A 57,671-nucleotide genomic window follows, 5' to 3' on the forward strand; every position below is an offset into this window, starting at 1 on the left:
CAGAAAGTGCCCATCGTTTTACCTTCCAGAACGATGGCAGGTGTTGTGGTCTGAGCAGGTTTCGGGGCCTCATCGCACCCGACAAAAAAGATCGTCACAGCCAGCAGTGCTGCGCGATAAAAATTCATTTCCATACGTAATTATCCTCATGCGAACGGGCGCAAGAGTACACCAAAAATCGTTGTTTGTACGGCGAAAAAACGGCATTAAAAAAGGCCCCGCAGGGCCTTTGATAGACATAATGTAGATTAGAACTGGTAAACCAGGCCCAGTGCTACGATGTCATCGGTGCTGATGCCAGCATCACGAGTGAACTGGTTGTCATCCAGCAGGTTGATTTTGTAATCAACATAGGTGGACATGTTTTTGTTGAAGTAGTAGGTCGCGCCAACATCAACATATTTCAGGATATCTTCGTCGCCATAGCCGCGGCCCAGGTCTTTACCTTTGGACTGCAGGTAAGCCACGGACGGACGCAGACCGAAGTCGAACTGGTACTGAGCAACGGCTTCGAAGTTCTGTGCTTTGTTAGCCCAGCCCAGGGAGCCTGCACGCGTTGCGTTGTAGGTCTGGGTGTACTGTGCTGCCAGGTACACGTTGTTCGCGTCGTATTTCAGACCACCAGTGTAGGTTTCAGCACGGTCGCCAGTACCGAAGTTCAAACGGTTCTGCTCGTCAGTACGTTTGGAGCTGGTGACAGCAGTACCCAGTGCGAAGCCTTCACCGATATCATAAGTGATAGATCCGCCAACGCCGTCGCCGTTTTGACGCAGCGCGTCACGACCGTTGTTGGTCACGCCAGTGAACGTTCTGCCGTTCTCGTCTTCGCCGCTTACGCTACCGTTTTTACCCTGATACTGAATGGCAAAGTTCAGGCCATCAACCAAACCGAAGAAGTCGGTGTTACGGTAGGTCGCGAAGCCGTTACCACGCTGCTGCATGAAGTTGTCAGCACCGTAAGTATCGCCGCCGAATTCCGGCAGAACGTCGGTCCAGGACGTTACGTCGTAAACTACGCCGTAGTTACGACCGTAGTCGAAAGAACCTACGTCAGCGAATTTCAGACCCGCAAACGCTACACGGGTCCAGGCGTTGTTTTCACTTTCAGCCGCATTACCCTGAATCTGGTATTCCCACTGGCCGTAACCGGTCAGTTGGTCGTTAACCTGAGTTTCGCCTTTGAAGCCGATACGCATGTAAGTCTTGTCACCATCATCACCTTTGTTGTCGGAGAAATAGTGCAGACCATCGACTTTACCGTACAGATCTAATTTGTTGCCGTCTTTGTTATAAATTTCAGCCGCATTCGCTGCGCCTGCTACCAGCAGTGCTGGTACCAGGAGGGACAGTACTTTAACTTTCATGTTATTAACCCTCTGTTATATGCCTTTATTGCTTTTTTATGCCACTGCATACTGATTAAGGTCATTAACCAGTCGGCAACTTCATTCTCCGCAAAAACACAGAATAATCCAACACGAATATGATACTAAAACTTTTAAGGTGTTTCATTTATCGGCATAGATGTTTCCAAATGTTAATGCGAGGGAACTTTTTTAAAATCAAAAAACAGTCGGAATAAGCACAAATAATCAAGAATCATTTCAATACTCTTTAAAATCAATGCATTACACAAAAAAATCTTATAGCACTGAATGACAAAACAAAATCTTCACTCGCAACTAAAATAGACCCGCTATCATCATTAACTTTATTTATTACCGTCATTCATTTATGAATGTCTGTTTACCCCTATTTCAGCCGAATGCTCAGCGTTCGGTTTTTTTTTACCCTTCTTTACACAAAACTTACCTTTCTGTGCTACCGATGCAAAACTATAACGACTATTAACTATCTCGTAGCGTTGTGATCAGATATAAATTTGATAAATAATTTCTTGTTATTTAATGCTAAATGTATACTTTCCGTACAAATATTTGTACCCGCCTTTATCCACTGTACACCTTTGCACCGTCATGGCTGCAACAAAATGAGGCGTAAAAAATGCAAGCTATGCCGCGCGGTGTAAGTGTGGTAATTCATACATTACCCTTTATACTGCCCCTTCATCTTTCGCGTCGTTTAACAGGTCATAAACACGAATGAGTCAGTCTGACACAACGGTTTCCACCCGATTCTCCCTGTTACCAGGAAGTATTACCCGTTTCTTCTTATTACTGATCGTTGTGCTGTTGGTGATGATGGGTGTTATGGTCCAGAGCGCCGTCAACACCTGGCTAAAGGATAAGAGTTATCAGATTGTCGATATTACCCATGCCATTCATAAAAGGGTCGATACCTGGCGATACGTGACCTGGCAAATCTATGACAATATTGCCGCTACAACCAGTTCACCAGGCGCAGATGGGCTACAGGAAACGCGTCTGAAACAAGATATCTATTATCTTGAGAAACCCCGCAGAAAGACTGAAGCGCTGATTTTCGGCTCGCATGACAGTTCTACACTGGAAATGACCCAGCGTATTTCAACGTATCTGGACACGTTGTGGGGCGCGGAGAATGTCCCATGGTCAATGTATTACCTGAATGGTCAGGACAACAGCCTGATCCTAATCTCGACGTTACCGCTGAAAGATCTGACCTCTGGTTTTAAAGAATCGACGATTGGAAATATTGTGGATTCCCGGCGCGCTGAGATGCTGCAACAGGCTAATGCGCTGGATGAACGTGAAAGCTTCTCTTCACTGCGCCGTCTGGCCTGGCAAAACGGGCATTACTTCACGCTACGCACGACCTTTAATCAGCCAGGACATCTGGCAACGGTTGTCGCCTTTGACCTGCCGATTAATGACTTGATCCCTCCCGGGATGCCGTTGGACAGTTTCCATCTGGAACCTGATGCCACCTCAACGACCGAGCACCTGAATGAAAAAGAGTCGCCTGACAGCGTCAGCATTAATTTCAACAACAGTAAAATTGAGATCTCTTCGGCGCTAAACTCAACGGATATGCGGCTGGTGTGGCAGGTTCCGTTTGGCTCATTGCTGCTCGACACATTGCAAAGCATTCTGCTACCGCTTTTGCTGAACATTGCGTTACTGGCTCTGGCGCTGTTTGGCTATACCACCTTTCGCCACCTCCCTGCCCGTTCGACTGAAGTGGCGCCAAACCTTGCGGCAAATAACGAACTGCGTGTTCTGCGCGCAATCAATGAAGAGATTGTTTCCCTTCTGCCGCTGGGATTACTGGTACACGATCAGGAAGCAAACCGCACGGTTATCAGCAATAAAATTGCCGACCACCTGCTGCCGCATTTAAATCTGCAAAACATTACCAATATGGCAGAGCAGCATCAGGGAGTGATTCAGGCCACCATCAATAATGAACTGTATGAGATCAGACTGTTTCGCAGCCAGATCTCCCCGAGAACGCAGATCTTTATCATTCGTGACCAGGACCGCGAGGTGCTGGTCAATAAGAAACTGAAACAAGCACAGCGGCTGTATGAGAAAAACCAGCAGGCCCGCGCGGCCTTTATGCAGAATATTGGCAGCGCGCTGAAAGACCCCGCGAAAACGCTGGCTGCTAATGCCGCCGCGCTCAATACACCAGACAGCCAGAAACTGGCCAATCAGGCCGACGTTCTGGTGCGCATGGTGGACGAAATCCAGCTAGCCAACCTGCTGGAGAACGATGCCTGGAAAGGTGAATCCACACTGTTTTCCGTGCAGGCATTAATTGACGACGTGGTTCCGGAGGTTCTGCCGGCCATTAAGCGCAAAGGGCTGCAGCTGCTGATTAAAAATCACTTAAGCGCCCATGACGAACGCCGTGGCGATCGCGATGCCTTGCGCCGTATTTTGCTGCTGTTGATCCAATATGCGGTAACCACCACGCAGATTGGTAAAATCACGCTGGAAGTCGACCAGGATGAGTCAGAGGCCGAACGCCTGACCTTCCGCATTCTGGATACCGGGGAAGGCGTCACATTAAATGAAGTTGATAATCTCCATTTCCCATTCATTAATGACACGCAGGGCGATCGGTATGGCAAAGCCAACCCGCTGACGTTCTGGCTGTGCGATCAGTTAGCCCGCAAACTTGGCGGACACCTGAATATTAAAGCACGGGAAGAACTTGGAACACGTTACATCGTCCATGTTAAAATGCCGCTGCACGATCAACATGCTGATAGTGAAGAGCGCCTGTTGGATGACGTCTGCGTAATGGTTGATGTCACCTCAAATGACGTACGTAGCATTGTATTACGTCAGCTGGAAAACTGGGGGGCAACCTGCATCACGCCCGATGAACGGTTGAATAGTCAAGAATATGATCTCTTTTTAACGGATAATCCGTCTAATCTTACTGCCTCAGGCCTACTTTTAAGCGATGATGAGTCTGGCGTACGGAAAATTGGCCCAGGCCAACTGCGCGTCAACTTTAATATGAGCAATGCTATGCAGGAAGCTGTCCTTGAGCTGATTGAAGAGCAGCTGGCACAAGAAGAGTTCCAGGAACTCCCCCTCGGCGGAGATGAAAACGCCGAACTTCATGCCAGTGGTTACTACGCACTCTTTGTAGACACAGTACCGGATGATGTTAAGAGGTTGTATACTGAGGCGGCTATCAGCGATTTCGCTGCATTAGCCCAAACGGCCCATCGCCTGAAAGGCGTGTTTGCCATGCTTAATCTGGTACCCGGCAAGCAGTTATGTGAAGCGCTGGAACATCTTATTCAAGAGAAAGATGCTCCAGGTATAGAAAAATACATCAGCGACATTGACGTTTACGTCAAGAGCTTGCTGTAGCAAGGTAGCCCAATACATGAACACTATGAACGTAATTATTGCCGATGACCACCCGATTGTACTGTTCGGTATTCGTAAATCACTTGAGCAAATCGAGTGGGTAAATGTTGTCGGCGAATTTGAAGACTCCACTGCACTGATCAACAATTTGCCTAAGTTGGATGCGCATGTGTTGATTACCGACCTCTCCATGCCGGGAGATAAATACGGTGATGGGATCACGTTAATTAAATATATCAAGCGTCATTTCCCAAGCCTGTCGATTATCGTTCTGACCATGAACAACAATCCGGCTATCCTGAGCGCGGTACTGGATCTCGATATCGAAGGGATCGTACTGAAGCAAGGCGCGCCAACCGACCTGCCAAAAGCGCTGGCCGCGCTGCAGAAAGGTAAGAAATTTACCCCGGAAAGCGTGTCTCGTCTGCTGGAGAAAATCAGCGCCAGCGGCTATGGCGACAAACGTCTGTCACCGAAAGAGAGTGAAGTTCTGCGCTTGTTTGCCGAAGGTTTCCTGGTTACTGAGATCGCCAAAAAGCTCAACCGCAGCATTAAAACCATCAGTAGCCAGAAAAAATCGGCAATGATGAAGCTTGGTGTGGAAAACGATATCGCACTGCTGAATTACCTCTCCTCTGTGACGCTGAGTCCGTCAGACAAAGAGTAATTCTTTATCACGTCAAAATGCCTGATGGCGCTGCGTTTATCAGGCCTACGAATAAACAGCATCGTGCACGTTTCGTAGGCCGGATAAGACTAACGCCGCCATCCGGCTCTTTTATCCCCTATCCCCGCGTTTTTCTCACTCTTTCCGCATAGACCGCCAGCGTTTGCTTCAATACGTCTAAGGTCACCGGCTTGGACAGACAGCTATCCATACCTGATTCCAGACAACGCTGCTTCTCTTCGGCCAGCGCGTTTGCCGTTACCCCCACAACAGGCAGCGTTAACCCTAGCTGGCGGATACGCTGCGTCAGGCGATAACCATCCATATTTGGCATGTTGACGTCACTCAGCACGATATCGATATGGTTTTTGCTGAGTACATTGAGCGCATCCACACCGTCATTCGCCGTTTTACACTGATATCCCAACGATCCCAGCTGATCGGCCAGTAAGCGCCGGTTGATAGGGTGATCGTCAACAACCAGGATCATCATGTCATCGTTCGTCGCACCGGCTTTATCCGGGGCTGGCAGCGCCGTGGAGAGATCTTCACTCCCCAGCTCTACACTGTAGATATGCGCCAACAGCGCAGGCAGTTCGTGCGGTGACGCCACGCTGTGTACCCATTCTCCAGGCTCTCTTTCCAGCGGAATGCCAATATGGCGGCGGCAGAAAATTACCGCTGCTCGTCCCTGCCAGGCCTGTTCCAGCACATCGTCGGCCACCAGCAGGTCATCCGCATCGGGCTGTTGTCCCTCATATCGCAGCACCGTCATCCCGTTACGCGTCAGGCTGGATTCGAGAAATTGGTACAGTGACGCATTACGTACTGCCAGCCAGCAACGCGTGCCTGCCAATCCTTCAACACCCTTTTTCAGCGGATACTGTGCGCCATAAAGCGGAATACGCAGCGTAAACTGACTCCCCATTCCCGGCTCGGAATCGACGGAAATATCCCCATCCATCATGCTGATCAGTTTTTCACAAATCGCCAAACCGAGTCCCGTTCCCTGGAAATTACGCTGTACGCCAGTCCCCACCTGGAAGAAAGGATCGAACAACCGAACCACCTCTTTGGCAGGGATCCCTACACCGGTATCACGCACTCGAATGCTCAGGTAGTCGCCGCTGCACTGCACGTGCAGCACAATACAACCGGTATCGGTAAACTTGATTGCGTTACTCAGCAGATTAGAAATCACCTGTTGTAAACGCATCGGATCGCCATTCAGCGCCACGGGCACATCCGGGTCGATAAAGCAGTACAACCCCAACTGCTTGCGGACCACCAGCGGCAAATAGTTAGCCGTAATATGGTTCATGACTTCACGCGGTGAAAACTCTCGCGGCTCAATCTTCAGCTGTTCAGATTCGATTTTTGAGAAGTCGAGAATATCGCTGATAATTTTCAGCAGCAGGCTGGAAGAGTTATTCATCGCCGTTACCAGACGATCCACCCCACTCGGTAACTCTTTGGTTTGCAACAAATCAAGATTACCGATAATGCCATATAGCGGTGTACGTAGCTCATGGCTCACCGTCGCAAGGAACATCGATTTGGACTGGCTGGCCTGTTCCGCCGCCTGCGCCATCTCCTGCAACGACTCTTCCATTTTAACGCGCGCACTGACATCAACCAGGACACAAATTGCCACGTTTTCATTGCGATAGCGCGAGTGCACAAAGCTGATTTGCAGATTGGTATTGTTGCTGGTCAGTACATCAACAAAATTGACCTGTTGGCCGCAAATAATTTGCGTTAGCCGCTGACGGTCTTCATGCGTCAACATGTTCAGATAGGTGTGCGCCAGTTCGTTACTCAGGATGTTAATCCCATCCATCGTGCGCAGAATACAAATACCCACCGGCGCAGAAGCTACGATTTTACGGTTAAACTGCTCATGTTCTTCCAGCCGCTGAGCATCACTTTCCGCCGGAATAAAAATGCGCCGTTCATACATGCGCGTGAGCATAAACAATGCCGCGCCAACCAGCACGTTCAACAAGATAGCGTTCAGGATCATCATGCGGATCCGTTCCAGCACCAGATCGACCGGAACGGAGTACACGATGCTCAGGGAGGACGGAGGCAGATTCTTCTTCAATACCAGCTCGCGGAAACCCGGCGTGTAGCCAAACCAGGAGCGCTCCTGCATCCAGTGGGGCTCAGCCTTAATATTCCCTTCAGGGCCAGTGAGAGAAATTAGCGCATGGCCATTTTCGTCGAGGATGGTCACACCCATCGGTAAACTGCCCGGAGTGAAGAAATTCTCCATGCGAATAGGCTGCTCTACGCCCAACAGCGCCTGGAGGCGATTGGCGAGGTAAACCGGCGTCAGCGCATAGAAATACCCTACTCCCGGACGTGGCCCCTGGCTGATCCAGAACAAGTTGTTACCGTTTTCGTCTTGCGTAGCATTGCGATACTTAATAATGCGCTCATGCAGCGCCTTCAGGGCCTCGTCACGTTCGACGGGCATATCACGCAAGCCGAAATTGGCCATACAGAGGTTGTCGCTGCCGATCAGGAACACTCGATTTAAATCATAGGCGGCGGAAAAGTTGTCGCGCCAGTAGCGCATAAACCATGCCAGTGATTCCAGAGAACCTCGCCAGGCGTTGCCCATGACAGAACAGTCTGAGTCGGCAAACAACGGCTCAAAATTAGGCACGACGGTTTTATCATCTCGCGCCCGCAGCGACATCACACCGTTTTCCGCCGTTAAGCGATTCTCGGCAATATATTTAAGCTCTTTAATGACATCAGATGTGCGCTGAATGTAGCGCTGGGCCTGATCGGAGCTGAGATTAAGTTCCTGATGGATCTCAGACTCTCGCTGGTGCAGCGCATTCACAATGTAGAACACGGAGGCGAACGCAATCAGACACCAGATGACGAGCGCCAACGCTCTGAACAGGTAGCGTGAAACTTTTAGGGTTGAATGAACGGAAGCAAGGTATTTCAAAGGGGCGAAGCTCCGCCTCAGGGCATTAATAGAGTGTGGTTAAGGTAGCGGTAAATGTCCGGCGTCGCAATGCCCTCTCTTTACGGGAATATGATACACCGCGCTGAAACCGTTGTCTTAACCCGTGATAATCGTCGTTTGCCTGAAAAACACTGCATGGATGTCAGAATGCGCGACCTGAGATGGCTGGCTCGTCGGTTATATCCACGACGATTACGCAACCAAATGATCATGATGGCCATTCTGATGGTCATCATTCCGACGATATCCATAGGTTATATCGTAGAAACTGAAGGCCGTTCAGCAGTCTTATCTGAAAAAGAGAAAAAACTGTCATCAGTCATAGCTCTGCTAAACGATGCGCTGGGCGACAGCTTTAACAACTACGACAACCTGCCGCGCGAAGAGCGCATTCGGGCGCTTAATCATGAGTTAGCCCCCGTTACCGAGCGAATTACCCGGGCGTTTCCCGGCGTTGGCGCAGGGTATTACCACAAAGCGCTGGATGCCATTATCACCTACGCGCCCTCTGCGCTGTATCAGAGCAATGTAGGTATCACTATCACCGACGATCATCCGGGACGCGAAGTGATGAGTAGCAATGCGCCAGTGGTCTATTCTGGGCGACAGGTGCGCGGCGACATACTCAACTCAATGATCCCAATAGAGCGCCATGGAGAGGTTATTGGGTATATCTGGGCCAATGAGCTAACCCAAGATATCCGCCAGCAGGCCTGGAGAATGGACGTCAGGATAATTGCCGTGCTGGTTACCGGGCTCATCTTTAGTCTGCTGCTGATCGTGCATTTTTCACGCCGACTCAGTGCGAATATCGACATTATCACTGATGGGCTCTCAACGCTGGCACAAAAAACGCCCGCCCGACTGCCTGAACTCCCCGGCGAGCTGGGACAAATCAGCCGTAGTGTTAATGCGCTGGCGCAAACGCTACGGGAAACCAAAACCCTCAACGATCTGATTATTGAAAATGCCGCAGATGGTGTGATCGCCATCGACAGACAAGGCGACGTCACCACCATGAACCCGGCGGCAGAGCAGATAACTGGCTACACGCTGCATGAACTGGTCGGACAGTCCTATGCAACGCTGTTTGCCAACACGCAGTTTCATAGCCCGGTACTGGATACTCTTGAGCACGGTACTGAGCACGTGGCTCAGGAGATTAGCTTTCCGGGACGTGAACGCACCATTGAGATAAGTGTTACCACCAGTCGGATCCATAACGCACACGGTGAGCTGATTGGCGCGCTGGTTATTTTCTCCGATTTAACCGCCCGGAAAGAGACCCAGCGTCGGTTGGCGCAAACCGAAAGGCTCGCCACTCTGGGTGAACTGATGGCCGGGGTCGCGCATGAAGTGAGAAACCCGCTGACCGCAATCCGTGGCTACGTCCAGATCATCCGCCAGCAAACCTCCCTGCCGGAACATCAGGAGTATTTATCTGTTGTGCTTAACGAAATTGATTCCATCAATAAAGTTATTCAACAACTGTTAGATTTTTCACGCCCGCGACAAAGCCAGTGGCAGCAGATTCAGCTCAATGCGTTGATTGAAGAAACGCTAATCCTGGTGCAAACCGCCGGCCTTCAGGCACGGATTGGTTTTACCACGGAATTAGATCCCAGCCTGCCGCCGATCGTCGCCGATCGCGAACTCCTCAAGCAGGTGATCCTCAACATTTTAATCAATGCGGTACAGGCGATCGCTGCGCGAGGCGAAATTCGCATTCGCACCTGGCAATACTCGGCCTCACAGCAGGCCGTGATGATTGAAGATAATGGCAACGGTATCGATCTCGCCATCCAGAAGAAAATATTCGATCCCTTTTTTACGACAAAAGCGTCAGGCACTGGTCTTGGACTGGCGCTGAGCCAGCGCATCATCAATGCGCATCAGGGGGATATCCACGTCACCAGCCAACCCGGCTGTGGGGCAATATTCACCCTGATTTTACCTCTTAACCCGCAGGGAAATCCGTCAGAATGAAAACGACATACCGTATTCTCATCGTTGATGATGAAGAAAATGTTCGCCGTATGCTTGCCACCGCATTTTCCCTGCAAGGGCATGAAACGCATTGCGCCAGCGACGGGAAAGCCGCGCTGAGCCTGTTTAGCGAAACGCAGCCAGACGTCGTGCTGATGGATATTCGCATGCCGGAGATGGACGGCATCGACGCGCTGAAAGTGATGCGCGCGCAACAACCACGGATCCCCGTCATTCTGATGACCGCTTACGCCGAAGTCGAAACCGCCGTAGAAGCGCTACGTAGCGGCGCATTTGATTACGTGATTAAACCTTTTGATCTCGACGAGCTAAGCATGGTGATTCAACGCGCATTGCAACTGCAGGAGATGAAACAGGAAATCCGCAATCTACACAAAGCCTTGAGCACCAGCTGGCAGTGGGGGCATATTCTGACCAACAGTCCGCGTATGATGGATATCTGTAAAGACACGGCGAAAATCGCCCTCTCACAGGCCAGTGTCCTGATAAGCGGTGAAAGCGGCACAGGAAAAGAGCTGATCGCCCGCGCCATTCACTACAACAGCAAACGCGCCAATGGCCCATTTATCAAAGTTAACTGCGCGGCTCTGCCGGAGTCGCTGCTGGAAAGCGAGCTATTTGGTCACGAAAAAGGCGCTTTTACCGGGGCGCAGACGTTGCGTCAGGGGTTATTCGAGCGCGCTCATCAGGGAACGCTGTTGCTTGATGAAATTGGTGAGATGCCGCTGGTGTTGCAGGCCAAACTGCTGCGTATTTTGCAGGAGAGAGAGTTTGAACGCATCGGCGGGCACCAGACCATTCGCGTTGATATTCGTATCGTTGCCGCCACCAACCGCTGCCTGCAAACCATGGTGAAGGAAGGAACGTTTCGCGAAGACCTGTTTTACCGGCTCAACGTTATCCATTTAACTTTGCCTCCCTTACGCGAGCGTCGTGAAGACATTGCCTTACTCGCCAACCACTTTTTACAAAAATTCAGCGCTGAAAATCAGCGCGATATCATCGAGATCGACCCGACGGCAATGTCGATGCTCACCGCCTGGCCCTGGCCGGGTAACATTCGTGAACTGTCAAACGTCATCGAACGTGCCGTCATTATGAATACTGGCGCGATAATTTTTGCCGACGATCTCCCCGACACTTTCCGCAACCCGGTGAGCGCCACGACAGAGACAAAACCGACTCACTCCGGGGAGCGCAATCTGAAAGAAGAGATTAAGCGTGAGGAAAAACGAATTATCCTCGAAGTCCTCGACAGTCAGGATGGCAACCGCACTCGCACGGCGTTGATGCTGGGGATTAGCCGACGCGCCCTGATGTATAAATTACAAGAGTACGGCATCGACCCTTCGGGTTCCTGATACGCAAATTTGCTATGCAGAATTTTGCACACTGCGCAAAATTCTGCATAGCCCCTCGCTTTACCGCCCCGTTAGAAATATTGGAATACATTAATAAATTCAAATAATTAAGGATTAATACGTCTTTTAAAGCATCCTGGCATTCTGCTTGCACTTCCCTGAGCGCACCCAAAATGGAGTATGCAAAAGGGAAACATAATGAAAACAAAACTGATTACCTTACAAGATGCTACAGGCTTCTTTCGTGACGGCATGACCATCATGGTCGGTGGTTTTATGGGGGTTGGCACACCGCCTCGCCTGGTTGAAGCCCTGCTGGAATCCGGCGTCAGAGATCTGACGCTGATTGCTAACGATACTGCATTTGTCGATACCGGTATCGGGCCCCTGATCGTCAATGGGCGGGTGAGCAAAGTCATTGCCTCGCACATTGGCACCAACCCGGAAACCGGTCGTCGCATGATTGCCGGCGAGATGGACGTACAGTTGGTTCCGCAAGGTACCCTGATCGAGCAAATTCGCTGCGGCGGCGCGGGTCTTGGTGGTTTTCTGACGCCTACCGGCGTTGGCACCATCGTGGAGGATGGTAAGCAGACCATCACGCTCGAGGGCAAAACCTGGCTGCTTGAACGACCATTGCGCGCCGATTTAGCGCTTATTCGCGCCCATCGCTCTGACATGCTTGGCAACCTCACCTACCAGCTCAGCGCCCGAAACTTTAACCCTCTGATTGCTCTCGCCGCTGACATCACGCTGGTTGAACCGGATGAAATGGTTGAAACAGGTGAGCTACAGCCTGACCAGATTGTTACCCCCGGCGCCGTTATCGACCATATCGTCATTCCACAGGAGAGCTAATGATGGATGCTAAACAACGTATTGCGCGCCGGGTGGCGCAAGAGCTTCGCGATGGCGATATCGTCAACTTAGGTATTGGCCTGCCAACCATGGTAGCCAACTACTTGCCTGCAGATATTCACATTACGCTGCAATCTGAGAACGGTTTTCTCGGACTGGGCCCGGTGACCACCGCGCATCCTGATCTGGTGAACGCGGGCGGCCAACCGTGCGGTATTTTGCCAGGCGCGGCGATGTTTGATAGCGCTATGTCGTTCGCGTTGATTCGCGGCGGTCACGTTGATGCTTGTGTGCTGGGTGGGTTACAGGTGGATGAGCAGGCTAACCTTGCCAACTGGGTGGTCCCGGGGAAAATGGTGCCTGGCATGGGTGGCGCAATGGATCTGGTGACCGGTGCACGGAAAGTCATTATCGCTATGGAGCATTGTGCGAAAGACGGCTCAGCGAAAATCCTGCGCCAATGCACCATGCCGCTCACCGCGCAGCATGCTGTGCACATGCTGGTCACTGAACTTGCCGTATTCCGCTTTATTGACGGCAAAATGTGGCTGACTGAAATTGTTGAAGGATGTGATGTCGCCACGCTGCGTGAAAAAACTGAAGCGCAGTTTGCTATTGCCGACGATCTGCTCATCCTGCGAGGTGACGCATGATTGGCCGCATCGCTCGCTTTATGACACGGGTGGTCAGCCGCTGGCTGCCCGACCCGCTGATTTTCGCCATGTTGTTAACATTGCTGACCTTCGGCATCGCGCTATGGTTAACGCCACAGACGCCCATCAGCATGGTGAAATTCTGGGGTGACGGTTTCTGGAACCTGCTGGCGTTTGGTATGCAGATGGCGCTAATCATCGTGACCGGCCATGCGTTAGCCAGTTCCGGGCCGGTGAAAAGCCTGCTGCGTACGGCGGCATCCGCTGCCAAAACCCCCGCTCAGGGCGTAATGCTGGTCACTTTTTTTGGTTCGGTTGCCTGCGTTATCAACTGGGGATTCGGTCTGGTAGTCGGGGCGATGTTCGCCCGCGAAGTCGCTCGTCGGGTACCGGGCTCCGATTATCCGTTACTGATTGCCTGCGCCTACATCGGCTTCCTGACCTGGGGCGGTGGTTTTTCCGGGTCAATGCCTTTGCTGGCGGCAACGCCTGGCAACCCGGTCGAGCACGTAGCGGGGTTAATTCCTGTCGCGGATACCCTGTTCACCGGCTTCAATATCTTCATCACCGTGGCACTGATTGTGGTAATGCCGTTCATCACGCGCATGATGACGCCAAAACCTGCAGATGTGGTGAGCATCGATCCGAAACTATTACTGGAAGAAGCTGATTTTCAGAAGAAGCTGCCGCCAGACGCGCCGCCATCGGAAAAACTGGAAGAAAGCCGCATTCTGGCACTGATCATCGGTGCATTAGGTATTGCCTATCTGGGCATCTACTTTGCCGAGAAAGGTTTCAACATCACCATCAATACCGTCAACCTGATGTTTATGATTGCCGGTCTGCTGCTGCATAAAACACCGATGGCCTATATGCGTGCCGTCAGCGCTGCCGCACGTAGCACCGCCGGGATTCTGGTGCAATTCCCCTTCTACGCCGGTATTCAGTTGATGATGGAGCACTCCGGTCTCGGCGGGCTTATTACCGAGTTTTTCATTAACGTCGCCAACAAAGATACCTTCCCGCTGATGACCTTCTTCAGTTCAGCGCTGATTAACTTTGCCGTGCCGTCCGGCGGCGGCCATTGGGTTATTCAGGGACCGTTCGTCATGCCTGCGGCGCAGGCGCTGGGTGCCGATCTTGGCAAATCAGTGATGGCCATCGCCTACGGGGAGCAGTGGATGAACATGGCACAACCATTCTGGGCGCTACCGGCGCTGGCCATCGCCGGGCTGGGCGTGCGCGACATTATGGGGTACTGCATCACCGCCCTGCTCTTCTCCGGCGTCATTTTTGTTATTGGATTGACCCTGTTCTGACGGCAACAACTTATTAAAAGGAACTGAAAAATGAAAAACTGTGTCATCGTCAGCGCGGCACGTACCGCAATCGGCAGTTTTAACGGCGCACTGGCAACAACGGGGGCCATCGAGCTTGGAGCCACCGTCATTAGAGCCGCCCTTGAGCGTGCTCACCTTGATCCACTGCACGTGGACGAGGTGATTATGGGCAACGTGTTGCAGTCAGGACTCGGACAAAATCCGGCGCGTCAGGCATTGTTAAAAAGCGGCCTGTCCGACACCGTTTGCGGCTTCACCGTCAACAAAGTGTGCGGCTCGGGCCTGAAAAGCGTGGCGCTTGCCGCCCTCGCAATTAAGGCAGGACAAGCTCAGGCGATCGTTGCGGGAGGGATGGAAAACATGAGCCAGGCCCCCTACCTGTTAGACGCAAAGGTCCGCTGGGGATATCGTCTTGGTGATGGGCAATTGTCCGACGTTATTCTGCGCGACGGTCTGATCTGCGCCGAGCATGGGTACCATATGGGGATCACCGCAGAAAATGTCGCTAAAGAGTACGGCATCAGCCGCGAAATGCAGGATGAACTGGCACTGCAGTCACAGCGTAAAGCCGTGGCCGCAATCGCGTCCGGCGCATTCCAGGCTGAAATCGTGCCCGTCAGCGTATCGTCCCGTAAAAAAACCATCATCTTTGAGCGCGATGAGTTTCCCAAAGCTGACTCGACGGCGGAAGGCCTCGCCGCCTTGCGCCCGGCTTTCGATAAAACAGGAACCGTCACTGCAGGCAACGCTTCGGGGATCAACGACGGTGCTGCGGCATTAGTGGTAATGGAAGAGTCAGCGGCACTGGCGGCAGGGCTAAAACCGCTGGCGCGGATCAAAGCCTGGGCCAGCGGCGGCGTGGCACCGGCGATGATGGGGATGGGGCCGGTTCCGGCCACGCAAAAAGCGCTACAGCTGAGCGGGCTGCAGCTGTCCGATATCGATCTTATCGAAGCCAACGAGGCATTTGCCGCGCAGTTTCTTGCCGTCGGCAAAACGCTGGGGTTCGATCCGCAAAAGGTTAACGTCAACGGCGGGGCCATTGCGCTGGGACATCCTATTGGCGCCAGCGGCGCACGAATTCTGGTTACGCTGCTGCATGCGCTACAGGCGCGCGATCAAACGCTTGGGCTTGCCACGCTGTGCATCGGCGGCGGTCAGGGAATCGCAATGATTGTGGAACGCATGAATTAAAAAAAGGGCCGGATTTCTCCGGCCCTTTTTATAGCGTCTTAATTACTCGTCAGCGTCATCCGCTGCTGCATCGTCATCGCTTTCCGCTTCAGGTGCGATATCCTCGTCACCTTCAGCTGCACTTCCGTCGATGGAGTCGAGCTCTTCATCATCAACCGGTTCAGCAACGCGTTGCAGACCCACGACGTTTTCGTCTTCCGCAGTACGGATAAGGATAACGCCCTGGGTATTACGCCCTACCACGCTGATTTCCGACACGCGAGTACGTACCAGCGTACCTGCGTCGGTGATCATCATGATCTGGTCGGTATCCTCAACCTGCACAGCGCCAACAACGGAACCGTTGCGCTCGGTAACCTTGATGGAGATAACGCCCTGGGTCGCACGAGACTTGGTCGGATACTCTTCCGCCGCCGTACGTTTACCGTAACCGTTCTGAGTAACGGTCAGGATAGCGCCTTCACCGCGCGGAACGATCAGCGATACCACGCTATCTTTTTCCGCCAGCTTGATACCGCGTACACCGGTCGCGGTACGACCCATTGCACGGACAGCATCTTCTTTAAAGCGCACCACTTTACCAGCCGCAGAGAACAACATGACTTCGTCACTGCCGGACGTCAGATCTACACCAATCAGTTCGTCGCCTTCGTTCAGGTTAACCGCAATAATACCGGCAGAACGCGGACGGCTGAACTCGGTCAGCGCCGTTTTCTTCACGGTACCGCTAGCGGTTGCCATGAAGACGTTCACGCCCTCTTCGTACTCACGTACTGGTAGAATTGCGGTAATACGTTCGTTAGCTTCCAGCGGCAGCAGGTTGACGATTGGACGTCCACGTGCGCCACGGCTTGCTTCCGGCAACTGATAGACCTTCATCCAGTACAAACGACCACGGCTGGAGAAGCAGAGGATCGTGTCATGGGTGTTGGCCACCAGCAGGCGGTCAATAAAGTCTTCTTCTTTAATGCGTGCTGCTGATTTACCTTTACCGCCACGACGCTGCGCTTCGTAATCGGTTAACGGCTGATATTTCACGTAGCCCTGATGAGACAAGGTTACGACAACATCTTCCTGGCTAATCAGATCTTCGATGTTGATGTCAGCGCTGTTCGCGGTGATTTCAGTACGACGAGCGTCACCGAACTGTTCACGAATCAGCTCCATCTCTTCACGGATAACTTCCATCAGACGATCGGCGCTGCCCAGAATGTGCAGCAGTTCAGCGATCTGTTCCAGCAGCTCTTTGTATTCGTCGAGCAGTTTTTCGTGCTCAAGGCCGGTCAGTTTCTGCAAACGCAGATCCAGAATAGCCTGGGCCTGCTGTTCAGTCAGATAGTACTGACCGTCACGCACGCCAAATTCCGGCTCCAGCCATTCAGGACGCGCGGCGTCATCACCGGCACGTTCCAGCATGGCGGAAACGTTGCCCAGTTCCCACGAACGCGCAACCAGCGCAGCTTTCGCTTCAGCCGGGGTCGGCGCGCGGCGGATCAGTTCGATGATCGGATCGATGTTCGCCAGCGCAATCGCCAGCGCTTCAAGGATGTGCGCACGGTCGCGGGCTTTACGCAGTTCAAAGATAGTACGACGGGTTACGACTTCACGGCGGTGACGTACGAACGCGGCAATAATATCTTTCAGGTTCATGATCTTCGGCTGGCCATGGTGCAATGCAACCATGTTGATACCGAAGGAAACCTGCAGTTGGGTCTGGGAATAGAGATTGTTCAGAACCACTTCCCCGACCGCATCGCGTTTCACTTCAATCACGATGCGCATACCGTCTTTGTCAGACTCGTCACGCAGCGCGCTGATGCCTTCAACGCGTTTGTCTTTTACCAGCTCGGCGATTTTCTCAATCAGGCGCGCTTTGTTTACCTGATACGGAATTTCGTGAACGATGATGGTTTCACGACCCGTTTTGGCATCCGCTTCGACTTCCGCGCGTGCGCGAATGTACACTTTGCCACGGCCGGTACGGTAGGCTTCTTCGATACCACGACGACCGTTGATGATCGCGGCAGTCGGGAAGTCCGGACCCGGAATATGTTCCATCAGCCCTTCAATGCTGATGTCTTCATCGTCAATATATGCCAGACAGCCGTTGATCACTTCGGTCAGGTTGTGCGGCGGAATGTTGGTCGCCATACCTACCGCGATACCGGACGAACCGTTCACCAGCAGGTTAGGAATTTTGGTCGGCATGACGTCAGGAATTTGTTCGGTGCCGTCATAGTTATCGACGAAATCAACCGTTTCTTTTTCCAGGTCAGCCATCAGCTCATGGGCGATTTTCGACATACGGATTTCCGTATAACGCATCGCCGCTGCGGAGTCGCCATCGACAGAACCAAAGTTACCCTGACCATCTACCAGCATGTAGCGCAAGGAGAATGGCTGCGCCATACGAACAATGGTGTCGTAAACGGCGGTATCACCATGAGGGTGGTATTTACCGATTACGTCACCAACGACACGGGCAGATTTTTTATAGGCTTTATTCCAGTCGTTGCCCAATACGTTCATGGCGTAAAGTACGCGACGGTGAACCGGTTTCAGGCCATCTCGGACGTCCGGCAGCGCACGGCCAACAATGACCGACATCGCATAATCCAGATAGGAGCTCTTCAGCTCTTCCTCAATGTTGACCGGTGTAATTTCTCTCGCAAGGTCGCTCATCTAACCGCTATCCCTCTACTGTATCCCGGATTCAAAGGTCGCAAATTATAACACATCCGTGCAGATTCAGGTAAATGGATTCCCCCTGACAGAGGCTTTATTCATCCCGTCAGGCTGATATACTCATTTGCATCGCAAATTTAGGAGTAGAAGCCCCAATGAATGCCGAAAAACCTCCGGTAGCTCACAACGTTGACCATGAAGAAATTGCCAAGTTTGAAGCAGTCGCGTCACGCTGGTGGGATCTTGAGGGTGAATTTAAGCCGCTGCACCGCATTAACCCACTGCGTCTGGGCTATATTACTGAGCGCTCAGGCGGCCTGTTTGGTAAAAAGGTACTCGACGTCGGATGCGGCGGCGGTATTCTGGCGGAGAGTATGGCGCGCGAAGGTGCCACCGTCACCGGACTGGACATGGGTTTTGAACCGCTGCAGGTAGCAAAACTGCATGCACTGGAAAGCGGTATCCAGGTAGAGTACGTACAAGAAACCGTCGAAGAGCATGCGGAAAAGCATGCACATCAGTATGACGTTGTCACCTGCATGGAAATGCTGGAGCACGTGCCAGACCCACAGTCAGTGGTCAGAGCTTGCGCCAGGCTGGTCAAACCGGGTGGCGAAGTATTTTTCTCCACGCTTAACCGCAACGGCAAATCCTGGCTGATGGCGGTGGTCGGAGCGGAATATATTCTGCGCATGGTGCCGAAAGGCACGCACGATGTGAAAAAATTTATTAAGCCTGCTGAATTATTAGAGTGGGTTGACCAGACCGTACTGAAAGAGCGCCATATGACCGGCCTGCATTACAACCCCATCACCAACACCTTCAAACTTGGCCCGGGCGTTGATGTGAACTATATGGTACATACCACCGCCAAGGTTGATTAACCGCTCCTGTAGGCCGGATAAAGCGTGCAACGCCGCCATCCGGCATGCTTACTGGAACCATACCTGATGACGTTTCGCTTATCAGGCCTACAAATCCTGTGCCAGATCATAAGAACTTTCCTTGCCTTAGATGAAGAAATCAGCACTCGATCAAATTTTCTATTTTTTTTCTCAATTATTGACATCCCCGCCAGGCCTTATAAGACGCGCACTTAGCGATTATCACCCTTTTGCAACCTCAATTTAACCTCAAAATCAACTCTTGTGCTGAAAAGAATCCCTACTAGAATACTCACCATATAGCGTCTATTTTATCAAACAACCCCTACATATAGTATTTATCCACAGACTTAGTCACAACATGACTCTGTGGATAATATGGGGGATATTTTTTCTTTCACGGACAGGTAAAAAACCACATGAATCAGAGTCTGCTGGTGACAAAGCGTGATGGTAGTACAGAGCGCATCAATCTCGACAAAATCCACCGAGTTCTGGATTGGGCGGCAGAAGGACTGAATAACGTATCGATTTCTCAGGTCGAGCTGCGCTCCCACATTCAGTTTTATGACGGAATCAAGACCTCCGACATCCATGAAACAATCATCAAAGCAGCCGCCGACCTGATCTCCCGCGAAGCGCCGGATTATCAGTATCTGGCTGCCCGTCTGGCGATTTTCCACCTGCGTAAAAAAGCGTACGGTGAGTTTGAACCGCCAAAGCTGTTCGACCATGTCGTGAAAATGGTTGAAATGGGCAAATACGACAATCATCTGCTGGAAGACTACACGGAAGAAGAGTTCAAGCAGATGGACTCGTTCATCGTACACGACCGTGATATGACCTTCTCCTACGCTGCGGTGAAGCAGTTGGAAGGTAAATATCTGGTGCAAAACCGTGTTACCGGTGAGATCTATGAAAGCGCACAGTTCCTCTACATTCTGGTAGCGGCTTGCCTGTTCTCTAACTATCCGCGTGAAACACGTCTGCAATATGTAAAACGTTTCTACGACGCCGTTTCTACGTTCAAAATCTCGCTGCCGACGCCAATTATGTCCGGCGTGCGTACCCCAACGCGTCAGTTCAGCTCCTGCGTACTAATCGAGTGCGGCGACAGCCTGGACTCCATCAACGCAACCTCCAGCGCAATTGTGAAATACGTTTCTCAGCGTGCCGGTATCGGCATTAACGCTGGTCGCATCCGTGCGCTGGGTAGCCCGATTCGCGGCGGTGAAGCGTTCCACACCGGCTGTATTCCGTTCTACAAGCATTTCCAGACTGCAGTGAAATCCTGCTCTCAGGGTGGCGTACGCGGTGGTGCAGCCACGCTGTTCTACCCAATGTGGCACCTGGAAGTTGAAAGCCTGCTGGTCCTGAAAAACAACCGTGGCGTAGAAGGCAACCGCGTACGTCACATGGACTACGGCGTGCAGATCAACAAACTGATGTACACCCGTCTGCTGAAAGGCGGCGACATCACCCTGTTCAGCCCGTCCGACGTCCCGGGTCTGTATGACGCGTTCTTCGCCGATCAGGATGAGTTCGAGCGTCTGTACACCCAATATGAAAACGACGACAGCATCCGCAAACAGCGCGTGAAAGCAGTTGAGCTGTTCTCACTGATGATGCAGGAACGTGCCTCGACCGGTCGTATCTACATTCAGAACGTTGACCACTGCAACACCCACAGCCCGTTTGATCCGGTTGTCGCGCCGGTACGCCAGTCCAACCTGTGCCTGGAAATAGCCCTGCCGACCAAACCGCTGACCGACGTTAACGATGAAAACGGCGAAATTGCGCTGTGTACGCTGTCCGCATTTAACCTGGGCGCTATCGAAAGTCTGGACGAACTGGAAGAGCTGGCCGTACTGGCGGTACGTGCGTTGGATGCGCTGCTCGATTACCAGGATTATCCGATTCCGGCCGCCAAACGCGGTGCGATGGGTCGTCGTACGCTGGGCATTGGCGTGATCAACTACGCTTACTGGCTGGCGAAAAACGGTAAACGCTACTCTGACGGCAGCGCCAATAACCTGACTCACAAAACCTTTGAAGCGATTCAGTATTACCTGCTGAAGGCTTCTAACGAGCTGGCAAAAGAGCAAGGCGCATGCCCGTGGTTTAACGAAACTACCTATGCGAAAGGCATTCTGCCGATTGATACCTATAAAAAAGACCTGGATGCTATCGTCAGCGAGTCCCTGCATTACGACTGGGAAAGCCTGCGCGAATCAATTAAAACTCACGGTCTGCGTAACTCCACGCTGTCAGCCCTGATGCCGTCCGAGACCTCTTCGCAGATCTCCAACGCCACCAACGGCATTGAACCGCCACGCGGTTACGTGAGCATCAAAGCATCGAAAGATGGAATTCTGCGTCAGGTCGTGCCGGACTACGAACACCTGCACGACGCATACGAACTTCTGTGGGAAATGCCAAACAACGACGGCTATCTGCAGCTGGTAGGCATCATGCAGAAATTTATCGATCAGTCGATTTCCGCCAACACCAACTACGATCCGTCGCGCTTCCCGTCCGGAAAAGTACCGATGCAGCAGTTGCTGAAAGACCTGCTCACCGCCTACAAATTTGGTGTCAAAACGCTGTATTATCAGAACACCCGTGACGGTGCGGAAGACTCTCAGGACGATCTGGTACCGTCCATTCAGGACGATGGCTGCGAAAGCGGCGCATGTAAGATTTAATCTTTTGCCGGGTGGCGTAGCGCTTACCCGGCCTATAAATTAATTCGCGGTATTGTAGGCCGGATAAGCAAAGCGCATCCGGCAGTACATTCCAGACAGGATTCACATCAATGGCATACACCACTTTTTCACAGACGAAAAATGATCAGCTTCTGGAACCGATGTTCTTCGGCCAGCCGGTGAACGTCGCCCGCTACGATCAGCAAAAATATGACATCTTTGAAAAACTGATCGAAAAGCAGCTCTCTTTCTTCTGGCGTCCGGAAGAAGTCGATGTTTCTCGCGATCGTATCGACTTCCAGGCATTGCCGGAACATGAAAAACATATCTTCATCAGCAACCTGAAGTATCAGACGCTGCTGGACTCCATTCAGGGACGTAGTCCTAACGTCGCGCTGCTGCCGTTAATCTCGATCCCTGAACTGGAAACCTGGGTGGAAACGTGGGCGTTTTCTGAAACGATCCACTCCCGCTCTTATACCCACATCATCCGTAATATCGTTAACGATCCGGCGGTGGTGTTTGACGATATCGTCACCAACGAGCAAATCCAGAAACGCGCAGAAGGCATCTCCAGCTACTACGACGAATTGATCGAGATGACCAGCTACTGGCATTTGCTCGGTGAAGGTACGCATACCGTTAATGGTAAAACGGTTGTCGTAAACCTGCGTGAGCTGAAGAAGAAGCTGTATCTGTGCCTGATGAGCGTGAACGCGCTGGAAGCGATCCGCTTTTATGTCAGCTTCGCCTGCTCTTTCGCCTTCGCCGAACGTGAACTGATGGAAGGCAACGCGAAAATTATTCGTCTGATCGCCCGCGACGAAGCCCTGCACCTGACCGGTACTCAGCATATGCTGAACCTGCTGCGCAGCGGCGTGGACGATCCGGAGATGGCGGAAATTGCCGAGGAGTGCAAACAAGAATGCTACGACCTGTTCGTACAGGCCGCGCTGCAGGAAAAAGAGTGGGCAGATTATCTGTTCCGTGATGGCTCAATGATTGGCCTGAACAAGGACATTCTGTGCCAGTACGTTGAGTACATCACCAACATCCGTATGCAGGCTGTTGGGCTCGATCTGCCATTCCAGACACGTTCTAACCCGATCCCGTGGATCAACACCTGGCTGGTGTCTGACAACGTCCAGGTTGCGCCGCAGGAAGTGGAAGTCAGCTCTTATCTGGTCGGCCAGATCGATGCCGAAGTCGATACTGACGATCTGAGTAACTTCCAGCTCTGATGGGCCGCGTGACTCTGCGCATCTCTGGCACGCAGTTGCTGTGCCAGGATGAACACCCTTCCCTGCTTGCCGCGCTCGAGTCGCACGATGTTGAAGTCGAATATCAGTGTCGTGAAGGATACTGCGGCTCCTGCCGTACCCGCCTGGTGGCGGGACAGGTTGACTGGATTGCAGAACCGCTGGCCTTCATTCAGCCCGGTGAAATATTGCCGTGCTGTTGCCGGGCAAAAGGCGATATTGAAATAGAGTTATAGTGTTTAGTGAACTTCATGCGCGGAGACCAGTACCACGTCTCCGCGTTTTTTCATCTGCATGATATACAGCGCCCCGGCCAGTACCGCCAGCAGCGCACCCACCAGATAAATCGCCCGATATCCCACACCCTCGACCATCATCCCCATGATAAACGCGCCGATTGCCATTCCTGCATCCATCGCATTGAAAAACAGCGAATTGGCGATACCAATTTTATGGGGTTCCACCGAACTAATAATTTGTGTCTGAAATACGGGTGTGACCGAACCATAACCGATGCCAATTAATCCACCGGAAATAATCATCATAATGCTGCCGTTAGTATAGCCAAGCGCCACCAGCCCGACGGTGAAGGCCAACAAACACGGATAGACCACGTATTTCGGCCCTTTTTTATCACAAATATTGCCGGTAAAGGTTCGACAGATCATCAGGCAAATGGCGTAGCACAGCAGGAAATTACTGGCGGCGGCCATTAGATCGAGCTCGCGCGCATACAGTGCGAGAAAAGCGGAAACGCCCGCGTACGAAAAGGTCATGAAAAACGTCACCATCGCGAAAGGCAGTGCGGCGCGATCAAACATTGCAGCAAATCCCAGCTTCGGTTTTGAGCCGTCAGCATGACGGATAACCGGCGGTACGGCGACAATCAATGACAGGATAATACCCAGTACGGCAACCGCGCTACACAGCCAGAATGCAGTGGTAAAAGCTTCCCAGCGTGCCATGTTCAACCCTACCCACGGCCCCACAACCATTGCCAGTCCCATGGCTAACGAGAAAAAACTGATGCCCTCCCCACGTCGGGAGGCCGGTATCAACCGCGCGGAAATCGTTCCTTTTACCGTGGTAATAACGCCAAACGTTACACCATGAAGCACCCGAATCAACAGCAGTGATTCAATTGAGTGGCAAAAAGGATACAGCGCAGTGACCACCAAAAAGGCCAGAGAAGAGAGCACCAGAATTGTTTTATTCGAATATTTTCCTACCCATTGTCCCGCAAACGGGCGCACAACAATTGCGGCCCCCAAAAAGAAGGTGACTAATAATCCGGCCTTATCTGGAGTGGCATGCAGTCGATCCGAAATATAGATCGGTAACAGCGTGAGCAGGACATAAAAAACAAAAAATATAATAAAGCTGATTATCGTTATTGCCCAAAAATCTTTCGTCCACAGTTTTTCTTTCATATTCGACAACCTGTCCAGACGGCGCACGCAGGCAACGCTCAGCTCAACTGAACTACGGACAGGTGCGTCGAAGTGTGATTTTACGGTAGACCGCAAGTATAAACAGGTCCATTATATTAGAGAAATTAATCGTTTTAATATTGTTGATTAGAGGGAACTAATGACATTAACCCAGATCCACGCCCTGCTTGCCGTACTTGAGTACGGTGGTTTTACCGAAGCCAGCAAGCGGCTGTACATGACCCAATCCGCCGTTAGCCAGGCAATTTCAGCGCTAGAGGAAGAGCTAGGGGTTGATATTCTTATCCGCGAACGCCGCAAAGACATTCAACTTAGTCCGGCCGGGAGTCGGATCGTTTCACACCTGCGGACGATCGTGTCTGAAACCAACGCGGTGAAAGAGATTGCCGAGCAAGAGCGACAAAACCCAGCCAGAACCCTGCGTATCGGCTGCTTTCCCAGCGCCTGTGCCTGTATTTTGCCCGGCATCATCCACCACTTCGAACAGCATCACCCGCACATCAAAATTATCCCTTATGAAGAAAACAGCACGGCAATCGTTGATTCCCTGCGCAGTGGGGACATCGATGCGGGATTTGTGCATTTCCCGGTAAATGGCATGTACTGCGTACCGGTGTATCGCGACAAATTTACCGTTGTAGTTCCTGAAAGCCATCCGCTGGCGGCCAAAAGCACAATTTCAGTGGAACAACTGGTTGGAGAACCGCTCATTATCAGCAAAGGTCGCTATGAATTAAGCATCATGGCGCTATTTAAAGAGAAGGGAATTGAACCGGTCATTAAATACGAGTTTAACCATCCGGATACCGCGATGAGCTTTATTCGTCAGGGGCTGGGTATAGCGTTATTACCGGAATTAACGCTGAAGGCGGTTGGTGGGAAAGTACGCTCAGTCGCGCTGGAACCGACGTTCTATCGACAGATATCCTTACTGGCAAAAGAGCCGCCGGTGGACGGCAGCCCTTTATTTCTCCTGCAGGCATGTATGGAAACGTTGACAGCAGACGGCCTTATCTAGCAGTTAAAACGTTTCATCCATTTAGGCCTGTGACCGGAGGTGCATCACAGGCCTTACGCCATCACTCTTTATTCAAGAATTTCACTGCTTTGTCGGGGAAGTCGGTGAACAGCCCGTCAACGCCCGCCTTGTTATAAAGAATGTCATACAGCTGGTTTACGTCAGTGGTGTAATCCGGCAGTTGATCGGCGCGAACGGTATAAGGATGCACCACCATCTTGTTCTGATGTGCGTCCTGCACCATGCCAGTTAACGAGATATTGCCCTTCTTCGACTTCTCATCAATCAGCATGTGGTAGTCCGGCCCAATGCCATCCGCATACTGCGCAACCTGCTTCATGGCACCCGGCTTAAACATCCAGTCGTAGTTGTAATTAACCCAACTACCGTCCGGCTTTTTCTCCTGAGTTTCATTCCAGTCGGTGTACGCAATCAACTGTACCAGATTGAGATCCATCCCCATCTTCGGTTCCAGTTCATTCTTAATGCGCTTTAACTCTGCAACATCAAAACATTGCAGATAGACCTTGTCGTTCTTGTCGGTATACCCGTACTTTTTCAGTACTTCCAGCGTCTTAGCCGCAATGTCCTTCCCTTCCTGGTGATGGAACCACGGCGCTTTCATTTCCGGGTAAATACCGATGTTTTTACCGGTGGAATGATTTAATCCCTGAACAAACTCAATCTCTTCTTCGAACGTGTGCACGCGGAAATCAGATTTACCCATCGGGAAGCGCCCTGGGTAGGTCTGGACCTTTTTGCCATTTTCGATATCGAAGCCTTCGGTAAATTTCAGCGATTTAATTTCATCCAGCGTAAAGTCGATAGCGTAGTAACGCCCGTCTTTACGCGCCCGATCCGGGAAACGCTCGGCAACATCGGTGACGCGGTCAAGATAATGGTCATGCAGGACGACCAGATGGTCATCCTTGGTCATCACCAAATCCTGCTCCAGATAATCCGCACCCTGGGCATAGGCCATCGCTTTCGCTGGCAGCGTATGCTCCGGTAGATAACCGCTCGCACCACGGTGCGCAATCACGATTTTATCTGCGGCAACCGCCGCGCTGCTGACCACCATACCTGTGAGCATCAGCGCCACGCTGAGACTTTTCAATGTAGTTTTCATCTATTAGCCCCCGTTACGTTTCAGTTGCATCTCTTCGTGATGGCGTTTTTCGCCAATCATGACGACCACCAGCAGGATAACCGCCAGCACGCTACCGCCAATCATCACCATAAAGCCGCCGTCCCAACCGAAGAAGTCAACGGTGTAGCCAACAATGGCGCTCGCAGCCACAGAACCGCCGAGATAACCGAACAGACCGGTAAAGCCAGCTGCCGTTCCCGCCGCTTTTTTCGGTGCCAGTTCCAGCGCGTGCAGACCAATCAACATTACCGGGCCGTAGATCAAGAAGCCGATGATGATCATACAAGCCATATCCACGTTCGGGTTGCCTGCCGGGTTCATCCAGTAAACGATGGTCGCAATAGTTACCAGCGTCATAAAGAACACGCCGGTCGCACCACGGTTACCACGGAAGACTTTATCCGACATCCAGCCGCACAGCAGCGTGCCCGGAATACCCGCATACTCATACAGGAAGTAGGCCCAGGATGATTTATCGAGTGCGAAATGCTTCACTTCTTTCAGGTAGGTCGGTGACCAGTCCAGGATGCCGTAGCGCAGCAGATAAACAAACACGTTGGCGATAGCGATGTACCACAACAGTTTGTTTGGCAGTACATACTGCATGAAGATCTGCTTCGCAGTCAGCTCTTCTTCCGCTTTCTCGTTGTAATCGTCCGGATAGTCGTTCTTATACTCTTCGATAGGCGGCAGGCCGCAGGACTGCGGCGTATCACGCATCATAGCAAAGGCGAACAGCGCAACCACAATCGCACCGAAAGCAGGCATATACAGCGCCGCTTTCCAGTCATTGAACCAGGCCATACCGAGCAGGAACAGCAGAGGAGGCAGACCGCCGCCCACGTTGTGCGCACAGTTCCAGACGGAAACAATACCGCCACGTTCTTTCTGCGACCACCAGTGCACCATGGTACGACCACACGGCGGCCACCCCATCCCCTGGAACCATCCGCAGAGGAACAGCAGCACAAACATTATCGCAATGCTCGATGTCGCCCACGGCACAAAGCCCATAAACAACATCACTGCGGCAGCCAGAATCAAACCTGCTGGCAGGAAAACGCGCGGATTCGAGCGATCCGAAACGGACCCCATGATGAATTTCGAAAATCCGTAAGCGATGGAGATACCGGACAACGCAAAACCCAGATCGCCGCGAGAGAAACCCTGCTCAACCAGATATGGCATCGCAAGGGCAAAGTTCTTACGTACCAGATAGTACGCGGCATAACCAAAGAAAATCCCCAGAAAAATCTGCCAACGTAATCGACGATATGTCGGGTCGATCTCCGCTGCAGGTAAACGCGCCGTGTGTGACGCTGGTTTAAAAATGCTCAACATAGTGTAGCCTCCGTGGCCGTCTTTCATTCGAAGTAAACACTGCAGTTCGTCATTACTACCCTACCGCTCCCAGTGTGGCCGCGATGTTAAGGAAAGATACATAACAAAAATGTGAAACGCAGCACATATTGTTACAGATTTATGACAAATGTTCATAAAGGCGCACGAAATCACGTTTCATTTTCGAATAATGAGCGATTATGCGCGAAATCAAACAATCCATGTTTTTTATGTGGCTAAATGATAAAAAACGAACTGTGAGGAAAAACAATGAAAACTCGCGACTCGCAAACAAGTGACGTGATTATCATTGGTGGAGGAGCAACAGGTGCAGGGATCGCACGTGACTGTGCGCTGCGCGGGTTGCGCGTCATCTTAGTGGAACGCCACGATATCGCCACAGGTGCGACCGGACGCAACCACGGCCTGCTGCACAGCGGTGCACGCTACGCCGTCACCGACGCTGAATCTGCCCGTGAGTGCATCAGCGAAAACCAAATTCTGAAACGTATCGCCCGTCATTGCGTTGAGCCAACGGACGGTCTGTTTATTACTCTGCCGGAGGATGAGCTGTCCTTCCAGGCCACCTTTATTCGCGCATGTGAAGAGGCAGGGATTCGCGCAGAAGCGATTGACCCTCAGCAGGCACGTATTATCGAACCTTCTGTGAATCCACAGCTGATTGGTGCAGTAAAAGTACCAGACGGCACGGTCGATCCTTTCCGCTTAACAGCAGCTAACATGCTGGATGCGCGTGAGCATGGCGCGGTTATCTTAACGGCGCATGAAGTGACGGGGCTGCTCCGCGAAGGCGCAACGGTTTGCGGCGTTAACGTGCGCAATCATCTGACAGGCGAAATGCAGTCCCTGCATGCACCGGTTGTCGTCAACGCCGCTGGGATCTGGGGTCAACGCATTGCGGAATATGCCGATCTGAGCATCCGTATGTTCCCGGCCAAAGGTTCGTTGCTGATTATGGATCATCGCATTAACCAGCATGTCATTAACCGCTGCCGTAAGCCTTCTGACGCCGATATTCTGGTGCCTGGCGATACCATTTCACTGATCGGTACCACCTCACAGCACATTGATTACGACGATATCGACAGCAACCGCGTCACCGCAGAAGAGGTCGATATTCTGCTGCGTGAAGGCGAGAAGCTGGCGCCGATTATGGCGAAAACGCGCATTTTACGCGCCTACTCCGGCGTACGCCCGCTGGTGGCCAGCGACGACGACCCAAGCGGTCGTAACGTCAGCCGTGGGATTGTACTGTTCGATCACGCTGAACGTGACGGACTGGAAGGGTTTATCACCATTACCGGCGGCAAACTGATGACCTACCGCCTGATGGCGGAATGGGCCACCGATGCCGTTTGCCGTAAGCTGGGCAATACCCAGCCTTGCACAACGGCAGACACCGCGCTGCCTGGCTCACAGGAATCTACCGAGCATACGCTTAAACGCGTGATCTCATTGCCCGCGCCACTACGCGGCTCGGCGGTCTACCGTCACGGCGATCGCACCCCTGCGTGGCTTAGCGAAGGCCGTCAGCACCGCAGCCTGGTCTGCGAATGCGAAGCAGTCACCGCAGGCGAAGTGCAATACGCCGTCGAGAATTTAACCGTCAACAGCCTGCTCGATTTGCGTCGCCGTACCCGTGTTGGAATGGGGACCTGCCAGGGCGAATTGTGTGCCTGCCGCGCCGCAGGTTTGCTGCAACGTTTTAATGTCACTACCGCAGCGCAGTCCATTACCCAGCTTTCCGATTTCCTCAACGAACGCTGGAAAGGCGTGCAGCCTATCGCCTGGGGAGATGCGCTGCGCGAAAGCGAATTCACGCGCTGGGTTTATCAAGGGTTGTGTGGTCTGGAAAAGGAGCACCAGGATGAAATTTGATACCGTCATTATCGGCGGCGGCCTCGCCGGACTGCTATGTGGCCTGCAACTGCAAAAAAGCGGACTGCGCTGCACGATTGTTACCCGCGGCCAAAGCGCCCTGCATTTTTCTTCCGGCTCACTGGATTTGCTCAGCAGCTTACCCGATGGTCAACCGGTGACGGATATAGAAGCGGGTTTGAATGCACTGCGCACTCAGGCACCCGCACATCCGTATAGCACCATCGGAACGCAGAACGTTCTGGAACTGGCCCAGCAGGCGCAAAATTTACTGGAAGAATGCGGAACACATTTGCAGGGCAAAGTGCATCAGGCGCATCAACGTGTTACCCCGCTGGGCACCCTGCGCTCAACCTGGTTAAGTTCCCCGGAAGTGCCGGTCTGGCCGCTGTCCGCACAGCGTATCTGCGTTGTAGGGATTAGCGGGTTACTGGATTTTCAGGCGCATCTCGCCGCAGCGTCATTACGTCAACGCAATCTCAGCGTCGAGACAGCAGAAATCGAGCTACCGGAGCTGGATGTCCTGCGTGATAACCCAACCGAGTTTCGCGCCGTTAATATTGCGCGCCTGCTGGATAACGAAGATAAATGGTCGCTGCTCTATGACGCATTGCTGCCAATGGCAAAAACCTGCGACATGATAATCATGCCGGCATGCTTTGGTCTGGCAGATGAGCGGCTCTGGCAGTGGCTTAACGAGCGCCTCCCCTGCTCTCTGACACTGTTACCGACCCTACCACCTTCGGTACTGGGCATGCGTTTGCACAACAAATTACAGCGCCAGTTTGTGCGCCAGGGCGGTGTGTGGATGCCGGGTGATGAAGTGAAAAAAATCACCTGTCAGGATGGCGTGGTCAGCGAAATCTGGACCCGAAATCATGCCGATATCCCCTTGCGGCCACGTTTCGCCGTGCTCGCCAGCGGCAGTTTCTTCAGCAGCGGGCTGGTCGCCACGCGTGAGGCAATCTACGAACCAATCCTGGGACTGGATGTACAGCAAACAGCTACCCGCGCCGAGTGGTATCAGCGTGATGTTTTCGATCCACAACCGTGGCAACAGTTTGGCGTGACTACCGATTCCGCATTACGCCCATCACTGGCGGGAAAAACGATAGAAAACATGTATGCCATTGGTTCCGTCCTCGGCGGATTCGACCCTATCGCCCAGGGTTGCGGAGGCGGCGTGTGCGCAGTTAGCGCCTTACATGCCGCGCATCATATTGCGAAACGTGCAGGAGGACAGCAATGAGCGACACACGTTTTGAAAGTTGTATCAAATGTACGGTGTGCACCACCGCCTGCCCGGTAAGCCGCGTCAATCCGAGCTACCCGGGTCCTAAGCAGGCCGGCCCGGACGGTGAACGTCTGCGCCTGAAAGATGGCGCGCTATATGACGACGCGCTGAAATACTGCATCAACTGTAAACGCTGCGAAGTGGCCTGTCCGTCAGACGTGAAAATCGGCGATATTATCCAGCGCGCGCGCGCCAAATACGACACGACGCGCCCATCGTTGCGTAACTTTGTCTTAAGCCATACCGATTTAATGGGTAGCGTATCCACCCCCTTCGCCCCAATAGTGAATACCGCCACCTCTTTAAAACCGGTGCGTCAACTGCTGGATTACGCGCTAAAAATCGATCATCGCCGTACGCTGCCGAAGTACTCCTTTGGCACCTTCCGCCGCTGGTATCGCAGCGTTGCCGCACAGCAGGCGCAGTATCAGGATCAGGTCGCCTTTTTCCACGGCTGTTTTGTGAATTACAACCATCCCCAGCTCGGCAAAGACCTGATCAAGGTGTTGAATGCGATGGGTACTGGCGTGCAACTGCTGAGTAAAGAGAAATGCTGCGGCGTACCGCTGATTGCCAACGGTTTTACCGATAAAGCGCGTAAGCAGGCAGTAAGCAACGTGGCCTCACTCAGAGAGGCGATTGATGGCAAAGGCATTCCGGTGATCGCCACCTCATCAACCTGTACCTTTGCGCTACGTGATGAATATCCGGAAGTGCTGGATGTCGACAACTCAGGCCTGCGTGAACACATTGAACTGGCAACCCGCTGGCTATGGCGCAAGCTGGATGAAGGTAAAACGCTGCCGCTGAAAACGCTGCCGCTGAAGGTGGTCTATCACACGCCATGTCACATGGAGAAAATGGGCTGGACGCTCTATACGCTGGAGCTACTGCGACAAATTCCAGGGCTGGAGCTGACGGTGCTGGATTCTCAGTGTTGCGGGATTGCCGGGACTTACGGCTTTAAAAAGGAAAACTATCCGACGTCACAGTCTATTGGCGCACCGTTATTCCGCCAAATTGAAGAAAGCGGCGCTGATATCGTCGTCACCGACTGCGAAACCTGTAAATGGCAGATTGAGATGTCTACAAGCAAAAGCTGCGAACATCCTATCACCCTGCTTGCCAAAGCGTTGGGTTAACTCTGTTGCCCGGTAGCATTTGCTACCGGGCATTTTTGCGTAGTCCGTTCCGCTTAATTGAATACGTTGCAGTCGGACGTATTTATCTCTGATTCACCCACGCAAAGAACACATTTCCCGCATGCAGCGCATATTAAAAGTGGATACCGTCACGCCATCTTCTCTTTCTGGTGACGGACTACCATGGCTAAATCCACTACATCTATACCGCATGATGCCGTTTTTAAAAAGATAATGTCTTACCCTGAGATGGCTCGGGATTTTCTGGATATACACCTTCCCATCGCATTACGTGAGATATGTGATTTACAAACGCTGAAGCTGGAGTCCACCAGTTTTATCGAGCAGGATCTCCGCGCATACTACTCCGACGTAGTGTGGTCACTAAAAACCCGCGAAGGTCAGGGCTATATTTATTGTGTTATTGAACATCAGAGTACCGCGGTACCGCATATGGCATTTCGCCTGATGCGTTATGCCACCGCGGCGATGCAGCATCATCTTGATGCCGGGAATAAAACGCTGCCGCTGGTGATCCCCATGTTGTTTTATCACGGTCAACAAAGTCCCTATCCCTGGTCGCTCAACTGGCTGGATGAATTTGAAAATCCGCAACTGGCACGACAACTGTATTCAGAGGCTTTTCCGCTGGTCGACATTACCGTAATACCTGACGATGAAATCGCGCAGCATCGCGGGGTTGCGCTGCTTGAGTTGATGCAAAAACATATCCGCGATCGTGATTTAATGGGGTTAGTGGACCGCCTGGTCTCGCTATTAATTACAAGCACTGCTAATGACAGCCAGCTACAAACGCTATTTAATTACCTGATACGGTACGGCGACGTTTCTCGCGTCAGTGAGTTTATCCGCGAAGTTGCCGAACGATCCCCCCATCACAAGGAGAAGCTGATGACAATTGCAGAGAGGCTCAGGCAGGAAGGCCACCAAAATGGACTGCAAGAAGGGATACAGCAAGGGGTGCAAAAAGGTACGCAAGAAGAAGCCTTACGTATCGCTCACATAATGCTGGAACAAGGTATTGATCGTGATTTAGTTCAGTTAATTACCGGGCTATTGCCTGGCGATACCACCGCATGAACCAGATTGGGAAGGCATTTAGCCTTCCCAATCAATGATTAAATCGTCAACGACTCAACCACTTCGATCCAGCCGTGTTCGCTAGTGATATCCTGATTGTTAAGCCAGCGGCGCAGCATATTTAGCGCCATCATCGCGCACACTTCCTGACGAATCGCCAGGCTGTAGCGATTTGCATTCAGCCGTACGCGCAAGGCGTGTGTCCCATCAGGCGTGGCCAGCGCAAAGTTAATATGTTCGTTTTCGAAAGCCGATATCGCCAGTGCCAATCCAGCATAATGTTTGCTGCGTCGCTCGGTTATCCAATGCGCCGTTTGCGCCAGCGTTTCTTCCTGGGGCGGAACCACTTCACTCGCCAACAGTGGCGCATTCGCACGAGAAAGCTGCAATGCCACCAGACCACCGGTGAATTGTTCGCTCAGCGTCAGGCTGAATTGCCGTTCTTGCAACGTGCGGGCGATTTGCGCGGGTAAGCCTTCCGTACCTTCAAAAATCATATTCTGCCCGGCAACCCGCTTAACTTCTGGCCACAGCGCCAGCATCGCTTCCCGTTGGGAGTCCGGCCCGGTCAGCTTCAGCTCAATAATTGGCATTGAGGAGCGATAACCCATTGTTACTCCCGGAGGCAACGGGAGCGGATCCAGGCTCTGCGCCAGGTCGCTTTCAGAACGGCCAAAGGTGGTTAATCGCAGGCATAACGGGGGCTGAGCCAAAGAGAAACGCTCACGCAAACGAGGCAGGATCTCATGCTCCACCATGACTTTGAATTCTGACGGTACACCCGGTGTAAAGAACATCAGGCAGCGGTTAAGCTTCAGGGCGAACCCACACGCGGTACCCACCGGATTATTGATAAACTCAGCGCTGGCCGGAAGTTCAGCCTGTTTGCGGTTGCTCGGCGCCATCACGCGGCCACGATCGCGGAAATATCGCTCCATCTCGGCCAGCCATGCTTCATGCAGCACCAGCCCTTCGCCTTTTGCCGTTGCCGCTGCCAGCGCGCTCAAATCATCGCTGGTAGGTCCCAGACCGCCATTAACGATCAGTACATCGGCGTGCTCGCTACGCTCACGCAAAACGGCGACCAAATCGTTAAGATTGTCACCTACCGTGTTGCGGCGTGTTAGCGGTAAACCCTGATTAAAGAAAAAATCGGCCAGCCAGGCGGCATTGGTGTCGACGATTTGTCCGTGCAACACTTCATCCCCTGTGGATAGCATCTCCACGTTTAACATCGTGTTCTCCTGCTTTTATGATGAAAACACTATAACGCATGGAGGGGGGAAGGCGCGACTGAACGCCGCGCCAGAAATGTTAGAAGCTAGCGTTAACCCCAACGTACGGGCCATCAGCAATCGCGTTATCACGGTTGCCGTCTTTGCCTGCCAGGTTCAGGTAACGATAACCGGCTTCGATGCTCAGCGGACGCATAATGGTCAGACGCGCACCGGCATTCGCTTCTTCATAGCTGTCGATACCGCTGGAAAGTGAATCAGGAGAGTAATAATACTCACCAAACAGACGGAAGCTATCGCCAATTGGCCATTGTAAACCACCACCGACAGCAGCAGCATAGCCTTCATCGCCATCGTTTGGATTAGTATAAACACCTTTACCACCAACGGTCGCCATCAGCGGCCCCAGTGGGATATTCAAACCTAAACCCAGCCCGGCAACATCACCGTCGTCATCGTTATGCATCCAGTTACCGCTGACGGCCAGACCAGTACTCTCAGTGCCCATACCGAATCCCAGGTTGGTGTAGTCTTCGCCAGCCTGGCCGCTGATGCTAATCGCGCTCGCCGATGCGGAAACAAACAGCATTCCGGCAAAACCCAACATTAAACTTTTTTTCATTTTCTATCCTTTCCAGCAAGAATCAAAACATAGCCCCAAAACCGATGAATTGTACTGTCAGATGGCGAGGAATCAATGAGCTAAAAAAGCGATGCAATGACATATTGTAACTAAATACTACTCACAAGATTTATTTAAGGTTAAATTCTTGTGCCAATTACACAGTCGGACGTCCCAGAACGTCATTTTCAACAAACATCCTGTTTTCCCTGCCAAAGCGCTCTTGATCACCGATGAAACATTTTTTCTGCCGCCAGCAAAAGGTAAGATGCGTGCATGACGGAATTTTCTCTACCTCCCCAACAAGGACTCGACTGATGCGCCAAAGAACGATTGTTTGCCCATTAATTCAAAACGATGGCTGTTATTTACTCTGCAAAATGGCTGATGACCGCGGTGTGTTTCCCGGTCAGTGGGCGCTTTCTGGCGGCGGTGTTGAACCGGGTGAACGTATTGAAGAAGCTCTGCGCCGTGAAGTGAGGGAAGAGCTGGGCGAGCAACTGGTGTTATCAGAAATTACCCCCTGGACCTTCAGTGATGATATTCGCACTAAAACCTATGCTGATGGCAGTCAGGAAGAGATTTACATGATTTATCTTATCTTCGATTGTGTCGCGGCGAATCGTGAAGTGAAGATTAACGAAGAGTTCCAGGCATTCGCCTGGGTTAAACCGGAAGATCTCAGTGCCTACGATTTAAATATCGCCACGCGTAAAACGTTAACCTTAAAAGGGTTACTGTAGGTTATCATTTTAATAACGGCATATAATTAACATTCTGAATAGCGGCATTGCACTCATCAACTTATAGCAAACAGCAATGTCGCAAAAACCTAAAAAAACACTTAATTTCATTAAGATAAACAAAAAAAACACCTCTATTTAGCTATCGTTCCCAAACCTTAAACTCTTAAGGATAAATTAACCTTCAGTCATTAACCTTTGTAGCCTGATGAAATAATTAACAACGCCCCTGTTTATCACTAAAAATAAAACTTCGGTGGCGTTAAATGGCTTGAAGGAATAATGATGTCTGACTTTTTGCCTTTCTCTCGCCCGGCCATGGGCGCTGAAGAACTTGCCGCAGTGAAGGCGGTTCTGGACTCTGGATGGATAACCACCGGCCCGAAAAATCAACAGTTGGAAGAGGCTTTTTGCCAGCTCACGGGGAATAAGCATGCCGTCGCCGTTTGCTCCGCCACTGCAGGAATGCACATTACGCTGATGGCGCTGGGCATTGGTGCAGGCGACGAGGTCATTACGCCGTCGATGACGTGGGTTTCCACCCTCAACATGATTGTTTTGCTGGGGGCGACGCCAGTGATGATCGATGTCGACCGCGATACGCTTATGGTGACACCTGAGCAAATTGAAGCTGCTATTACCCCACGAACCAAAGCCATTGTTCCAGTACATTATGCTGGCGCCCCCGCCGACCTCGACGCAATTTATGCCATTGGCGAGCGTTATGGAATCCCGGTAATAGAAGACGCAGCCCATGCCGTAGGGACATTGTATAAGGGCCGTCATGTCGGTGCTCGCGGCACGGCAATCTTCTCGTTTCACGCTATTAAAAATATCACCTGTGCGGAAGGTGGACTGATCGTTACCGACGACAGCCAGCTCGCTCAGCGGCTTCGCAGCCTGAAGTTTCACGGTCTGGGCGTTGATGCTTTTGATCGACAAACCTACGGCCGGGCACCACAAGCCGAAGTGCTTGCACCTGGATACAAATACAACCTGACGGATATTAACGCCGCTATTGCGCTGGTACAGCTCAATAAGCTGGAGCAACTGAACTCACGCCGGGCGCAAATTGCCCAGCACTATCAAAAAGCGCTGGCTGATACGTCATTTCAACCGCTGGGCCTACCGCAGTGGTCGCACGTTCATGCCTGGCATCTGTTCATCATTCGCGTTGACGAAGCGCGCTGTGGCCTGAGCAGAGATGCGCTGATGGAAGCGCTAAAGGCCAAAGATATCGGCACCGGCCTGCATTTTCGTGCAGCCCATACGCAAAAATATTATCGCGAACGCTTCACTACCCTTTCGCTCCCAAATACAGAATGGAATAGCGCACGCATCTGTTCGCTGCCGTTATTCCCCGACATGACCGACGCTGACACTCAGCGGGTCATTACGGCGCTTCGCGAGATAGCAGGACAATGAGCATGTTTGAAGCCACACCGATTAAAAAAGTCTCGGTTGTTATTCCCGTTTTTAATGAACAGGAAAGCCTGCCAGAGTTAATCAGACGCACCAGCGACGCCTGCGAGAAATTGGGCAAAGACTATGAAATTCTGCTAATCGACGACGGCAGCAGCGACCGTTCCGCTCAGTTGATGATGGACGCCTCTCAGGCACCGAACAGCCATATTGTCTCTATTTTACTGAATCGTAATTACGGACAGCACTCGGCGATTATGGCCGGTTTCAGCCATGTCACCGGAGACTTGATCATCACGCTGGATGCTGATTTGCAAAACCCGCCGGAGGAGATCCCACGGTTGGTCGCCACTGCAGATGAGGGTTTCGATGTGGTAGGCACGGTACGCCAGAACCGTCAGGATAGCGTATTTCGTAAGACCGCCTCACGAATGATCAACCATCTGATCCAACGAACCACCGGTAAAGCAATGGGCGACTACGGCTGCATGCTACGCGCCTATCGCCGTCACATCGTCGATGCCATGCTGCATTGCCAGGAGCGCAGCACCTTTATCCCTATTCTGGCCAACATTTTTGCCCGTCGCGCCACGGAGATCCCGGTACATCATGCAGAGCGTGAATTTGGTGACTCCAAATACAGCTTCATGCGTCTGATCAACCTGATGTATGACCTGGTGACTTGCCTTACCACAACACCGCTTCGCATGTTGAGCCTGCTGGGCAGCGTGATCGCTGCCACGGGCTTTACCTTATCAGTCCTGCTTGTTGTTCTGCGCCTGACGCTCGGCCCACAGTGGGCAGCAGAAGGGGTATTCATGCTGTTTGCCGTCCTGTTTACCTTTATCGGCGCACAGTTTATTGGCATGGGTTTACTCGGCGAATATATCGGTCGCATCTATAACGATGTCCGCGCCCGCCCCCGCTATTTTGTTCAACACGTTATCCGCCCACAAACTACGCAGTCAACCGAGGAAAACCGCGCATGAAAGCCGTCGTATTTGCCTATCACGATATGGGATGTCAGGGTGTCCAGGCCTTGATGGATGCAGGTTATGAAATCGCTGCCATTTTTACGCACACCGACAACCCGGGTGAAAAAGCGTTTTTTGGATCTGTTTCCCGCCTCGCCGCCAGCGCCGGTATTCCGGTTTACGCCCCAGACGAGGTTAATCATCCCCTGTGGATTGAGCGCATTAGCCAACTGGCACCCGATGTTATCTTCTCGTTCTACTATCGCCATTTACTGAGTGATGAGATCCTCAGTCTTGCCCCTAAGGGTGCATTTAATCTGCACGGCTCGCTGCTGCCGAAATACCGTGGCCGCGCACCGCTGAACTGGGTATTGGTCAATGGTGAAACCGAAACCGGCGTCACGCTTCACCGCATGGTTAAACGCGCGGATGCTGGTGCCATAGTTGCCCAGCAGCGTGTCGCTATTTCACCGGATGATGTGGCGTTAACGCTGCACCATAAGCTGTGCCAGGCTGCGCGTCACCTGCTGGAAGAGGCGCTGCCCGCGATTAAAACGGGAGATTATGCAGAACTCCCCCAACAGGAAGCAGAGGCGACCTGTTTTGGTCGCCGCACACCGGAAGATAGCTTCCTCGACTGGAACAAGCCTACTGCGGAATTACATAACCAGGTCCGTGCCGTCAGCGATCCATGGCCGGGTGCATTTAGCTATGTCGGCACGCAAAAGTTCACCGTCTGGTCATCGCGCGTTTGCACAAACGACATTGCGGCCCAGCCGGGCACCGTCATCTCCGTATCTCCTTTACTGATCGCCTGTGTCGATGGCGCACTGGAGATTATTACCGGGCAAGCTGGCGATGGTATTGCAATGCAGGGTTCACAACTGGCGCAAGTTCTGGGTCTGGTGCCAGGTTCTCGCCTGAACAGCCAGTCAGTGACCACCAGCAAACGCCGTACTCGCGTACTGATCCTCGGCGTTAACGGCTTCATTGGTAACCATCTGACCGAGCGCCTGCTGCAAGAAGATAATTACGAAGTGTATGGACTCGATATTGGCAGCGACGCCATTGGGCGTTTCCTGCAACATCCGCGATTCCATTTTGTCGAAGGTGATATCAGCATTCACTCCGAATGGATTGAATATCATGTGAAAAAATGCGACGTTGTACTGCCGCTGGTGGCGATCGCAACGCCTATCGAATATACCCGCAACCCGCTGCGCGTATTTGAGCTCGATTTTGAAGAGAACTTGAGAATCATTCGTTACTGCGTGAAATACCGCAAGCGCATCATTTTCCCGTCAACCTCCGAAGTCTACGGCATGTGTACCGACAAAGTCTTTGATGAAGACAGTTCGAATCTGATCGTCGGTCCGGTCAATAAACCACGCTGGATCTACTCCGTATCCAAGCAACTGCTGGACCGTGTTATCTGGGCGTACGGCGAAAAAGAGGGATTGCGCTTCACCCTGTTCCGCCCGTTTAACTGGATGGGACCGCGTCTGGACAGCCTTAACGCCGCGCGTATCGGCAGCTCACGCGCCATTACACAGCTGATCCTCAACCTCGTGGAAGGTTCACCGATTAAGCTGATTGAAGGCGGTAAGCAAAAACGCTGCTTTACCGACATTCGCGATGGTATCGAAGCTCTGTACCGCATCATTGAAAACGAAGGCGGCCGCTGTGACGGTGAGATTATCAACATCGGTAATCCACAGAACGAAGCAAGTATTCAGGAACTGGCAGAAATGCTGCTTTCCTGCTTTGAAAAACATCCGTTGCGTAACCACTTCCCGCCGTTTGCCGGTTTCCGTGACGTCGAAAGCAGCACCTACTACGGTAAAGGTTATCAAGACGTTGAGCATCGTAAGCCTAACATTCGCAATGCAAAACGCTGCCTGAACTGGGAACCGACCATTGAGATGCAGGAAACGGTAGAAGAGACGCTGGACTTCTTCTTACGCAGTGTGGATATCACGGAACACACATCATGACCAAAGTAGGCTTGCGCATTGATGTCGATACATTCAGGGGGGCGCGCGAAGGCGTGCCCCGCCTGCTGGAGACATTAAACCGACATAACGTTCGGGCAAGTTTTTTCTTTAGCGTTGGGCCTGACAACATGGGACGCCATCTCTGGCGTCTGGTGAAGCCACAATTTCTGTGGAAGATGCTGCGTTCAAACGCAGCATCACTCTACGGATGGGATATTTTATTGGCGGGAACCGCATGGCCGGGAAAAGAGATTGGCCAGGCCAACGCGGCAATCATTGCACAAACCGCCCAGATTCATGAAACCGGTTTGCATGCCTGGGATCATCACGCCTGGCAGGCGCGAAGCGGAAACTGGAATGACAAACAGCTGATTGATGATATTTCACAAGGTATCACCACACTTGAAGCCATCATCGGTCAGCCAGTCACCTGCTCTGCCGTTGCCGGATGGCGTGCCGACAACCGTGTCGTCCATGCCAAAGAAGCATTCCATCTGCGCTATAACAGTGACTGTCGGGGAACGTCGTTATTTCGTCCGGTGCTGGAATCCGGGAAAACGGGGACGCCACAAATTCCCGTCACCCTACCAACATGGGATGAAGTGGTTGGTCAGGAGGTCCAGGCGGTGGACTTCAACTCCTATATTCTCTCCCACATCCAGATGAGCAGAGGAACACCGGTGTACACCATTCATGCGGAAGTTGAAGGCATCGCCTTTCATCAGAACTTTGACGAGCTGCTTACTCGCGCCGCGGACATGGGGATGACATTCTGCCCGCTTGGCGAGCTGTTACCTGACGACATCAGTACGCTGCCGTTAGGACAGATAGTACGTGGAAAAATACCCGGCAGAGAGGGATGGCTCGGCTGCCAACAACCGGTGAGTGTGACACCATGAAACCTGCTGCCCGCTACACTCTGGCATTTATCGCTTTAATCGCACTGTATTTTATTTTACCTATCAACAGCCGTATGCTCTGGCAGCCTGATGAAACGCGCTATGCTGAAATCAGCCGGGAAATGCTCAACTCTGGTGACTGGATCGTTCCACACTTTTTAGGGCTGCGTTATTTTGAAAAACCAATTGCCGGATACTGGTTGAACAGCATCGGACAATGGCTGTTTGGCGCAAACAATTTTGGTGTCAGAGCGGGGGCTATTTTTGCCACTTTGTTGACCGCATTACTGGTAGCCTGGCTTGCCATGCGACTGTGGCATGATAAGCGTACCGCCGTACTCTCCTCCGCTATCTTTTTAACGTTTTTTTCGGTTTACAGCATCGGCACCTACGCGGTACTTGATCCCATCATAGCGCTTTGGCTGATGGCGGGCATGTGCTGTTTTTGGGAAGGCATGCAGGCCACCACCAGAACACGCAAAATCATCGCTTTTTTGTTGCTTGGGCTGACCTGCGGTATGGGTGTAATGACCAAAGGTTTTCTGGCACTCGCCGTCCCTGTGCTTAGCGTATTACCATGGGTTTTTGCACAAAAGCGTTGGAAAGACCTCATTCTCTACGGTCTGCTGGCGGTGATCGGCTGCATCGCGATCGTACTACCGTGGGGTATAGCGATTGCACAACGCGAGCCGGATTTCTGGCATTACTTCTTCTGGGTTGAACATATTCAGCGCTTTGCGCAGGATGATGCCCAGCATAAGGCTCCTATCTGGTACTACATCCCGATATTTGTGGCAGGCACATTACCGTGGCTCGGTCTGCTTCCCGGCGCGCTGCGTACGGGCTGGCGTGAGCGGGATGTTCCGCGCAGTGCTCTGTACCTGTTAAGCTGGATTATTATGCCAATTCTGTTTTTCAGCATCGCGAAAGGAAAACTGCCGACCTATATTCTTTCCTGCTTCGCGCCGCTGGCGATATTAACGGCGCGCTTCGGCCTGCAGGCTGCGGAAAAAGACTCAGCATCCCTGCGCATCAATGGCTGGATCAACGTGCTATTTGGTGTCGTCGGCATCGTCGCTACGTTTATTGTTTCCACGCTGGGACCATTGAAGACGCCGGTCTGGTCGCATATCGAAACGTATAAGGTTTTTTGTGCCTGGGGCATCTTTATCATCTGGACGATTTTTGGCTGGTATACGCTAAATAACCGCGAGAAGAACTGGAAATTCGCAGCACTATGCCCATTAGGGCTGGCGCTGTTATTTGGCTTCTCCATTCCTGACCGGGTGATGGAATCTAAACAGCCGCAGTTTTTTGTCGAGATGACCAAAGAATCGCTGGAGCCGAGCCGTTATATTCTCACCGACAGCGTTGGCGTCGCTGCGGGACTGGCCTGGAGCCTGAAGCGCGATGACATCATGATTTACGGACAAACGGGCGAGTTAAAATACGGCCTCAGCTACCCAGATGCTCAAGGCCGCTTTGTCAGCCGGGAAGGCTTTGCCGACTGGTTAGCGCAACATCGACAGCAAGGAAACATTACGCTCGTGCTCTCGATTGATAAGAATGAAGATATTAATCAGCTTGCCATCACTCCCGCTGACTACATTGATAATCAGGGGCGTCTGGTCCTGATTCAGTATCGGCCCAAATGATCTGGATAGCCTTAGTCCTCGCCAGCCTGCTCAGCGTCTGCGGCCAGCTATGCCAGAAGCAGGCGACCCGACCGGTGTCTGTTCGTGCGCGAAAACGCTACATTACGCAATGGATTGGGCTTGCTCTGGCAAGCCTCGGTCTGGCCATGCTGCTATGGCTGGCGGTTTTACAAAACATTCCTGTCGGTATTGCCTATCCCATGCTGAGCCTTAACTTTGTCTGGGTTACTCTCGCCGCATGGAAAATCTGGCGCGAACCCGTCACCACACGCCACTGGCTGGGCGTTGGGCTAATCATTACCGGCATATTTATTCTTGGGAGCGCAGTGTAATGGGCATATTTTGGGGATTATGTAGCGTTATTATCACCTCTGCTGCCCAGTTGAGCCTTGGCTTTGCGATGGATAATCTGCCGCCAATGCTGCAGCCGCTGGCGTTCATCTCTGCCGTATTCTCTGTCAGTATCGGAGCGTTTGCTTTATATGCCGGATTGACAGGGTATTTACTGTCGGTTATTTGCTGGCATAAAGCACTACACCAACTCGCGCTGAGCAAAGCCTATGCCCTACTCAGCCTGAGCTATGTGCTGGTGTGGGTTGCCTCAATGATCCTGCCCGGCTGGCAGGGAACATTTTCAGTGAAAGCGCTGGCAGGGGTACTGTGCATCATGGCAGGGTTAATGACGATTTTTCTGCCTTCACGCAAACACCTGTCCTGAGATTATTTATCTTTAGACAGTCGTAACAGACGTTCCCATTCATCACAAATGTACTGTCTGGCATCAATGATCTTAATCACCCGAGATGTATCGCGGTTAATACAATACTGAGCATCCTTCAGCGGCGAAAGAAGATCGCCGGGCTTAATCCGCTCAGATGATTGTGCCTGGGCAAGCATCTTGAGCGAACCACCGCTATCGCAAAGTACGATATAGAGTCTCCCTGCTTTTTTGTGACAGCAGGTCTTCTTCACATGCCATTCCATAGCGCACCTATTGTTAATAAATTTCACAATAGGTTACACATTAGCTCATAAACAAAAGGACAATAGCTGCGGAATGACAGAAATGAGAAATGTAATTAATGTTTTCTTAATGCTAACGATGAAGCGCTTACCCAATCCGACAACGCACGACGCGAGATTTTAATCCCTCCGGCTTTGAGTTCGGGCGGCAATGTCAGCCAACATACCGGTTGTTGAAAGCGGGCCAGCTTATCGTTTACCCACTCAGCCAGATTAGTTTCTCCAGCATTAGCGTCATACTCAATGACCGCCACCGGGCGATGGCCAAACTCTTTGTCTTCAATTGGTACAATAAAGGCCTGCAGAACATGCGGATGCGCTGCAATCACGCGTTCCACTTCTTCCGGCTGTATACCTTCCCCGCCGCTAAAAAACAGATTATCCATACGACCGACAATCGTTAACTTGCCGTCCTTTAGCACGCCGCGATCGCGGGTTGCAAACCAGCCTTCCGCGTTCACTAAAGGAATAAGCTGTCCGTTACGCCAGTAACCTTGCGCCATGCTGGCAGCCCGTAACCAGACTTCATCATCAACGATTCTGACTTCTCTGCCTACCAGAGGGGAACCCACATCTGCCAGACCATCCGCCTCTTTCGCACAGACCGTAGAAGCGAATTCCGTCAGTCCATAACCGCACCAGCAGCGAATCCCCTGCTCGTGCGCCTGCTCCGTCAACTCAACAGGAATAGCCGCGCCGCCCAGCAGCACCGCTTTGAGCGTGACCGGCGTTTTATTGACCAACAAGCGCCACAGCTGCGTGGGCACCAGTGAAGCGTGGGTACATCCAGCCAGCATTTGCTCCAGCGGCTGCTTGTCGCGCACGGTCATTCTCGCCCCGGCAAACAACCAGCGCCATAAAATCCCCTGGCCGGAAACATGAAACAGCGGCAGCGAGAGCAGCCAGTCATCCTCAGCACCAAACGGCATTAATGACAGTACGCCCTGCGCGCTTGCCAGATGCGCCTGACAGGTATGAACAGCCGCTTTTGGCAATCCGGTAGAACCTGAAGTTAACGTCATCGTGCTCAAACGTTCAGGCAACCACGCGGCGGCGCGATCGCCTGGTAACGACCGCATCTGCAACGGGCTGAGTTCCGGAAGTGCGATAGCGGCCTCCAGATCCAGCGCAAAACGTAGCGTTAAGTCCGGGATAAGCGCATCAAGCAGCGGCTGAGGCAACTGTGGGTTCACAGGTAAAACCCGCGCCCCACATTGCAGCAGCGCGAGCCAGGCCAGCAAAGCGCGCGGATGATTCCAGGCGCGAAGCAGAACACCATCGCCCTCTTCCACGCCCTGAGCGGCAAAACCGCAGGCCAGATGATCTACACGTGTGCAGAGATCGCTCCAGCTTAATACCTCATCGTTGAGGCGTAAGGCTGGCGCCTTCGCACGAACCTGTCGCCAGTGACGCCACGGCCAGTCACTGAACTGCACCAGGCCCGATAAGCTCACGCTATCGGGCATTTCCTGCTGGATCATAGCAGACGTTCCAGCGCATCAACGTCGATACACGGCAACGTGCTACCCGGCCAGGTGCGAACCTGCTGGCACTGCATCAGACTCAGGGTATCCAGACCCGGAATGGTCTGCGGCGTTAACCAGGCGGCAATTCTCGCCAACTGGGTTAAGCCCAGACTCGACTCAATTGACGAACTAATAACGGCAGTAAGACCAAGCGCATGCGCCGCAGCCACCTGTTCACGGACTTTATCGAGACTGCCAGTCAGCGTAGGTTTGATAACCACGGCCTTGACGCCCTCTTCGGCTTCGAAGGTGAAATCCGCTTCACGCAGACTTTCATCCCAGGCGATGGCAATGCCGGTTTCACGCGCGAAGGTACGAGAATCATCGCGGGTTTTGCACGGCTCTTCGAGGAAGGCAATGCGGCCGCGATACTCTGGATTAACGTATTTTGCGAACTGCTGCGCTTTCAACGGCGTCCAGGCCCGGTTGGCATCAAGTCGCAAATGCAGCTCCGGAATCGCCTCAAGCAGCAGATTGGCTACCATGCCATCACGGACCGCTTCATACAAACCGACCTTGATCTTCGCCACTTTTTCACCCGGCATATCCGCCAGTTGTAGCACCAGATCGTCAGGATCGCCGGTACACAGCGGCGCAGCACGATAGTCTGCGTCCAGTGGCAATACGCCAGCCAGTTCGGCCAGCGCACAGCTTACGCCAAAGGCGACCGAAGGCAGTTGCGGTAAGGAGCCATCCCCTTGCAACCAGCCTTTCACCCAGGCCAGCAGCTCAGTTTGCGCCTCTTCCCAGCTTTCCTGACTGAAGCCCGGCAGCGGGGAGATTTCTCCCCACCCTTCGCTCTCGCCGTCACGAAGACAAATGTACAGCCCGTCACGCGTTTTTAACCGCCTGTCGCGCAGAATCACCCCCGCGTCCATGGGGATCTGCCAGCGGTATACCTGCGCGCTACGCATTACGGATTCCGTTTGAATTTGCTGAAATCAGGCTGACGTTTCTGGTTAAAGGCGTTACGGCCTTCCTGACCTTCTTCCGTCATATAGAACAGCATAGTGGCGTTACCTGCCAGCTCCTGCAGACCAGCCTGACCATCACAGTCGGCGTTCAGTGCGGCTTTCAGGCAGCGCAGCGCCATTGGACTGTTTTGCAGCATTTCACGGCACCAGCGTACGGTCTCTTTTTCCAGATCCGCCAGCGGAACCACTGTGTTGACCAGACCCATATCCAGCGCCTGTTTCGCATCGTACTGACGGCACAGGAACCAGATTTCACGCGCTTTTTTCTGACCGACGATGCGCGCCATGTAGGAAGCGCCCCAACCGCCGTCGAAAGAACCGACTTTCGGGCCGGTCTGACCAAAGATGGCGTTTTCAGCCGCAATGGTCAGGTCACACATCATGTGCAGCACATGGCCACCGCCAATGGAGAAACCTGCAACCATCGCTACTACCGGTTTCGGACAGGTACGAATCTGGCGCTGGAAGTCCAGTACGTTCAGGTGATGCACACCGGAGTCATCCTGGTATCCGCCGTAGTCACCACGCACTTTCTGATCGCCGCCTGCGCAGAACGCTTTGTCGCCAGCACCGGTCAGAATAATTACGCCGATGTTGTCATCATAGCGGGCATCCGCCAGCGCCTGGATCATCTCTTTCACGGTGACCGGACGGAAGGCATTGCGTACCTGTGGACGATTAATGGTGATTTTTGCGATACCGTCGGTGGATTTCTCGTAAAGAATGTCGGTATAGCCTTCAGAGCAATCGTGCCATTCTACCGGTGCGTAAAGCATTGTTTCATCAGGATAGATCATAAAATGTCCTATAGTCAGCGACGCAGAATCTGAGCCAGACAGTCCACTACACCCGCGGGGTTGTCCCGATGCGCGTTGTGTCCGGCATTACGAATCACATGGTTTGGTACTGATATTTCCGCCGCCAGAGCACGGAATTTTTCGTCACGTTCACCACATAAATAATAAAACGGAAATGTGCGCGTCGTGAGTTGCGCACGTAAATCAGGTTGTACGGCAAGCGAGGTGGCCTCCAGCATTGCCGCCAGCGTTTGCCCATTATTCTGGCTACGCAGTGCGACCAGCGCCTCTCTTTGTTTCGCGTTCAGCGAGGAAAAAACGGGCTGTTGATACCAGTCATTAAACACCTCACGTAGCGGCTCTGCGCGAAAACGTGCAGCCCAGCGGCCATCCGAGAGACGACGCTGAACGCGCGCCTCCTCGCTTTGCAGGCCGGGATGTCCGCCTTCAACCACCAGACCACAAAGCCCTGGCATCTCCTGACTGGCCGCCATCATCGCGACTCTGCCGCCAAGAGAGTATCCCACCATCCAGTAGTTAAGTATGTTGTAACTAAGTAAAGTATTACGCAACAAAACGCTGACATCATCGAACCCGCTCACGCTGATGTCAGCGGAGCCACCGTGTCCCGGCAGGTCGATGTATAGCCGCGAATAATCCTGAAACGCTTCGCCGACCGTCTGCCATTCCCGGCAATCGCCAGAGAAACCGTGCAGGAAAACCAGCCAGGGAAATCCCGTCTGCCCCTCTTTCGCCTGCGCATGCAGGATCATAGATGACTTACCTGCGCCAGCAGTTGCTGCAAGGTTTGCGCCCCGTCAGTTTCGTTCACCACCAGCTCAATCATCGTGGCCGCAGGTGTACGCCACGCGTTAGTCAACGCGCTCTCCAGCTGCTCCCAGTTTTCCGGGCGCTGGTATTTAAGGTTAAACATGGCGGCAGCATGCTCGAAATGTACGTTCTGCGGCATCAGATAGAACCGTTCGCGTTCGCTGGCTGGCGTCGGCAGCAGGGAAAAAATCTGCCCGCCGTTATTATTGACCACTATCAGGACAAACGGTGCAGAAACCTGGCGCAATAACGCCAGCGCATTCAGGTCATACAATGCAGATAAATCGCCAACAATCGCCAGCGTCGATTTCGCGCTGGCACGCTGTACACCTGCTGCCGTTGACAGCAGGCCGTCAATACCGCTCGCGCCACGGTTGCTATAGACCGGGTAACCAGCCGGAAGCTGCGACAGCGCATCAATCAGGCGCACCACCAGACTGTTACCCACAAACAGCTGGCCCTGCTCCGGCAAATAGTCGCGGATACGGTGGGCTAGTTGCGCTTCACCAAACGCCTCACGACGGGCTTCTACCGCCTGCCAGGCCTGTTGCGCCAGACGAGGGATCTCAATACACCAGGGCTGACGTTTCTCCGCCGGATGCAGCTCCAGCCAGTCGCCAACTTTCGCCACCAACCTGCGGCCGCGATGATGGGCCGGATCGAGGCGGCCTTCGATATTATCGACAATCCAGTATTCCTGCGGATCGCAGCTCGCCTGCCATTGCAGCAGACGTTTTCCGGTCAGGCTGCTACCAAGCTGCACCACAATCTGCGCCTGCTGCAATTCAGCTACCGCTTTCGCATTTCCCAGCCACAGGTCGGCGCACGGCAGCGGTTGTCCGGTTTGCGACAGAACATCACCAATCAGCGGCCAGCCTAACGTCTGCGCCCACTGCGCAACCTTCTTACCTTCTTCCGCGCTCATGCGGCCCGCAATGACTACGCCGCGTTTTTGTCGCCAGAAAAACCAGTCGAGTTGTTTGTCGCTTTCCAGCCGACGCGCTTCTCGCAGCCAGGGTTTATCGTCCTGCCACCAGTCGCCGAGGCGCTGCTGCCAGGCAATCCCCGTTTCGTCCATATCGCCATACAGCGGTTCCGCAAACGGGCAATTGATATGAACCGCCCCGCTATGCAGGGCAGCTAACGCATTATCAATCGTGGACACCAGCCAGCTTGCCGGAATGTCCTGAGTCGGACGCGGTAAAGAGAGCGTTTGCGATGGATGCGAGGCAAACATTCCGGCCTGACGAATCGCCTGGTTCGCGCCACAGTCGATAAGCTCTGGCGGTCTGTCCGCGGTAAGTAAAATCAGTTTTTCACCGGTCAGGCCCGCTTCGATCAACGCGGGATACAAATTCGCCACCGCGGTACCGGACGTCACAATCACGGCGACAGGCTGCCGGCTGACTTTTGCCAGACCTAAAGCCAGATGCCCAAGACCGCGCTCGTCAAAATGGGTGTGGTGGATGAATGCGGGGTTTTCCGCTGCCGCCAGCGTCAACGGTGTAGAACGAGAGCCAGGGGCAATGCAGACATGCCTGACGCCGTGGCGAGTGAGTGCTTCCAGAATGACCGCCGCCCAGCGTCGGTTAAATGCGCTTACTGACATGAGATTGTCCGGTATCAATATTGCGACACAGTATAGAGAATCGAATAAATGGATTTTTGATATGAATCGGAAATATACACGAAATCACTATCCTTCCATCTGTAATAAAGTACGTAACCCTGCCGCTTTATTGTCTATTTCTTGCCATTCCTGCTCAGGATCTGAGCCACGTACAATCCCTGCCCCGGCATACAGGCGTACCACGTTTGCGCTAATTTTCGCTGAACGCAATGACACACAAAACTCGCTTTGGCGCAAAGAAAGATAACCCGCTGAACCGGCATACCACTCGCGTTCAAAGGGTTCATTTTGTTGGATGAATTCACGCGCCAGCTCACGCGGAATACCGGCAACTGCCGCCGTGGGCTGAAGCTGCATCAGGCAAAGCATATCGTCGGCCTGATTCAGTTCCGTCCAGATGCAACGGCGCAGGTGCTGCACTTTACGCAGCCTGAGCACCTGCGGTGGCAGCACATCGAGAGTTTGCGTACAGCCTTGCAGACGCTGGCAAATATCTTCGACCACCAGCATATTCTCGCGCTGGTTTTTATCATCTTTCATTAGCCAGTCGCCCAATTGCCAGGCCCGATGATCCTCAGGGTGATTGGCCACGGTTCCGGCCAGCGCCTCGGTGCGCAGCGCCGTATCACGTCGTCGATACAGACGTTCAGGAGAAGAGCCAAGAAAAGCGGTGTCGGCGGAGAATGCCATAAAGAAATGGTAGCAGTTCAGATTTAAGCGACGGCTGGAAGCCATCACGGCAGCGGCATTAACCGACTGAGAAAATTGTAAATCGGTCGCCCGCGCCAGCACGACCTTATCGAGGTCTTCTCCTGCGATCGTTTGAGTGGCGAGTTTTATCAGGTCTATCCAGCCAGCTTTCTCCGGCCAGTGCTGTTCTCCCGTCAAATTCAAACGCAATGCAGGGAGCGGTTTTACGGGAGCAAGCGATGAGATGAAGGCGATCGCTTGTGCAGCGTCTTCACGTAGCGACACGTCGCTATAGAGATGTAAGCGTAAGCTCGCCACTCCGGCGCAACGTCGCCACTCCAGCCGCGGCAGCAGTAAATTACCACGCTGAGGCTCAAAGGCATTCAGGCCCCAGATGCGCAGGTCGGGATGATTATCATGCTGATGTAAAAATTGCTGGGCTGATTCCAGCGAGGAAAATGCGGCGACGGTCCCTAATACGGCGGCTTCTTCATCGCCGTTACGCTGCTGCCAGTAAAACTGGGGCCAGACGGGTTGACTGGCCAGCCATCCTAAAGCGTCAAACGCATCATTCAGTGGGAAAGGTATATCGTAAATACGAATTCCAGGTGCTGCTGGCATCTCTTGCGATAAATGACGCATCAGACTTTCCAGCGCAGTAGTGATTGAATGCACGCGGACCTCTCCCTGTTAAAAACCTCTCATTATACGGGGTACTGAGCAGAAAAAGCAGTACCCCCAGTTAGGGAGTACGTACAAATGCGATGACAGAACGGAATTTATCGCCGCGCTAACAATAATCCCATCACTAAACCGACCGTGGCGCCAACGCCGATTCCTCGCCAGGGTTTTTCGTGCACATAGTCATCCGCCCGACAAACGGCTTTTTTCGCACGGTAATAGTAGCTGTCAGAAGCATGGCTGACGCGATTTCTCACCTCTTCTAACGCCCGCTCTGCCCGCGCTTTTAACTCAAGGTATTTTTGATCTGCTGGGTCGCCAGAAGAACGCAGCACCTCTTCCAGCGTTTCACTTAATAATTCCAGATCATCATCGATACGTGATTCATAAGAATGAAAAGACATTATATTCTCCCTTTCTATTGACGTACCCGCTAACTATAGACAACCTGGACTGATTGCGCCTGTTTACGCCTGATGTGCTTCCCGCGCCATTCCGACGTGTGGAATACCATCTTCGTCATAGATATCCGTAACCGGAACAAAGCCAAAGCGTGCATAGAATGATTGCAGATGCGCCTGCGCGCCCAGATACAACGCCTTGTGCGGCCAGTGTTGCGCGCAGGATGCCAGCGTCTGGGCCATTAGCTGTTGCCCCAGTTTTTCACCACGCAGCGCTTCGCTTACAATCACCCGACCAATCACTACCGGCTCCAGCTCGTCATCGCTTTTCAGAATCCTCGCATACGCCACCAGCTCATCGTTATGCCAGCCCAGAATATGCCGATTCTCTCCAGCCAGGTCATCGCCATCCACATCCTGGTACGGACACTGTTGCTCAACTACAAACACCGCGCATCGTAGCTGAAGTAGTGCGTACAGTTGTTGGGTACTCAGCTTTGCATGGTGGAGATCTTGCCAGTGAATCATTGTCTGCCCCTATGTTGTGATAACCTGAACACCCTGCCTTATTGATGGCGAAAAGTGTAACGCAAAGATGGAATTACTATTTTTAGGCACGTCTGCGGGAGTCCCCACGCGCTCACGCAATGTAACGGCAATTTTACTGAATCTGCAACACCCGACTCAGGCGGGGCTGTGGCTTTTTGATTGCGGCGAAGGGACGCAGCATCAGATGCTCACCACGCCTTTCAATCCAGGAAAACTCGATCGTATTTTTATCAGCCATCTGCACGGCGATCACCTGTTTGGTTTACCGGGGCTACTGTGCAGTCGCTCAATGGCCGGCAATGTCCAGCCTCTGACGCTCTACGGGCCAAAAGGGTTGCGAGAGTTTACCGAAACCGCATTGCGTCTGAGCGGCTCCTGGACCGATTATCCTCTGGATATTGTAGAAATTACCGCGGGTGAGATTGTGGATGACGGCCTGCGAAAAGTAACGGCGTACCCGCTGGTGCATCCGCTGGAATGCTACGGTTTTCGCATTCAAGAGCACGACAAACCGGGTGCGCTTGACGCTAGCGCCCTGAAGGCGGCAGGCGTTAAAGCGGGCCCGTGGTTTCAGGATTTGAAAGCCGGAAAAACCATCGTGCTGGAGGATGGTCGAGCGATTAACGGTGCCGATTTTCTTTCCCCGCCCACCAGGGGAAAATCAGTCGCTATTTTCGGTGACACAGGACCCTGCGCATCCGCCATTGAACTGGCACGAGGTGTGGATGTGATGGTACATGAAACCACACTGGACGCCTCAATGGAGGAAAAAGCCAACAGCCGCGGGCACAGCTCGACCCGACAAGCCGCAAAGCTGGCGCTGGAGGCCGGAGTGGGACGCCTGATCATGACCCACGTTAGCTCACGTTACGATGAAAAAGGCTGTCAGCGATTACTCGAAGAGTGCAAAGCAATATTTCCAGACACGGCACTGGCTCACGATTTCGCCATTTTCACCGTTTAACGCTCTATTTTTCCGCCTCAGTGCCGATAACAGTGGAAAGGCTGGCTTTCACACTGAGGACAGGATGAACAATTTCCAGAAAGATATTGATGACAGGACAAACCTAACCCTGTCTAACCGTTTTGAACTGCTGCTGTTTCGCCTCGGCAAATCTGTTGAGGAGCAGAAATCAGAGCTGTTTGGCATCAACGTATTCAAGCTGCGTGAAATCGTGCCGATGCCGACCTTTACGCGTCCGGCGGGTATGAAGGCCCCGTTACTGGGTATGGTTAACATTCGCGATCAGGTGATCCCGGTGATTGACCTGCCCGCCGTCGCGGGCTGTAAGCCAGAGACCGGACTCAATATTCTGTTGATCACAGAATATGCCCGCAGCGTCCAGGCTTTTGCGGTGGAGTCAGTGGAAAATATTATGCGCCTGGACTGGCAACAGGTGCATACCGCCGAGAAAGCCGTCAATGGTCGCTATATCACCAGTATCGCTTGCCTGGACGACAACAAAGAGACCAACAACCTGGCGCTGGTACTCGACGTTGAGCAGATCCTGTACGACATCGTACCGGCGAACCACGACCTGCGCGCAACCGATCTGAAAACCAATAAATTCAACATCACGCCGGGTGCGGTGGCGATTGTGGCTGATGATTCCAAAGTGGCCCGCGCAATGCTGGAAAAAGGGCTTAACGCCATGGAGATCCCGCATCTGATGCATGTAACAGGTCAGGATGCGTGGGAAAAAATACAGCAGCTTTCCGCAGAAGCGCTGGCGGAGGGCAAGCCTGTCAGTGAGAAGATCGCTCTGGTTCTCACCGATCTCGAAATGCCGGAGATGGACGGTTTTACGCTTACCCGTAAGATAAAAACCGACGAACGTCTGAAGAAAATCCCGGTCGTTATCCACTCTTCGCTTTCCGGTAGCGCGAACGAAGATCACGTTCGCCGAGTAAAAGCAGATGGCTACGTGGCCAAATTCGAAGTCAATGAGCTTTCTTCAGTGATCCAGGAAGTGATGGATCGCACAGCGAAAGGCATCAGCGGTCCGCTGGTGAGCCGTCAGCTATTAAACTGACCGTATTTCACGCATAAAAAAACCCGCCAAGGCGGGTTTTTTCGTTTCTGCATTTCGTTTACATCAGCGGAGTCGCTAACTGCACAATGCTGATCAGCGGTTGCGGGTAAATACCCAGCACCAGTACCAGCAGAGCAGAAATCAGCACCACGATACCGCCCGCGCTGTACTGCCAGTTGGACGGCGCATCGCGGTTCAACTGCTGCGGTGCGCTCAAGTACAGGCTCACCGCAACACGCAGGTAGTAGTACAAACCAATCGCGGAACCGACCACCACCGCGGCAACCAGCCACCACAGGTTAGCCTGTACACCGACGGCCAGTACGTAGAACTTACCGATAAAGCCCAGCGTCATCGGGATACCTGCCAGAGACAGCATCATCACCGTCATCACTGCCGCGAGGATCGGACGATGCCAGAACAGACCACGGTAGGAGAACAGAGAGTCTGCATCCGGACCGCGGTACGGGCTGGACATCAGGCTGACCACACCGAACGCGCCGAGGCTGCTGAACAGGTAACCGGCCAGGTAAACGCCAACCGCTTCCATCGACATCTCGCCGCTCTGCAGAGCAATCAGCGCCACCAGCAGGTAGCCGAGGTGAGAGATAGAAGAGTAACCGAGCAGACGTTTAATATTGGTCTGGCTCAGCGCCATCAGGTTACCGAAGATGATGGAAGCAAAGGCAATCACGCCCAGTACGATACGTACCGCTTCGCTATCCCCTACCGGTGCGTACAGGAACAGACGCATCACCACGCCGAAGATAGCGATTTTGCTCGCCGTCGCCAGGAAAGTGGAAACCGGAGCAGGAGCGCCCTGGTATACGTCTGGCGTCCACAGGTGGAACGGAACCAGCGAGAGTTTAAAGCCGAGGCCAACAATCATCAGACCGAAGCCCGCCAGCAGCAGCGGTTCGTGCAGCATGCCGTCGCCGAGGCTCTTACCGAGCGCAACAAACGACAGATTACCAGACTGCGCGTACACCAGCGCCATACCGAACAGCAGGAAGGAAGACGCTGCGGCAGACAGAATGGTGTATTTGATACTGGCTTCCAGCGAACGTTTCTGACGGAACGCATAGCCAACCAGACCAAACAGCGGCAGAGAGATCAGCTCAATACCAAGGAACAGCGCCGCCAGATGGTTAGCGTTAGCCAGCAGAATACCGCCAAGTGCGGCAATCAGCACCAACAGGTAGAACTCTTCCCGGTTGTCATCGTAGCCTTCCAGCCACGGGTAAGCGAAGGTACAGGTGGCAAGACTCGCCAGCAGCACCAGCCCGGTGTAGAGCATGGCGAAACCGTCAACCCGCATCAGCGGGGTGACGTCCATGGCGCCCGCCTGGCCAACAAACCAGAGCGAAACAAGCGCGGCGTTAAGCCCAATGACCGACAGCGTGGCATTGAGGAAGTGATTGCGTCGCCACGCAATGGAGAGCATCACAACCACCACCGTCAAGCCGACGATCAGCAGCGGTAGCAGCGCAATCAGGTGTTGTGGAGTTATTGTCATGGCGATTTACGGCCTTGTAGTAGTAACGGAATTAACAAACCACTGCTGGATGTTGCTCATCGCAGAATGCGAGGTATCCAGAATCGGCTGCGGATAGAAGCCAAGCAGTACCAGAAGCACAACCAGCAACAGGATGATAAACAGCTCACGCAGCGACATCCCTGGCAGTTCAACACTGGCAATCTGGCTCTTCGCTTTACCGAAGTAAGCGCGATGCAGCATCGCCAGCGAGTAAACAGAGGCAAACACCAGACCAAAGGTCGAGATCACGGTAATGACCGGAACCACCTGGTAGCTGCCGAACAGAATCATAAATTCGCCAACGAAGTTACCTGTACCCGGCATACCCAGCGTACACACTGCGAAGAACATCGACAGCGCAGGCAACCATTTCATTTTGCCCCACAGGCCGCCCATCATACGCATATCACGCGTGTGCAGACGTTCGTACAGCTGACCACACAGAATGAACAGACCGGCTGCGGACAGACCGTGCGCAATCATCTGGATAACAGCACCCTGGTACGCCAGCTGGCTGCCGGTGTAGATAGCAATCAGTACGAAGCCCATGTGCGATACGGAGGTGTAAGCGATCAGACGTTTGATATCGTACTGATTAAAGGCCATCCACGCGCCGTAGAAGATACCGATAACGCCCAGCCACATTGCGATAGGTGCAAACTCAGCCGACGCGTTCGGGAACAGCGGCAGAGAGAAGCGCAGCAGACCGTAAGCCGCGGTTTTCAGCAAGATCCCCGCCAGGTCAACGGAACCTGCGGTCGGCGCCTGGGAGTGCGCATCCGGCAACCAGCCGTGCAGCGGAACCACCGGCATTTTCACCGCGAAGGCGATGAAGAAGCCCAGCATCAACAGATATTCCACACCGTGGGACATCGGGGTATTCAGCAGCTCTTCATAGTTGAAGGTCCACACACCGGTCGCTTTATAGTGCACAAACACCAGCGCCAGGATGGCAATCAACATCACCAGACCACTCGCCTGGGTATAAATGAAGAACTTGGTCGCCGCAGTGATACGCGTTTTACCATCAGAGGCTTTATGGCCCCACAACGCGATCAGGAAGTACATCGGCACCAGCATCATTTCCCAGAAGAAGAAGAACAGGAACATGTCGATGGCAAGGAACACGCCGATCACGCCGCCTAAGATCCACATCAGGTTCAGATGGAAGAAGCCCTGGTATTTTTCGATTTCATTCCAGGAGCAAAGTACCGCCAGAACACCGAGCAGACCGGTCAGCACTACCATCAGCAGCGACAGACCGTCGATAGCCAGATGAATAGAGATGCCAAAACGTGGGATCCACGGCAGGACAAATTCAGACTGCCACTGCGGAATGCCAGCGGATTGCGTCAGTGAATAGCCGCCCTGCAACCACAGTTGCAGGCCAAGCGCCAGCGTCAATCCCATGGTAATCAGCGCGATCCAGCGCGGCACCTTCACGCCAAAGCGTTCGGTCTGCCAGCACAGGAAGCCACCGATAAAGGGAATTAATATCAACCAGGGTAATAACATAGCTAAGTATGTCCCTTATATTTACTCCTGCTCAGGCTATCTCACTCGTCAGCCCAAATCCCGGCAGTGCTCGCAATCTTCACGTACTTCAGTACGCTCCGGTTGCTCTGCGCTGGCGGTCTCCGGTCTGACTTCGCCGATGACGCCTGTACATCAGGAACAGATTTTCAACG

47 protein-coding genes (1 of these 47 running past the window's edge) are annotated in these 57,671 nt (G+C 52.8%); 27 read left to right on the forward strand and 20 right to left on the reverse strand.

Features of this window, described 5'->3' with window-relative positions:
- A protein-coding gene (gene apbE / locus OGX86_RS11400; protein ID WP_048224669.1) for an FAD:protein FMN transferase ApbE crosses the window boundary here: on the reverse strand, positions 1 to 134 show its 5' end (the start). The gene continues 919 nt to the left of window position 1, outside the view; the window shows 134 of its 1,053 coding nt (coding positions 1-134); it begins with the start codon at positions 132 to 134; the stop codon falls past the left edge of the window.
- A gap of 114 nt (positions 135 to 248) precedes the next feature.
- On the reverse strand, positions 249 to 1,364 hold the full coding sequence (locus OGX86_RS11405; protein ID WP_048215883.1) for a porin OmpC: 1,116 nt from the start codon (positions 1,362 to 1,364) through the stop codon (positions 249 to 251).
- A gap of 738 nt (positions 1,365 to 2,102) precedes the next feature.
- On the opposite strand from OGX86_RS11405, the gene rcsD reads away from it, so the two are divergent.
- Together rcsD and rcsB are read left to right on the forward strand one after the other, a co-directional pair.
- Positions 2,103 to 4,772: a phosphotransferase RcsD gene (rcsD, locus tag OGX86_RS11410; protein ID WP_048215882.1), complete on the forward strand. Its 2,670-nt coding sequence runs from the start codon at positions 2,103 to 2,105 to the stop codon at positions 4,770 to 4,772.
- Positions 4,773 to 4,788: 16 nt separating this feature from the next.
- A complete protein-coding gene (gene rcsB / locus OGX86_RS11415) occupies positions 4,789 to 5,439 on the forward strand; it encodes a response regulator transcription factor RcsB (RefSeq protein WP_003027592.1) in 651 nt (216 codons plus the stop codon).
- A gap of 118 nt (positions 5,440 to 5,557) precedes the next feature.
- Here the strand turns inward: rcsB and rcsC are convergent, their stop codons facing one another.
- Positions 5,558 to 8,404, reverse strand: a complete 2,847-nt coding sequence (rcsC, locus tag OGX86_RS11420; protein WP_008785313.1) for a two-component system sensor histidine kinase RcsC — start codon at positions 8,402 to 8,404, stop codon at positions 5,558 to 5,560.
- A gap of 168 nt (positions 8,405 to 8,572) precedes the next feature.
- Between rcsC and atoS the strand changes: the two genes are divergently transcribed.
- The 6 genes from atoS to OGX86_RS11450 all read left to right on the forward strand — a co-directional run bounded on the left by atoS (position 8,573) and on the right by OGX86_RS11450 (position 15,838).
- A complete protein-coding gene (atoS, locus tag OGX86_RS11425; protein WP_042307221.1) occupies positions 8,573 to 10,411 on the forward strand; it encodes a two-component system sensor histidine kinase AtoS in 1,839 nt (612 codons plus the stop codon).
- Positions 10,408 to 11,793 carry an acetoacetate metabolism transcriptional regulator AtoC gene (gene atoC / locus OGX86_RS11430; protein WP_286640071.1) on the forward strand — a complete coding sequence of 462 codons (1,386 nt, stop codon included), beginning with the start codon at positions 10,408 to 10,410 and terminating at the stop codon, positions 11,791 to 11,793. The genes atoS and atoC overlap by 4 nt, the downstream gene beginning before the upstream one ends.
- Before the next feature lie 198 nt (positions 11,794 to 11,991).
- The gene (atoD, locus tag OGX86_RS11435; RefSeq protein WP_069323408.1) at positions 11,992 to 12,651 is read left to right on the forward strand and encodes an acetate CoA-transferase subunit alpha; all 660 of its coding nucleotides are present in this window, start codon (positions 11,992 to 11,994) and stop codon (positions 12,649 to 12,651) included.
- Between the two features lie 2 nt (positions 12,652 to 12,653).
- Positions 12,654 to 13,304 (forward strand): 3-oxoacid CoA-transferase subunit B, encoded by a 651-nt coding sequence (locus OGX86_RS11440; RefSeq protein ID WP_137350036.1) that lies wholly within the window; start codon positions 12,654 to 12,656, stop codon positions 13,302 to 13,304.
- Complete coding sequence (locus OGX86_RS11445; protein WP_262798731.1) at positions 13,301 to 14,623, forward strand: TIGR00366 family protein; 1,323 nt, start codon at positions 13,301 to 13,303, stop codon at positions 14,621 to 14,623. Before OGX86_RS11440 ends, OGX86_RS11445 begins: the two co-directional genes overlap by 4 nt.
- A 30-nt stretch (positions 14,624 to 14,653) precedes the next feature.
- A complete protein-coding gene (locus OGX86_RS11450; RefSeq protein ID WP_286640079.1) occupies positions 14,654 to 15,838 on the forward strand; it encodes an acetyl-CoA C-acetyltransferase in 1,185 nt (394 codons plus the stop codon).
- A 42-nt stretch (positions 15,839 to 15,880) separates the two neighbouring features.
- Here OGX86_RS11450 and gyrA read toward each other — a convergent pair whose 3' ends face one another.
- Entirely contained in the window at positions 15,881 to 18,520 is a 2,640-nt protein-coding gene (gene gyrA / locus OGX86_RS11455) for a DNA topoisomerase (ATP-hydrolyzing) subunit A (RefSeq protein ID WP_003834662.1), read from the reverse strand.
- A 158-nt stretch (positions 18,521 to 18,678) separates the two neighbouring features.
- Here gyrA and ubiG point away from each other — a divergent pair, with 158 nt between their 5' ends.
- The 4 genes from ubiG (at position 18,679) to yfaE (ending at position 23,607) form a co-directional block, all read left to right on the forward strand.
- Entirely contained in the window at positions 18,679 to 19,407 is a 729-nt protein-coding gene (gene ubiG / locus OGX86_RS11460; protein ID WP_008785314.1) for a bifunctional 2-polyprenyl-6-hydroxyphenol methylase/3-demethylubiquinol 3-O-methyltransferase UbiG, read from the forward strand.
- A gap of 419 nt (positions 19,408 to 19,826) precedes the next feature.
- The gene (nrdA, locus tag OGX86_RS11465) at positions 19,827 to 22,112 is read left to right on the forward strand and encodes a class 1a ribonucleoside-diphosphate reductase subunit alpha (protein WP_048215880.1); all 2,286 of its coding nucleotides are present in this window, start codon (positions 19,827 to 19,829) and stop codon (positions 22,110 to 22,112) included.
- A 110-nt stretch (positions 22,113 to 22,222) separates the two neighbouring features.
- Positions 22,223 to 23,353 carry a class Ia ribonucleoside-diphosphate reductase subunit beta gene (gene nrdB, locus OGX86_RS11470; protein WP_003834668.1) on the forward strand — a complete coding sequence of 377 codons (1,131 nt, stop codon included), beginning with the start codon at positions 22,223 to 22,225 and terminating at the stop codon, positions 23,351 to 23,353.
- Positions 23,353 to 23,607 carry a ferredoxin-like diferric-tyrosyl radical cofactor maintenance protein YfaE gene (yfaE, locus tag OGX86_RS11475; RefSeq protein WP_003027609.1) on the forward strand — a complete coding sequence of 85 codons (255 nt, stop codon included), beginning with the start codon at positions 23,353 to 23,355 and terminating at the stop codon, positions 23,605 to 23,607. Before nrdB ends, yfaE begins: the two co-directional genes overlap by 1 nt.
- Positions 23,608 to 23,610: 3 nt before the next feature.
- Here yfaE and OGX86_RS11480 read toward each other — a convergent pair whose 3' ends face one another.
- Positions 23,611 to 24,801 (reverse strand): MFS transporter, encoded by a 1,191-nt coding sequence (locus OGX86_RS11480; RefSeq protein ID WP_286640082.1) that lies wholly within the window; start codon positions 24,799 to 24,801, stop codon positions 23,611 to 23,613.
- Positions 24,802 to 24,961: 160 nt separating this feature from the next.
- On the opposite strand from OGX86_RS11480, the gene OGX86_RS11485 reads away from it, so the two are divergent.
- Positions 24,962 to 25,840: a LysR family transcriptional regulator gene (locus OGX86_RS11485; protein ID WP_286640084.1), complete on the forward strand. Its 879-nt coding sequence runs from the start codon at positions 24,962 to 24,964 to the stop codon at positions 25,838 to 25,840.
- A gap of 61 nt (positions 25,841 to 25,901) precedes the next feature.
- Here OGX86_RS11485 and glpQ read toward each other — a convergent pair whose 3' ends face one another.
- Complete coding sequence (gene glpQ / locus OGX86_RS11490) at positions 25,902 to 26,969, reverse strand: glycerophosphodiester phosphodiesterase (protein ID WP_032944051.1); 1,068 nt, start codon at positions 26,967 to 26,969, stop codon at positions 25,902 to 25,904.
- Between the two features lie 3 nt (positions 26,970 to 26,972).
- Complete coding sequence (gene glpT, locus OGX86_RS11495) at positions 26,973 to 28,331, reverse strand: glycerol-3-phosphate transporter (protein ID WP_032944053.1); 1,359 nt, start codon at positions 28,329 to 28,331, stop codon at positions 26,973 to 26,975.
- 270 nt (positions 28,332 to 28,601) lie between these two features.
- On the opposite strand from glpT, the gene glpA reads away from it, so the two are divergent.
- The 4 genes from glpA (at position 28,602) to OGX86_RS11515 (ending at position 33,767) form a co-directional block, all read left to right on the forward strand.
- Positions 28,602 to 30,230 carry an anaerobic glycerol-3-phosphate dehydrogenase subunit A gene (gene glpA, locus OGX86_RS11500; protein WP_048224690.1) on the forward strand — a complete coding sequence of 543 codons (1,629 nt, stop codon included), beginning with the start codon at positions 28,602 to 28,604 and terminating at the stop codon, positions 30,228 to 30,230.
- Positions 30,220 to 31,479 carry a glycerol-3-phosphate dehydrogenase subunit GlpB gene (glpB, locus tag OGX86_RS11505; protein WP_103014185.1) on the forward strand — a complete coding sequence of 420 codons (1,260 nt, stop codon included), beginning with the start codon at positions 30,220 to 30,222 and terminating at the stop codon, positions 31,477 to 31,479. The genes glpA and glpB overlap by 11 nt, the downstream gene beginning before the upstream one ends.
- Positions 31,476 to 32,666 (forward strand): anaerobic glycerol-3-phosphate dehydrogenase subunit GlpC, encoded by a 1,191-nt coding sequence (glpC, locus tag OGX86_RS11510; RefSeq protein ID WP_048224697.1) that lies wholly within the window; start codon positions 31,476 to 31,478, stop codon positions 32,664 to 32,666. Before glpB ends, glpC begins: the two co-directional genes overlap by 4 nt.
- A gap of 183 nt (positions 32,667 to 32,849) precedes the next feature.
- The gene (locus OGX86_RS11515) at positions 32,850 to 33,767 is read left to right on the forward strand and encodes an Rpn family recombination-promoting nuclease/putative transposase (protein ID WP_286640086.1); all 918 of its coding nucleotides are present in this window, start codon (positions 32,850 to 32,852) and stop codon (positions 33,765 to 33,767) included.
- 38 nt (positions 33,768 to 33,805) lie between these two features.
- On the opposite strand, the gene OGX86_RS11520 is transcribed toward OGX86_RS11515, so the two are convergent.
- Together OGX86_RS11520 and OGX86_RS11525 are read right to left on the reverse strand one after the other, a co-directional pair.
- The gene (locus OGX86_RS11520) at positions 33,806 to 35,002 is read right to left on the reverse strand and encodes a nicotinamide mononucleotide deamidase-related protein YfaY (protein ID WP_048224700.1); all 1,197 of its coding nucleotides are present in this window, start codon (positions 35,000 to 35,002) and stop codon (positions 33,806 to 33,808) included.
- Between the two features lie 79 nt (positions 35,003 to 35,081).
- A complete protein-coding gene (locus OGX86_RS11525; RefSeq protein ID WP_048215871.1) occupies positions 35,082 to 35,624 on the reverse strand; it encodes a YfaZ family outer membrane protein in 543 nt (180 codons plus the stop codon).
- 317 nt (positions 35,625 to 35,941) lie between these two features.
- Between OGX86_RS11525 and nudI the strand changes: the two genes are divergently transcribed.
- The 8 genes from nudI (at position 35,942) to arnF (ending at position 44,029) form a co-directional block, all read left to right on the forward strand.
- Positions 35,942 to 36,367, forward strand: a complete 426-nt coding sequence (gene nudI / locus OGX86_RS11530; protein WP_048215870.1) for a nucleoside triphosphatase NudI — start codon at positions 35,942 to 35,944, stop codon at positions 36,365 to 36,367.
- 285 nt (positions 36,368 to 36,652) lie between these two features.
- A complete protein-coding gene (arnB, locus tag OGX86_RS11535) occupies positions 36,653 to 37,792 on the forward strand; it encodes a UDP-4-amino-4-deoxy-L-arabinose aminotransferase (RefSeq protein ID WP_048224702.1) in 1,140 nt (379 codons plus the stop codon).
- 2 nt (positions 37,793 to 37,794) lie between these two features.
- Positions 37,795 to 38,778, forward strand: a complete 984-nt coding sequence (gene arnC / locus OGX86_RS11540) for an undecaprenyl-phosphate 4-deoxy-4-formamido-L-arabinose transferase (protein ID WP_008785329.1) — start codon at positions 37,795 to 37,797, stop codon at positions 38,776 to 38,778.
- Positions 38,775 to 40,757: a bifunctional UDP-4-amino-4-deoxy-L-arabinose formyltransferase/UDP-glucuronic acid oxidase ArnA gene (arnA, locus tag OGX86_RS11545; protein ID WP_286640089.1), complete on the forward strand. Its 1,983-nt coding sequence runs from the start codon at positions 38,775 to 38,777 to the stop codon at positions 40,755 to 40,757. Before arnC ends, arnA begins: the two co-directional genes overlap by 4 nt.
- Complete coding sequence (gene arnD / locus OGX86_RS11550; RefSeq protein WP_286640091.1) at positions 40,754 to 41,656, forward strand: 4-deoxy-4-formamido-L-arabinose-phosphoundecaprenol deformylase; 903 nt, start codon at positions 40,754 to 40,756, stop codon at positions 41,654 to 41,656. Before arnA ends, arnD begins: the two co-directional genes overlap by 4 nt.
- Positions 41,653 to 43,311 carry a lipid IV(A) 4-amino-4-deoxy-L-arabinosyltransferase gene (arnT, locus tag OGX86_RS11555; RefSeq protein ID WP_286640185.1) on the forward strand — a complete coding sequence of 553 codons (1,659 nt, stop codon included), beginning with the start codon at positions 41,653 to 41,655 and terminating at the stop codon, positions 43,309 to 43,311. The genes arnD and arnT overlap by 4 nt, the downstream gene beginning before the upstream one ends.
- Positions 43,308 to 43,643: a 4-amino-4-deoxy-L-arabinose-phosphoundecaprenol flippase subunit ArnE gene (gene arnE / locus OGX86_RS11560; protein WP_003834709.1), complete on the forward strand. Its 336-nt coding sequence runs from the start codon at positions 43,308 to 43,310 to the stop codon at positions 43,641 to 43,643. The genes arnT and arnE overlap by 4 nt, the downstream gene beginning before the upstream one ends.
- Entirely contained in the window at positions 43,643 to 44,029 is a 387-nt protein-coding gene (gene arnF / locus OGX86_RS11565; protein WP_212025203.1) for a 4-amino-4-deoxy-L-arabinose-phosphoundecaprenol flippase subunit ArnF, read from the forward strand. Before arnE ends, arnF begins: the two co-directional genes overlap by 1 nt.
- Positions 44,030 to 44,031: 2 nt before the next feature.
- Here arnF and pmrD read toward each other — a convergent pair whose 3' ends face one another.
- From pmrD to OGX86_RS11610, 9 genes are all read right to left on the reverse strand, one after another.
- Positions 44,032 to 44,295: a signal transduction protein PmrD gene (gene pmrD / locus OGX86_RS11570; RefSeq protein ID WP_008785336.1), complete on the reverse strand. Its 264-nt coding sequence runs from the start codon at positions 44,293 to 44,295 to the stop codon at positions 44,032 to 44,034.
- A gap of 95 nt (positions 44,296 to 44,390) precedes the next feature.
- Positions 44,391 to 45,815, reverse strand: a complete 1,425-nt coding sequence (gene menE, locus OGX86_RS11575) for an o-succinylbenzoate--CoA ligase (protein WP_286640093.1) — start codon at positions 45,813 to 45,815, stop codon at positions 44,391 to 44,393.
- On the reverse strand, positions 45,812 to 46,774 hold the full coding sequence (menC, locus tag OGX86_RS11580) for an o-succinylbenzoate synthase (RefSeq protein WP_048224720.1): 963 nt from the start codon (positions 46,772 to 46,774) through the stop codon (positions 45,812 to 45,814). The genes menE and menC overlap by 4 nt, the downstream gene beginning before the upstream one ends.
- Positions 46,774 to 47,631, reverse strand: coding sequence for a 1,4-dihydroxy-2-naphthoyl-CoA synthase (menB, locus tag OGX86_RS11585; protein WP_003027671.1), 858 nt, complete (start codon positions 47,629 to 47,631; stop codon positions 46,774 to 46,776). The genes menC and menB overlap by 1 nt, the downstream gene beginning before the upstream one ends.
- A gap of 14 nt (positions 47,632 to 47,645) precedes the next feature.
- Positions 47,646 to 48,404 carry a 2-succinyl-6-hydroxy-2,4-cyclohexadiene-1-carboxylate synthase gene (gene menH / locus OGX86_RS11590; RefSeq protein ID WP_048224723.1) on the reverse strand — a complete coding sequence of 253 codons (759 nt, stop codon included), beginning with the start codon at positions 48,402 to 48,404 and terminating at the stop codon, positions 47,646 to 47,648.
- Complete coding sequence (gene menD, locus OGX86_RS11595) at positions 48,401 to 50,071, reverse strand: 2-succinyl-5-enolpyruvyl-6-hydroxy-3-cyclohexene-1-carboxylic-acid synthase (protein WP_048224727.1); 1,671 nt, start codon at positions 50,069 to 50,071, stop codon at positions 48,401 to 48,403. Before menD ends, menH begins: the two co-directional genes overlap by 4 nt.
- An 87-nt stretch (positions 50,072 to 50,158) precedes the next feature.
- Positions 50,159 to 51,457: an isochorismate synthase MenF gene (gene menF / locus OGX86_RS11600; RefSeq protein ID WP_168978099.1), complete on the reverse strand. Its 1,299-nt coding sequence runs from the start codon at positions 51,455 to 51,457 to the stop codon at positions 50,159 to 50,161.
- A 104-nt stretch (positions 51,458 to 51,561) separates the two neighbouring features.
- Entirely contained in the window at positions 51,562 to 51,867 is a 306-nt protein-coding gene (gene elaB / locus OGX86_RS11605) for a stress response protein ElaB (RefSeq protein ID WP_003027683.1), read from the reverse strand.
- A 63-nt stretch (positions 51,868 to 51,930) separates the two neighbouring features.
- Positions 51,931 to 52,392, reverse strand: coding sequence for a GNAT family N-acetyltransferase (locus OGX86_RS11610; protein ID WP_008785342.1), 462 nt, complete (start codon positions 52,390 to 52,392; stop codon positions 51,931 to 51,933).
- A 67-nt stretch (positions 52,393 to 52,459) separates the two neighbouring features.
- Here OGX86_RS11610 and rbn point away from each other — a divergent pair, with 67 nt between their 5' ends.
- Both rbn and OGX86_RS11620 read left to right on the forward strand, forming a co-directional pair.
- Entirely contained in the window at positions 52,460 to 53,377 is a 918-nt protein-coding gene (rbn, locus tag OGX86_RS11615; protein ID WP_136392167.1) for a ribonuclease BN, read from the forward strand.
- 64 nt (positions 53,378 to 53,441) lie between these two features.
- Positions 53,442 to 54,446 carry a chemotaxis protein gene (locus OGX86_RS11620; RefSeq protein ID WP_032944079.1) on the forward strand — a complete coding sequence of 335 codons (1,005 nt, stop codon included), beginning with the start codon at positions 53,442 to 53,444 and terminating at the stop codon, positions 54,444 to 54,446.
- Between the two features lie 58 nt (positions 54,447 to 54,504).
- On the opposite strand, the gene nuoN is transcribed toward OGX86_RS11620, so the two are convergent.
- Both nuoN and nuoM read right to left on the reverse strand, forming a co-directional pair.
- Positions 54,505 to 55,962: an NADH-quinone oxidoreductase subunit NuoN gene (nuoN, locus tag OGX86_RS11625; RefSeq protein ID WP_003027689.1), complete on the reverse strand. Its 1,458-nt coding sequence runs from the start codon at positions 55,960 to 55,962 to the stop codon at positions 54,505 to 54,507.
- 6 nt (positions 55,963 to 55,968) lie between these two features.
- The gene (nuoM, locus tag OGX86_RS11630; RefSeq protein WP_003027692.1) at positions 55,969 to 57,498 is read right to left on the reverse strand and encodes an NADH-quinone oxidoreductase subunit M; all 1,530 of its coding nucleotides are present in this window, start codon (positions 57,496 to 57,498) and stop codon (positions 55,969 to 55,971) included.
- Positions 57,499 to 57,671 lie beyond the last annotated feature (173 nt).

The sequence above is a fragment of the Citrobacter sp. Cpo040 genome (assembly GCF_030332915.1).
GTDB lineage: Bacteria > Pseudomonadota > Gammaproteobacteria > Enterobacterales > Enterobacteriaceae > Citrobacter > Citrobacter portucalensis.

What these genes read in the sequence shown, in the direction of transcription:
- glpT (WP_032944053.1), bottom strand. Translation starts at nt 28,331, where the DNA reads ATGTTGAGCATTTTTAAACCAGCGTCACACACGGCGCGTTTACCTGCA.
- arnD (WP_286640091.1), top strand. Translation starts at nt 40,754, where the DNA reads ATGACCAAAGTAGGCTTGCGCATTGATGTCGATACATTCAGGGGGGCG.
- menC (WP_048224720.1), bottom strand. Translation starts at nt 46,774, where the DNA reads ATGCGTAGCGCGCAGGTATACCGCTGGCAGATCCCCATGGACGCGGGG.
- menD (WP_048224727.1), bottom strand. Translation starts at nt 50,071, where the DNA reads ATGTCAGTAAGCGCATTTAACCGACGCTGGGCGGCGGTCATTCTGGAA.
- nrdA (WP_048215880.1), top strand. Translation starts at nt 19,827, where the DNA reads ATGAATCAGAGTCTGCTGGTGACAAAGCGTGATGGTAGTACAGAGCGC.
- OGX86_RS11515 (WP_286640086.1), top strand. Translation starts at nt 32,850, where the DNA reads ATGGCTAAATCCACTACATCTATACCGCATGATGCCGTTTTTAAAAAG.
- nrdB (WP_003834668.1), top strand. Translation starts at nt 22,223, where the DNA reads ATGGCATACACCACTTTTTCACAGACGAAAAATGATCAGCTTCTGGAA.
- OGX86_RS11445 (WP_262798731.1), top strand. Translation starts at nt 13,301, where the DNA reads ATGATTGGCCGCATCGCTCGCTTTATGACACGGGTGGTCAGCCGCTGG.
- rcsB (WP_003027592.1), top strand. Translation starts at nt 4,789, where the DNA reads ATGAACACTATGAACGTAATTATTGCCGATGACCACCCGATTGTACTG.
- menH (WP_048224723.1), bottom strand. Translation starts at nt 48,404, where the DNA reads ATGATCCTGCATGCGCAGGCGAAAGAGGGGCAGACGGGATTTCCCTGG.
- OGX86_RS11440 (WP_137350036.1), top strand. Translation starts at nt 12,654, where the DNA reads ATGGATGCTAAACAACGTATTGCGCGCCGGGTGGCGCAAGAGCTTCGC.
- OGX86_RS11485 (WP_286640084.1), top strand. Translation starts at nt 24,962, where the DNA reads ATGACATTAACCCAGATCCACGCCCTGCTTGCCGTACTTGAGTACGGT.
- OGX86_RS11525 (WP_048215871.1), bottom strand. Translation starts at nt 35,624, where the DNA reads ATGAAAAAAAGTTTAATGTTGGGTTTTGCCGGAATGCTGTTTGTTTCC.
- nuoN (WP_003027689.1), bottom strand. Translation starts at nt 55,962, where the DNA reads ATGACAATAACTCCACAACACCTGATTGCGCTGCTACCGCTGCTGATC.
- nudI (WP_048215870.1), top strand. Translation starts at nt 35,942, where the DNA reads ATGCGCCAAAGAACGATTGTTTGCCCATTAATTCAAAACGATGGCTGT.
- OGX86_RS11480 (WP_286640082.1), bottom strand. Translation starts at nt 24,801, where the DNA reads ATGAAAGAAAAACTGTGGACGAAAGATTTTTGGGCAATAACGATAATC.
- glpQ (WP_032944051.1), bottom strand. Translation starts at nt 26,969, where the DNA reads ATGAAAACTACATTGAAAAGTCTCAGCGTGGCGCTGATGCTCACAGGT.
- arnT (WP_286640185.1), top strand. Translation starts at nt 41,653, where the DNA reads ATGAAACCTGCTGCCCGCTACACTCTGGCATTTATCGCTTTAATCGCA.
- OGX86_RS11450 (WP_286640079.1), top strand. Translation starts at nt 14,654, where the DNA reads ATGAAAAACTGTGTCATCGTCAGCGCGGCACGTACCGCAATCGGCAGT.
- OGX86_RS11520 (WP_048224700.1), bottom strand. Translation starts at nt 35,002, where the DNA reads ATGTTAAACGTGGAGATGCTATCCACAGGGGATGAAGTGTTGCACGGA.
- arnA (WP_286640089.1), top strand. Translation starts at nt 38,775, where the DNA reads ATGAAAGCCGTCGTATTTGCCTATCACGATATGGGATGTCAGGGTGTC.
- arnE (WP_003834709.1), top strand. Translation starts at nt 43,308, where the DNA reads ATGATCTGGATAGCCTTAGTCCTCGCCAGCCTGCTCAGCGTCTGCGGC.
- OGX86_RS11610 (WP_008785342.1), bottom strand. Translation starts at nt 52,392, where the DNA reads ATGATTCACTGGCAAGATCTCCACCATGCAAAGCTGAGTACCCAACAA.
- glpA (WP_048224690.1), top strand. Translation starts at nt 28,602, where the DNA reads ATGAAAACTCGCGACTCGCAAACAAGTGACGTGATTATCATTGGTGGA.
- arnC (WP_008785329.1), top strand. Translation starts at nt 37,795, where the DNA reads ATGTTTGAAGCCACACCGATTAAAAAAGTCTCGGTTGTTATTCCCGTT.
- menB (WP_003027671.1), bottom strand. Translation starts at nt 47,631, where the DNA reads ATGATCTATCCTGATGAAACAATGCTTTACGCACCGGTAGAATGGCAC.
- OGX86_RS11620 (WP_032944079.1), top strand. Translation starts at nt 53,442, where the DNA reads ATGAACAATTTCCAGAAAGATATTGATGACAGGACAAACCTAACCCTG.
- rbn (WP_136392167.1), top strand. Translation starts at nt 52,460, where the DNA reads ATGGAATTACTATTTTTAGGCACGTCTGCGGGAGTCCCCACGCGCTCA.
- atoS (WP_042307221.1), top strand. Translation starts at nt 8,573, where the DNA reads ATGCGCGACCTGAGATGGCTGGCTCGTCGGTTATATCCACGACGATTA.
- nuoM (WP_003027692.1), bottom strand. Translation starts at nt 57,498, where the DNA reads ATGTTATTACCCTGGTTGATATTAATTCCCTTTATCGGTGGCTTCCTG.
- yfaE (WP_003027609.1), top strand. Translation starts at nt 23,353, where the DNA reads ATGGGCCGCGTGACTCTGCGCATCTCTGGCACGCAGTTGCTGTGCCAG.
- menE (WP_286640093.1), bottom strand. Translation starts at nt 45,815, where the DNA reads ATGATCCAGCAGGAAATGCCCGATAGCGTGAGCTTATCGGGCCTGGTG.
- elaB (WP_003027683.1), bottom strand. Translation starts at nt 51,867, where the DNA reads ATGTCTTTTCATTCTTATGAATCACGTATCGATGATGATCTGGAATTA.
- arnF (WP_212025203.1), top strand. Translation starts at nt 43,643, where the DNA reads ATGGGCATATTTTGGGGATTATGTAGCGTTATTATCACCTCTGCTGCC.
- OGX86_RS11405 (WP_048215883.1), bottom strand. Translation starts at nt 1,364, where the DNA reads ATGAAAGTTAAAGTACTGTCCCTCCTGGTACCAGCACTGCTGGTAGCA.
- glpC (WP_048224697.1), top strand. Translation starts at nt 31,476, where the DNA reads ATGAGCGACACACGTTTTGAAAGTTGTATCAAATGTACGGTGTGCACC.
- atoC (WP_286640071.1), top strand. Translation starts at nt 10,408, where the DNA reads ATGAAAACGACATACCGTATTCTCATCGTTGATGATGAAGAAAATGTT.
- rcsD (WP_048215882.1), top strand. Translation starts at nt 2,103, where the DNA reads ATGAGTCAGTCTGACACAACGGTTTCCACCCGATTCTCCCTGTTACCA.
- arnB (WP_048224702.1), top strand. Translation starts at nt 36,653, where the DNA reads ATGTCTGACTTTTTGCCTTTCTCTCGCCCGGCCATGGGCGCTGAAGAA.
- glpB (WP_103014185.1), top strand. Translation starts at nt 30,220, where the DNA reads ATGAAATTTGATACCGTCATTATCGGCGGCGGCCTCGCCGGACTGCTA.
- gyrA (WP_003834662.1), bottom strand. Translation starts at nt 18,520, where the DNA reads ATGAGCGACCTTGCGAGAGAAATTACACCGGTCAACATTGAGGAAGAG.
- atoD (WP_069323408.1), top strand. Translation starts at nt 11,992, where the DNA reads ATGAAAACAAAACTGATTACCTTACAAGATGCTACAGGCTTCTTTCGT.
- ubiG (WP_008785314.1), top strand. Translation starts at nt 18,679, where the DNA reads ATGAATGCCGAAAAACCTCCGGTAGCTCACAACGTTGACCATGAAGAA.
- pmrD (WP_008785336.1), bottom strand. Translation starts at nt 44,295, where the DNA reads ATGGAATGGCATGTGAAGAAGACCTGCTGTCACAAAAAAGCAGGGAGA.